Source organism: Streptomyces sp. NPDC048521, assembly GCF_043199855.1.
Lineage (GTDB): Bacteria > Actinomycetota > Actinomycetes > Streptomycetales > Streptomycetaceae > Streptomyces.
Window position 1 is genome coordinate 50389 of the sequence record NZ_JBICWR010000005.1, and the last position, 56633, is coordinate 107021.

General features: G+C 70.9%; 54 protein-coding genes, 1 tRNA gene and 1 pseudogene (1 of these 56 running past the window's edge). 21 read left to right on the plus strand and 35 right to left on the minus strand.

The annotated features are described in order from the left end of the window. Positions 1–288: 288 nt before the first annotated feature. From ACGFRF_RS13860 to ssd, 7 genes are all read right to left on the minus strand, one after another. A complete protein-coding gene (locus tag ACGFRF_RS13860) occupies positions 289–645 on the minus strand; it encodes an Rv3654c family TadE-like protein (protein WP_393739455.1) in 357 nt (118 codons plus the stop codon). Between the two features lie 197 nt (positions 646–842). Beyond that, the gene (locus tag ACGFRF_RS13865) at positions 843–1184 is read right to left on the minus strand and encodes a TadE family type IV pilus minor pilin (protein WP_393739457.1); all 342 of its coding nucleotides are present in this window, start codon (positions 1182–1184) and stop codon (positions 843–845) included. A gap of 22 nt (positions 1185–1206) precedes the next feature. Then, complete coding sequence (locus tag ACGFRF_RS13870; protein WP_393739459.1) at positions 1207–1416, minus strand: DUF4244 domain-containing protein; 210 nt, start codon at positions 1414–1416, stop codon at positions 1207–1209. A gap of 75 nt (positions 1417–1491) precedes the next feature. Continuing rightward, positions 1492–2271, minus strand: coding sequence for a type II secretion system F family protein (locus ACGFRF_RS13875; RefSeq protein ID WP_393739461.1), 780 nt, complete (start codon positions 2269–2271; stop codon positions 1492–1494). Positions 2272–2551: 280 nt separating this feature from the next. Next, on the minus strand, positions 2552–3397 hold the full coding sequence (locus ACGFRF_RS13880) for a type II secretion system F family protein (RefSeq protein WP_393740134.1): 846 nt from the start codon (positions 3395–3397) through the stop codon (positions 2552–2554). A 14-nt stretch (positions 3398–3411) separates the two neighbouring features. Further along, positions 3412–4620 (minus strand): TadA family conjugal transfer-associated ATPase, encoded by a 1209-nt coding sequence (locus ACGFRF_RS13885; RefSeq protein ID WP_393739463.1) that lies wholly within the window; start codon positions 4618–4620, stop codon positions 3412–3414. After that, positions 4617–5723: a septum site-determining protein Ssd gene (ssd, locus tag ACGFRF_RS13890; RefSeq protein WP_393739465.1), complete on the minus strand. Its 1107-nt coding sequence runs from the start codon at positions 5721–5723 to the stop codon at positions 4617–4619. The genes ACGFRF_RS13885 and ssd overlap by 4 nt, the downstream gene beginning before the upstream one ends. A 593-nt stretch (positions 5724–6316) precedes the next feature. Between ssd and ACGFRF_RS13895 the strand changes: the two genes are divergently transcribed. Further along, positions 6317–7147: an HAD family hydrolase gene (locus ACGFRF_RS13895; RefSeq protein WP_393739466.1), complete on the plus strand. Its 831-nt coding sequence runs from the start codon at positions 6317–6319 to the stop codon at positions 7145–7147. A gap of 335 nt (positions 7148–7482) precedes the next feature. On the opposite strand, the gene ACGFRF_RS13900 is transcribed toward ACGFRF_RS13895, so the two are convergent. Further along, the gene (locus ACGFRF_RS13900) at positions 7483–8307 is read right to left on the minus strand and encodes an oxidoreductase (protein WP_393739468.1); all 825 of its coding nucleotides are present in this window, start codon (positions 8305–8307) and stop codon (positions 7483–7485) included. Positions 8308–8408: 101 nt separating this feature from the next. On the opposite strand from ACGFRF_RS13900, the gene ACGFRF_RS13905 reads away from it, so the two are divergent. Next, the gene (locus tag ACGFRF_RS13905; RefSeq protein WP_393739470.1) at positions 8409–9389 is read left to right on the plus strand and encodes an ATP-binding protein; all 981 of its coding nucleotides are present in this window, start codon (positions 8409–8411) and stop codon (positions 9387–9389) included. A 3-nt stretch (positions 9390–9392) separates the two neighbouring features. Here ACGFRF_RS13905 and ACGFRF_RS13910 read toward each other — a convergent pair whose 3' ends face one another. Beyond that, complete coding sequence (locus tag ACGFRF_RS13910; protein ID WP_393739472.1) at positions 9393–10658, minus strand: hypothetical protein; 1266 nt, start codon at positions 10656–10658, stop codon at positions 9393–9395. A gap of 337 nt (positions 10659–10995) precedes the next feature. On the opposite strand from ACGFRF_RS13910, the gene ACGFRF_RS13915 reads away from it, so the two are divergent. From ACGFRF_RS13915 to ACGFRF_RS13940, 6 genes are all read left to right on the plus strand, one after another. Further along, positions 10996–13404, plus strand: coding sequence for a SulP family inorganic anion transporter (locus ACGFRF_RS13915; protein WP_393739474.1), 2409 nt, complete (start codon positions 10996–10998; stop codon positions 13402–13404). A gap of 117 nt (positions 13405–13521) precedes the next feature. Then, positions 13522–15477 carry an acetate--CoA ligase gene (gene acs, locus ACGFRF_RS13920; protein ID WP_393739476.1) on the plus strand — a complete coding sequence of 652 codons (1956 nt, stop codon included), beginning with the start codon at positions 13522–13524 and terminating at the stop codon, positions 15475–15477. Positions 15478–15682: 205 nt separating this feature from the next. Further along, entirely contained in the window at positions 15683–17125 is a 1443-nt protein-coding gene (gene nhaA / locus ACGFRF_RS13925; protein WP_393739478.1) for a Na+/H+ antiporter NhaA, read from the plus strand. Between the two features lie 151 nt (positions 17126–17276). After that, the gene (locus ACGFRF_RS13930) at positions 17277–17765 is read left to right on the plus strand and encodes a phage holin family protein (protein ID WP_393739479.1); all 489 of its coding nucleotides are present in this window, start codon (positions 17277–17279) and stop codon (positions 17763–17765) included. Then, positions 17762–18694 (plus strand): alpha/beta fold hydrolase, encoded by a 933-nt coding sequence (locus ACGFRF_RS13935; RefSeq protein WP_393739481.1) that lies wholly within the window; start codon positions 17762–17764, stop codon positions 18692–18694. The genes ACGFRF_RS13930 and ACGFRF_RS13935 overlap by 4 nt, the downstream gene beginning before the upstream one ends. A 151-nt stretch (positions 18695–18845) precedes the next feature. Then, complete coding sequence (locus ACGFRF_RS13940) at positions 18846–19025, plus strand: hypothetical protein (RefSeq protein WP_393739483.1); 180 nt, start codon at positions 18846–18848, stop codon at positions 19023–19025. A 15-nt stretch (positions 19026–19040) separates the two neighbouring features. Here the strand turns inward: ACGFRF_RS13940 and ACGFRF_RS13945 are convergent, their stop codons facing one another. From ACGFRF_RS13945 to nth, 3 genes are all read right to left on the minus strand, one after another. Then, positions 19041–20240, minus strand: a complete 1200-nt coding sequence (locus ACGFRF_RS13945; protein WP_393739485.1) for a MarP family serine protease — start codon at positions 20238–20240, stop codon at positions 19041–19043. A 91-nt stretch (positions 20241–20331) separates the two neighbouring features. Next, positions 20332–21027: an NUDIX hydrolase gene (locus ACGFRF_RS13950; RefSeq protein ID WP_393739487.1), complete on the minus strand. Its 696-nt coding sequence runs from the start codon at positions 21025–21027 to the stop codon at positions 20332–20334. 54 nt (positions 21028–21081) lie between these two features. Then, positions 21082–21918 carry an endonuclease III gene (nth, locus tag ACGFRF_RS13955; RefSeq protein ID WP_393739489.1) on the minus strand — a complete coding sequence of 279 codons (837 nt, stop codon included), beginning with the start codon at positions 21916–21918 and terminating at the stop codon, positions 21082–21084. Between the two features lie 492 nt (positions 21919–22410). Here nth and ACGFRF_RS13960 point away from each other — a divergent pair, with 492 nt between their 5' ends. Both ACGFRF_RS13960 and ACGFRF_RS13965 read left to right on the plus strand, forming a co-directional pair. Further along, on the plus strand, positions 22411–23085 hold the full coding sequence (locus ACGFRF_RS13960) for a Crp/Fnr family transcriptional regulator (RefSeq protein WP_023547771.1): 675 nt from the start codon (positions 22411–22413) through the stop codon (positions 23083–23085). Between the two features lie 224 nt (positions 23086–23309). After that, positions 23310–24131 carry a nucleotidyltransferase domain-containing protein gene (locus tag ACGFRF_RS13965; protein ID WP_393739491.1) on the plus strand — a complete coding sequence of 274 codons (822 nt, stop codon included), beginning with the start codon at positions 23310–23312 and terminating at the stop codon, positions 24129–24131. Positions 24132–24157: 26 nt separating this feature from the next. On the opposite strand, the gene ACGFRF_RS13970 is transcribed toward ACGFRF_RS13965, so the two are convergent. The 4 genes from ACGFRF_RS13970 to ACGFRF_RS13985 form a co-directional block, all read right to left on the minus strand. Beyond that, positions 24158–24988, minus strand: coding sequence for an MBL fold metallo-hydrolase (locus ACGFRF_RS13970; protein ID WP_393739493.1), 831 nt, complete (start codon positions 24986–24988; stop codon positions 24158–24160). Then, on the minus strand, positions 24985–25905 hold the full coding sequence (locus ACGFRF_RS13975) for an NUDIX hydrolase (RefSeq protein ID WP_393739494.1): 921 nt from the start codon (positions 25903–25905) through the stop codon (positions 24985–24987). The genes ACGFRF_RS13970 and ACGFRF_RS13975 overlap by 4 nt, the downstream gene beginning before the upstream one ends. 67 nt (positions 25906–25972) lie before the next feature. Continuing rightward, positions 25973–26437: a RidA family protein gene (locus ACGFRF_RS13980; RefSeq protein ID WP_393739496.1), complete on the minus strand. Its 465-nt coding sequence runs from the start codon at positions 26435–26437 to the stop codon at positions 25973–25975. After that, complete coding sequence (locus ACGFRF_RS13985) at positions 26434–26598, minus strand: DUF4177 domain-containing protein (protein ID WP_136744038.1); 165 nt, start codon at positions 26596–26598, stop codon at positions 26434–26436. Before ACGFRF_RS13985 ends, ACGFRF_RS13980 begins: the two co-directional genes overlap by 4 nt. A gap of 278 nt (positions 26599–26876) precedes the next feature. Between ACGFRF_RS13985 and ACGFRF_RS13990 the strand changes: the two genes are divergently transcribed. Together ACGFRF_RS13990 and ACGFRF_RS13995 are read left to right on the plus strand one after the other, a co-directional pair. Beyond that, positions 26877–27854 (plus strand): ArsA family ATPase, encoded by a 978-nt coding sequence (locus ACGFRF_RS13990; protein ID WP_393739498.1) that lies wholly within the window; start codon positions 26877–26879, stop codon positions 27852–27854. After that, a complete protein-coding gene (locus ACGFRF_RS13995) occupies positions 27851–29203 on the plus strand; it encodes an ArsA family ATPase (protein WP_393739500.1) in 1353 nt (450 codons plus the stop codon). Before ACGFRF_RS13990 ends, ACGFRF_RS13995 begins: the two co-directional genes overlap by 4 nt. 463 nt (positions 29204–29666) lie before the next feature. Here ACGFRF_RS13995 and wblA read toward each other — a convergent pair whose 3' ends face one another. Beyond that, a complete protein-coding gene (gene wblA / locus ACGFRF_RS14000; protein WP_393740136.1) occupies positions 29667–30005 on the minus strand; it encodes a transcriptional regulator WblA in 339 nt (112 codons plus the stop codon). Between the two features lie 607 nt (positions 30006–30612). Here wblA and ACGFRF_RS14005 point away from each other — a divergent pair. Continuing rightward, on the plus strand, positions 30613–32943 hold the full coding sequence (locus tag ACGFRF_RS14005; protein ID WP_393739502.1) for a transglycosylase domain-containing protein: 2331 nt from the start codon (positions 30613–30615) through the stop codon (positions 32941–32943). A gap of 75 nt (positions 32944–33018) precedes the next feature. On the opposite strand, the gene ACGFRF_RS14010 is transcribed toward ACGFRF_RS14005, so the two are convergent. Then, on the minus strand, positions 33019–33486 hold the full coding sequence (locus ACGFRF_RS14010) for a GatB/YqeY domain-containing protein (RefSeq protein WP_356938574.1): 468 nt from the start codon (positions 33484–33486) through the stop codon (positions 33019–33021). A 95-nt stretch (positions 33487–33581) separates the two neighbouring features. Here ACGFRF_RS14010 and ACGFRF_RS14015 point away from each other — a divergent pair, with 95 nt between their 5' ends. From ACGFRF_RS14015 to ACGFRF_RS14030, 4 genes are all read left to right on the plus strand, one after another. Then, the gene (locus ACGFRF_RS14015; RefSeq protein WP_393739504.1) at positions 33582–34508 is read left to right on the plus strand and encodes a metallophosphoesterase; all 927 of its coding nucleotides are present in this window, start codon (positions 33582–33584) and stop codon (positions 34506–34508) included. Positions 34509–34626: 118 nt separating this feature from the next. After that, positions 34627–35385 carry a Pr6Pr family membrane protein gene (locus ACGFRF_RS14020; RefSeq protein ID WP_393739506.1) on the plus strand — a complete coding sequence of 253 codons (759 nt, stop codon included), beginning with the start codon at positions 34627–34629 and terminating at the stop codon, positions 35383–35385. A 66-nt stretch (positions 35386–35451) separates the two neighbouring features. Continuing rightward, positions 35452–35525, plus strand: a tRNA-Pro gene (locus tag ACGFRF_RS14025). Positions 35526–36096: 571 nt separating this feature from the next. Continuing rightward, positions 36097–38043, plus strand: coding sequence for a hypothetical protein (locus tag ACGFRF_RS14030; RefSeq protein WP_393739508.1), 1947 nt, complete (start codon positions 36097–36099; stop codon positions 38041–38043). Here the strand turns inward: ACGFRF_RS14030 and ACGFRF_RS14035 are convergent. From ACGFRF_RS14035 to ACGFRF_RS14065, 7 genes are all read right to left on the minus strand, one after another. Next, positions 37981–38709, minus strand: coding sequence for a DUF11 domain-containing protein (locus tag ACGFRF_RS14035; protein ID WP_393739510.1), 729 nt, complete (start codon positions 38707–38709; stop codon positions 37981–37983). The two genes, ACGFRF_RS14030 and ACGFRF_RS14035, sit on opposite strands and share 63 nt — an antisense overlap. Positions 38710–38979: 270 nt before the next feature. Beyond that, positions 38980–39696 carry a hypothetical protein gene (locus ACGFRF_RS14040; protein ID WP_393739512.1) on the minus strand — a complete coding sequence of 239 codons (717 nt, stop codon included), beginning with the start codon at positions 39694–39696 and terminating at the stop codon, positions 38980–38982. Between the two features lie 84 nt (positions 39697–39780). Then, complete coding sequence (locus ACGFRF_RS14045) at positions 39781–40251, minus strand: hypothetical protein (RefSeq protein WP_393739514.1); 471 nt, start codon at positions 40249–40251, stop codon at positions 39781–39783. Between the two features lie 109 nt (positions 40252–40360). Beyond that, positions 40361–41041 carry a hypothetical protein gene (locus tag ACGFRF_RS14050; protein WP_393739516.1) on the minus strand — a complete coding sequence of 227 codons (681 nt, stop codon included), beginning with the start codon at positions 41039–41041 and terminating at the stop codon, positions 40361–40363. Then, positions 41038–42690, minus strand: a complete 1653-nt coding sequence (locus tag ACGFRF_RS14055; protein ID WP_393739518.1) for a polyprenyl synthetase family protein — start codon at positions 42688–42690, stop codon at positions 41038–41040. The genes ACGFRF_RS14050 and ACGFRF_RS14055 overlap by 4 nt, the downstream gene beginning before the upstream one ends. Then, complete coding sequence (locus tag ACGFRF_RS14060; protein ID WP_393739520.1) at positions 42683–43762, minus strand: hypothetical protein; 1080 nt, start codon at positions 43760–43762, stop codon at positions 42683–42685. The genes ACGFRF_RS14055 and ACGFRF_RS14060 overlap by 8 nt, the downstream gene beginning before the upstream one ends. Before the next feature lie 183 nt (positions 43763–43945). Further along, on the minus strand, positions 43946–45661 hold the full coding sequence (locus tag ACGFRF_RS14065) for a serine/threonine protein kinase (RefSeq protein WP_393739522.1): 1716 nt from the start codon (positions 45659–45661) through the stop codon (positions 43946–43948). Positions 45662–46206: 545 nt separating this feature from the next. Between ACGFRF_RS14065 and ACGFRF_RS14070 the strand changes: the two genes are divergently transcribed. The 4 genes and pseudogenes from ACGFRF_RS14070 to ACGFRF_RS14085 form a co-directional block, all read left to right on the plus strand. Next, positions 46207–46818 (plus strand): hypothetical protein, encoded by a 612-nt coding sequence (locus tag ACGFRF_RS14070; protein WP_393739524.1) that lies wholly within the window; start codon positions 46207–46209, stop codon positions 46816–46818. 20 nt (positions 46819–46838) lie between these two features. Continuing rightward, entirely contained in the window at positions 46839–47705 is an 867-nt protein-coding gene (locus ACGFRF_RS14075; RefSeq protein WP_393739526.1) for a choice-of-anchor K domain-containing protein, read from the plus strand. Positions 47706–48235: 530 nt separating this feature from the next. After that, positions 48236–48439 carry a hypothetical protein gene (locus tag ACGFRF_RS14080; RefSeq protein ID WP_393739528.1) on the plus strand — a complete coding sequence of 68 codons (204 nt, stop codon included), beginning with the start codon at positions 48236–48238 and terminating at the stop codon, positions 48437–48439. A gap of 78 nt (positions 48440–48517) precedes the next feature. Then, a pseudogene (locus ACGFRF_RS14085) lies at positions 48518–48633 on the plus strand (GntR family transcriptional regulator); the annotation flags it as partial. 161 nt (positions 48634–48794) lie between these two features. On the opposite strand, the gene ACGFRF_RS14090 reads toward ACGFRF_RS14085, so the two are convergent. From ACGFRF_RS14090 to rfbB, 10 genes are all read right to left on the minus strand, one after another. Then, the gene (locus ACGFRF_RS14090; protein WP_393739530.1) at positions 48795–48953 is read right to left on the minus strand and encodes a hypothetical protein; all 159 of its coding nucleotides are present in this window, start codon (positions 48951–48953) and stop codon (positions 48795–48797) included. Beyond that, a complete protein-coding gene (locus tag ACGFRF_RS14095) occupies positions 48950–49156 on the minus strand; it encodes a hypothetical protein (RefSeq protein WP_393739532.1) in 207 nt (68 codons plus the stop codon). The genes ACGFRF_RS14090 and ACGFRF_RS14095 overlap by 4 nt, the downstream gene beginning before the upstream one ends. A gap of 352 nt (positions 49157–49508) precedes the next feature. Further along, complete coding sequence (locus tag ACGFRF_RS14100; protein ID WP_393739534.1) at positions 49509–49784, minus strand: hypothetical protein; 276 nt, start codon at positions 49782–49784, stop codon at positions 49509–49511. Positions 49785–50580: 796 nt separating this feature from the next. Continuing rightward, positions 50581–51087 carry a hypothetical protein gene (locus tag ACGFRF_RS14105; protein WP_393739535.1) on the minus strand — a complete coding sequence of 169 codons (507 nt, stop codon included), beginning with the start codon at positions 51085–51087 and terminating at the stop codon, positions 50581–50583. Positions 51088–51638: 551 nt separating this feature from the next. Next, positions 51639–53063 (minus strand): MFS transporter, encoded by a 1425-nt coding sequence (locus tag ACGFRF_RS14110; protein WP_393739537.1) that lies wholly within the window; start codon positions 53061–53063, stop codon positions 51639–51641. A 427-nt stretch (positions 53064–53490) separates the two neighbouring features. Continuing rightward, positions 53491–53949, minus strand: a complete 459-nt coding sequence (locus ACGFRF_RS14115) for a hypothetical protein (RefSeq protein WP_393739539.1) — start codon at positions 53947–53949, stop codon at positions 53491–53493. Between the two features lie 95 nt (positions 53950–54044). Then, complete coding sequence (locus ACGFRF_RS14120) at positions 54045–54455, minus strand: hypothetical protein (RefSeq protein WP_393739541.1); 411 nt, start codon at positions 54453–54455, stop codon at positions 54045–54047. 62 nt (positions 54456–54517) lie between these two features. Further along, positions 54518–55459, minus strand: a complete 942-nt coding sequence (locus ACGFRF_RS14125) for an NAD-dependent epimerase/dehydratase family protein (RefSeq protein ID WP_393739543.1) — start codon at positions 55457–55459, stop codon at positions 54518–54520. Positions 55460–55490: 31 nt separating this feature from the next. Continuing rightward, positions 55491–55979, minus strand: a complete 489-nt coding sequence (locus ACGFRF_RS14130; protein ID WP_393739545.1) for a flavin reductase family protein — start codon at positions 55977–55979, stop codon at positions 55491–55493. Continuing rightward, on the minus strand, positions 55973–56633 hold the 3' portion of the coding sequence (gene rfbB, locus ACGFRF_RS14135; protein WP_393739547.1) for a dTDP-glucose 4,6-dehydratase. 305 nt of this gene lie beyond the right edge of the window; only the last 661 of its 966 coding nucleotides appear in the window; the start codon falls outside the window, past its right edge; it ends in the stop codon at positions 55973–55975. The genes ACGFRF_RS14130 and rfbB overlap by 7 nt, the downstream gene beginning before the upstream one ends.

Sequence of the window (56633 nt, forward strand, 5' to 3'; positions counted from 1 at the left end):
GGGGCGAGGAGCCGAGGGAGGACGAGGCAGACGGCGGCCGGCTCGGGGCGAGGAGCCGAGGGAGGACGAGGCAGACGGCGGCCGGCTCGGGGCGAGGAGCCGAGGGAGGACGAGGCAGACGGCGGCCGGCTCGGGGCGAGGAGCCGAGGGAGGACGAGGCAGACGGCGGCCGGCTCGGGGGAGGAGCCGAGGGAGGTCGGCTCGGGAGAGGCGGTGGCGTGGGCCTGTAGGCCGGCGAGGGAGGGACCGGGGCCCGGAAGCACCCGCTGGGCCGCGCGGCCTGGGCAGTCAGCGACCGGGCGGCTCGGTACCGCCGGACACCGGGGTCTGGGACCCGCCCGCGCCGCCCGATGGCAACGGACCCGCCGGGCCCGCTCTCGCCCTCACCTCCGCCGCGAACGGTCCTCTTCCCGAGGCCGCCGTCACGTCCGCGGTCTCGCCCACGAGCGCGCACCGCACCAGCCGTACCCCCTGATCCGCCGCAAGCCGCTCGGCCCGTCCGCAGGCCTCCGCACGGCCCTCGGCCCAGTGGTCCGCCGCCGCGAGCGCCGCCAGATCCGCACCGCCGGCCGCCCGGTGCCGGACGACGACGGCCTGCCCCAGCGCGAGCACGGCACCGAACACCACGCACAGCAAGGCGATCACCCCCAGACTCCAGACGGTGGCCGACCCTCGGTCGGAGTGGCCCGGGCCGGAGGGCCCCCGACCGAAGGCCTCCCGACCGGAGGGCCCTTGGGAGGAGTGGCCCGAGTCAGGGGGTTCGTGGGCGGAACACTGCCGGCCGTGCACCTCGCCGCCCGCCTCAGCCCCCCTCACGGCCTCTCCCCTTCGCCCTTCCCCCTTCACGGCCCCTCCTCCTTCGCCGCCCCCACCGCCTCCTCGGCCAGTGCCACGGCCTCCTCGCGCACCTCGAAGGGCAGCCCGCTGAGCACGGGCGGCCTGGCCACGACCGTCACCCGGACCTGGTCGCCCTCGCGCCCCACCGTCACCCGCGCCCCGCGCGGCGCCGCCTCCCGCGTCACCGTCACCACCACGTCCGTCGGATCCTGGCGGGCCGCGGCCCGGGCGCCCGTGCGGGCGGCGTCCACGCACTGGATCTGTGCCGCCACCACGAGCAGCCCCCAGACCAGCGCCATGGTGAACGCCACCAGCACGGAGAGCACCACGGCCGCCTCCGCGGTCACGAACCCGCGGTCCGCCCCCCGCTCACATGCGCGCACTGAGGGCCTTCTTCACGATGGCCTGCAGTTCCGCCCTGACCTGGCCGCTGGTGACGACCTCGTAGAGCAGCAACGCGAAGCCGACGGCCGCGATGATGCCCATCGCGTACTCGGACGTCACCATCCCGGCGTCCTGCCGACGCCTGCGGCACGTTCCCCGCAGCCGTACCACTGCTTCCTTGACCTTGCTGTTCATCTCAACCTCCGTAAGGTTCATGCCTGTTGTCGTTCTCTGTGGTTCACGTCCTGCGCTCAGCCCCTCTCGTACGGCTCACCTCCCTCCCACCACCCCGCCCGCCAGTCCGATCACGACCGGCAGCACGCCGATCGCGATGAACGCGGGCAGGAAGCACAGGCCGACCGGCGCGGAGATCAGTACGGCGGCCCGGCGGGCCCGGGCTGTCGCGGTGCGAGCCCACTCCGCGCGGGCGTCCGAGGCAAGGCGGGTGACCGGTCCGGCGGCGGGCAGCCCGGACTCGTCGGTCCGCTCCAGGAGCCGTGCCAGGGTTCCGGCACCGGGCAGTGCGGCCAATCTCCGCCAGGCGTCAGCCGGTTCACCGCCGAGCCGTACCTCCGCCGCGCCCCGTGCCAGCGCTTCCCCGACAGGCCCGCCGAGGGCCTCCCCCACTGCTTGCGCTGCGATCACCGTGCCGCCGCCGGCCGCGATACAGGCCGCCAGCAGGTCGGCGGCGAGCGGAAGTTGACGCTCGGCACGGGCGGCGTCGGTCACCTCCGCCCGGCCGACTGCCGCCTGACGCTCCCGCCACCGCCACAGCACCACCCCCACGCCGAGCCCCAGCAGAGCCCCGCCGGCTCCGCCGACCAGCACCCAGGCACCACAGGCCGCCCCGCCCGCCGGCAACCACCGCCGCACCACGCCCGGGATCTCGAAGGGTGCTCTGGCCGCGGGGACTTCCATCCCCAGCAGCCCGGCCGCCCGGCGCCGCGCCCGGCGACGTCGCCGCACCATCTCCAATCGCCGCGCGACCCAGCCGAGCGCCAGCATCACGGCCCCGGCCATCCCCAGCCTGTGGACGACTTCCCCGCTCACACCACCACCCCTTCCACACGATCCGCCCCATTCCGCACCTTCCGGCCCCCCCCGGCCACCTCAAGCACCACCCCGGCCAGCACCGCGCCTCCCGCGCCCCACCTGTCCCCACCCCGCCGTCACCACCCGCAGCCATCCCCACCCCGTCGGCACCACCCCGCAGCCACCACCCCAGCCACCCCGAGAACCGCCCCGGCCATCACCAGGCCCCCACCACCGCTCCCATCACCACCCCGACGCTCCGACCCCCTCGCGCACCACCCGGCCCTCATCGCCCCCCTCACACCGCCTCCGCTCCCCGCACGATCCGCACGGCCCACCACAGGCCGGCCGCCTCGAACACCGCTCCGGCGGCCAGGCAGCCGAGTCCGGCTCCGGTGTGCAGGAGCACGTGCAGCGGGTCGGCGCCCATGGCCGCGCCCAGGAGCAGGCCGAGGGCGGGTAGTGCGGCGAGCAGCACCGCGGTGGCCCGGGCTCCCGACAACTGGGCGCGAAGGTCGGCGCGTTGGTCTCGTTCGGCGCGCAGGGCCGCGTCCAGCCGGTCGAGGCCGGCCGCGAGTCCCGCGCCCTGGTCCACCGCGACCCGCCAGCACGCGGCCAGTCCCAGCAGGCCCTCGGCACCCGGCTGCCGGGCCGCCACGGCGAGCGCGCCGGGCACGTCTCCGCCGAACCGCGCGGCCGCGACCACGGCCGCCTGCCCGTCGCCGAGTCCGCCGGAGTCCCGTGCGGCCCGCAGCAGCGCCTCACCGGGCTGCCGTCCCGCACGCACCTCCCCGGCGAGGGCCCCGCACAGGGCGATCACGGTCCCCGCCCGCTGGTCCCGGGTGCTCCTGGCCTGCCGGGCGCGCCGCACCCGGCGCAGCACCGGCACCGCGGCGGCCCCCGCGACGACCGGAATCACCGAGGTGCCCAGCAGCGCGAGCAGCAACCCGGCAACGAGCGCCCACCACTCCCCGCGCAACCGGCCGCGCAGCCGTCGTAGTTCGCCGATGGCCTGCTCCCAGGAGGGCGGACCGGTGGCCACCACTCCGCCGTCCGCGAGCAGCAGCCGCGCCCGCCGCATCCCGTAGTGCCGTCCGCCCAGCAGCCAGACCATCGCACCCAGGCAGATCAGCGCGGCCCCCATGGACGTCTCACCGATCACGTCCGACACCTCTCTCGTCCGTTCCCGTGCCCGGCCGAGCCGCCGAGCAGTTGCTCCAGTCGCTCCCAGCCGCGCTCCCGCGCGAAGGCCCGCTCGCCCCAGCGCAGTGCCGGCACCGTCCGCACCAGCCCCGTGGCGTCCCGCTCCAGCACGTGCACCTCGGCGATCCGGCGCCGTCCGGACGGGTCCCGTACGAGGTGCAGCACCACGGAGAGGGCGGCCGCCAACTGGCTGTGCAGCGCGGCCCGGTCGAGCCCGGCGGCCGTCGCCAGTGCCTCCAGGCGAGCCGGAACGTCCGAGGCGGCGTTGGCATGGACCGTGCAACAGCCGCCTTCATGGCCGGTATTGAGCGCCGCGAGCAGATGCACGACCTCAGGCCCGCGCACCTCCCCGACGACCAGCCGGTCCGGCCGCATCCGCAGCGCCTGCCGGACCAGGTCCTCCAGGGTGACCAGACCGGCGCCCTCCTGGTTGGCGGGCCGGGTCTCCAGCCGGACCACGTGCGGGTGATCCGGGCGCAGCTCGGCCGAGTCCTCGGCGAGCACGAGTCGTTCGCCCGGTCCCACCAGGCCCAGCAGAGCGCTGAGCAGGGTCGTCTTGCCGCTTCCGGTGCCGCCGCTGACGAGGAAGGACAGCCGGGCCGCCAGTAGAGCCCTCAGGACCCGGTCGCCGCCCGGAGGCACGGTGCCCGCCGCCACCAGCTCCTCCAGCGTGAACGCCCGGGGCCGTACCACCCGCAGTGACAGGCAGGTGCAGCCGACGGCGACCGGTGGCAGCACGGCGTGCAACCGTGTTCCGTCGGGCAGCCGGGCGTCCGCCCAGGGCCGGGCGTCGTCCAGCCGGCGCCCGGCCACGGCGGCCAGCCGCTGCGCGAGGCGTCGTACGGCCGCCGCGTCCGGGAAGGTCACCGGTGTCAGCTCCAGGCCGCCGCCGCGGTCCACCCACACCCGGTCGGGCGCGGAGACCAGGACGTCGGTGACGTGCGGGTCGGCGAGCAGCGGTTCCAGGGGGCCCGCGCCGACGAGTTCGGACCTCAGCTGCCGGGCCGCGCCGAGGACTTCCGCGTCGCCGAGGACCCGGCCCTGTTCACGCAGCGCCTGTGCCACGCGCGCGGGGGTGGGTTCGGCGCCGCTCTCGGCCAGCCTGCGCCGGACGCCGTCGAGGAGGGCCGCGCCGTCGGCCCGGTCCAGTGCGGGGAGTGTCATCGGGTGCCTCCGGCCTCGACCAGGGCCCGCTCCCAGAAGTTCACGCAGAAGCGGGCGAGCGGACCGCGTCCGGTCGCGGCGGGTGGTTTCGCTCCGCTCTGGGGGCGCAGCAGTGCCGGTTCGACGGGCACCTCGCCGGCCAGCGGAAGGTCGAGCAGCCGGGCCACCTCGTGGCCGTCCAGGCCGGGCGCGTACGGTCCACGGACCGCGATCCGGACATCGCGTACGACCATCCCGACGGCGGACGCGACGCGTCCGGCGGCGGCGACCGCCCGCAGTTCGGCGGGGACGACGAGCAGGGCCAGGTCGAGCTGGGCGAGGGCTTCGGCGACGCCGTCGTCGAGGCGGCGGGGCAGGTCGACCACGACCGTCCCGCCGCGTCGCCGGGCCGCGGCGAGGACCGCGCGCACCGCCTGGGGCGGAATGGCGACGCAGTCGCCGCGGTCCCAGCTGAGCACCCGCAGGGCGTGCAGTTCCGGCAGCGACTCCTCCAGTGCGCCGCCACCGAGCCGGCCGCGGGAGGCGGCGAAGGCGGGCCAGCGCAGTCCGTCGGCGCTCTCGCCGCCGAGGAGTACGTCGAGCCCGCCGCCGAGCGGATCGGCGTCCACGAGGAGGGTGCGCAGTCCCTCGCGCGCGGAGGTGACGGCGAGGGCACAGGCGAGCGTAGACGCGCCGGCTCCGCCCCGGCCGCCGATGACCCCGACGGTGAGGGCCGGACGGCCGACTCCCTCGGCGACGTCGGCGATGCGGTCGACCAGCCACTGCTCGCCGTCGGGAAGCATCAGGACATGGTCGGCGCCGATCTGGACGGCTCGTTTCCACACCCCCGAGTCGTCCTGGTCCCGGCCGACCAGCACCACTCCGCGCCGACGCGTGGCTCCACGGACTCGGCGGGCGGCGTCGTCGCCGACCAGCACGAGCGGGGCCGCTTCCCAGCCGCCGCTGTGTTCCGGTACGCCGTGGTGGACCTCGGGCGTGGCGCCGGCGGCTGCGCACAGGCGCAGCAGATCGTCCAGGAGCTCGGCGTCCTCGGTGAGGATGAGCGGCCGTCCGGGCCGGCCTGCGCCGGCGGGTGGCGGGTCGTGGGTGATGGTTCCGGTCACGCGTGTTCCCCCTTCGCTGCGTGTTCCGCGCAGCCCTCTGCGGCCACGCGATTCCCAAAGTTGTGAAGAACCGGCAAGCGGCCTCCATATGAGCGGCCGATAGGAACCGGCCATAGGCGCTCCGACAATCGGAACCGGCCATGAACTCGCCGCGGCCGGAGGCGCTGGAATCACGGTGCAGCGATCCTCGAAATCTTGTGGATCTTGGTCGAAAACGGTGGACAACCCGGAGGCTGTGAATATCGCCGTCACCCATACCGGTGACTCCCGTACGGGCGCCCGCACGACTTCCGGAGAGCATCCTGACGATTACTGGGAGTAACCAAGACCGGGCATGCGAGAGGAGCGGCCGGAGCGTCGCCACGTCGGCCGCGCAGCTGCGCGAAGAAGGAGAAGAAGGCGAGAAAACCCACCCGGACATGCGACGACCCCCGCCGGGGGGGAGAGCGGGGGTCGTCCCCACGGCCGACTCGGGGGGGGAGGAGTCGGACCGGGTTAGCACGGTCGCGAACGATCCGTGACTTCCATGGTGTACCCGAGAGCCCTCTCAGGCAAACCCACGCGCCCCACCTTACGCCGAATGGTGGGCCCATATGCTCAGGGACGTGGAAAACCACTCCTTGCCCCGCGCGGCAGCCTTCTTTGACCTGGACAAGACGGTCATTGCGAAGTCGAGCACGCTCACCTTCAGCAAGTCCTTCTACCAAGGCGGGCTGATCAATCGCAGGGCCGCGCTGCGTACCGCATATGCCCAGTTCGTCTTCCTGGCCGGTGGCCTGGACCACGATCAGATGGAGCGCATGCGCGAGTATCTGTCCGCGCTGTGCCGGGGCTGGAACGTCCAGCAGGTGCGGGAGATCGTCGCCGAGACCCTGCACGACCTGATCGACCCGATCATCTACGACGAGGCCGCCTCCCTGATCGAGGAGCACCACACGGCCGGACGGGACGTGGTGATCGTGTCCACCTCGGGCGCCGAGGTGGTCGAGCCGATCGGCGACCTGCTGGGCGCGGACCGGGTGGTGGCCACCCGCATGGTCGTCGGCGAGGACGGCTGCTTCACCGGCGAGGTGGAGTACTACGCCTACGGTCCGACCAAGGCCGAGGCGATCAGGGAGCTGGCCGCGTCCGAGGGCTATGACCTCGACCGCTGCTACGCCTACAGCGACTCCGCGACCGACCTGCCGATGCTCCGTGCGGTCGGGCACCCGCACGCCGTGAACCCGGACCGGGCGCTGCGCCGCGAGGCACTCGCGCGCGGGTGGCCGGTTCTGGAGTTCCGCCACCCGGTCCCGCTCAAGAAGCGGCTGCCCACCCTGTCCGTCCCGCCGCGCCCGGCACTGATCGCGGCGGCGGCCATAGGAGCGGCGGCCGCGACGGCCGGCCTCGTCTGGTACACCAACCGGCGCCGCGGCACCGTCTGAGCAGCGCCCGTTCACCCCCTGTTTGAACCGTCAAGTAAAGAAGTGCGGGCAGGGGTTCCGCTTGCTCCAGGCTCGCGGTACAAAGAACTCAGGCCCGCGAGACCAAAGGACATCCGAGAGGATCACCTACCACTACGCACTTGGCCACACGGACCCCGCATGGACACCGGGCACCCACGCGACGTCGACCCGTCGATTACGGGCCAGCCGCACCAGGTGACGGGCAAAGTTCCCGACCTGATGGGCATATATCGAGGACGCTTGGTAACTGGGTGGACATGCCAGCGGCGGTACGAGAACTCGTACCGCCGCAACCCATGTCCGGGGGTGTGCCCTCAGGCCGCGCCGCGCTGCAGCGCCTCGCACACCGCGGTCGACTCACGCACACCCAGCTCGATCGCCCTGCCGCAGTGCGCGATCCAGGCCGCCATGCCCTCAGGGGTACCGGAGACGTATCCGTCCAGTGCGGTCAGGTAGGAGGCGCGCCCCAGTTCGGCGTGGCCCACCTCGGAGGGGCACACCGCCTTCGGGTCCAGGCCGCTGCCGATCAGCACGATCCGCTCGGCCGCGCGCGCGACCAGGCCGTTGTGGGACACGAAGGGGCGCAGCGCGAGAAGCTCGCCGTGCACCACGGCTGCCGTCACCAGCGCGGGCGCTGACGTCCCCGCGATGATCAGGTCCGCCAGCCCCTCGAGGCGGCCGGAGATCTCCTGGGCGTCCGGCAGCGGCAGCTCGATCAGCGGCTCGTCCACCGCCTCACCGGCCTGGCGGGGGCGGCCGACCTGCTCGTCCTTGCTCGCGGCGGCGACGAGGTGCAGCCGGGCCAGCACCCGCAGGGGCGACTGCCGCCAGATGGACAGCAGCTGTCCCGCCTCGGCCGACAGCCGCAGGGCCGCGCCCACGACCCGCGCCTCGGCGTCGGCGCTGAAGTCGGTGCGCCGCCGCACCTCCTCCAGGGCCCAGTCCGCGCCGGACAGCGCCGCCGAGCCGCGGGCGCCGCGCAGGGCCGCCTCGGAGGTGACCGCGTTGCTGCGGCGCCGCATGATCCGGTGCCCGTAGACCCGGTCCACGGCCTTGCGCACGGACTCCACGGACTCGGCCACACCGGGCAGCGCGCCCAGGGCCGCGAGCGGATCGGCGTTCGCGCCTGTCGTACTCATGAGTACGACAGTACGCACCCCACCGGCCGACCCCACGAAGGAGTGGTCTTCTTCACTTCCGCGTGACACGTACAGCTATCGCCCGACTACGCTTGGTGAACATGAAAATTGCTTTCGTCGGGAAGGGCGGCAGCGGCAAGACCACGCTCTCCTCCCTCTTCATCCGCCACCTCGCGGCTGCCGGTGCCCCGGTGGTCGCCATCGACGCGGACATCAACCAGCACCTCGGTCCCGCACTCGGCCTCGACGAGACGGAGGCCGCCGCGCTGCCCGCCATGGGCGAACGGCTGCCGCTGATCAAGGACTATCTGCGCGGCGGCAATCCGCGCATCGCCTCCGCCGCGACGATGATCAAGACGACCCCGCCCGGGGAGGGCTCGCGGCTGGTTCGGGTCCGGGAGCCCAACCCGATCTACGACGCCTGCGCACGCCCGGTGGAACTCGACGGCGGCGCCGTCCGTTTGATGGTCACCGGCCCCTTCACGGACGCCGACCTGGGGGTCGCCTGCTACCACTCCAAGACGGGAGCGGTGGAGCTGTTCCTGAACCACCTCGTCGACGGCCCCGACGAGTACGTCGTGGTCGACATGACGGCCGGTTCGGACTCCTTCGCCTCCGGCATGTTCACCCGCTTCGACATGACGTTCCTCGTCGCCGAGCCGACCCGGAAGGGGGTCTCCGTATACCGCCAGTACAAGGACTACGCCCGCGACTTCGGCGTCGCCCTGAAGGTCGTGGGCAACAAGATCCAGGAACAGGACGACATCGACTTCCTGCGCGCGGAGGTCGGTGACGACCTGCTCGTGACGGTCGGGCGCTCGGACTGGGTGCGCGCCATGGAGAAGGGCCGACCGCCACGGTTCGACCTCCTCGAGGTGGCCAACTCGCGCGCCCTGCACACCCTCCGGGCCACCGCGGACGCCACGTACGAGCTGCGGGACTGGGAGCGGTACACGCGCCAGATGGTGCACTTCCATCTGAAGAACGCCGAGGCGTGGGGCAACGAGCGCACGGGGGCCGACCTGGCGGCGCAGGTCGACCCCGGGTTCGTGCTCGGCGAGGGTGTGGCGACGCCCGTGTGACGCTTACGGCTTGACCGCCGGCGCCCCGGGGACGCCCTTGGGCGCCGGGGCCGGGCGGCCGGAGAGGAAGGACGCCCAGCCCTGCCGGGGGGCTTCGCCCACGTTCAGGGTGCGCAGCTTCTTGAGGATGGCCGGGTCCTGGGCGTCCAGCCAGTCGACCAGCTGACGGAAGGACACGCAGCGCACCTCGGGCTTGTTGCACACCTCCCGCACCACCTCGTCGATGGCGCGCATGTAGGTGCCGCCGTTCCAGGACTCGAAGTGGTTGCCGATGATCAGGGGTGCGCGGTTGCCGTCGTAGGCGCGGTAGAAGCCCTTGATCAGACCGTCGCGCATCTGGTCGCCCCAGTAGTCGAACATGTCCGGGTCGCCCTGGGTCTCGGTGCCGGACTGGTTGACCATGAAGTTGTAGTCCATGGTCAGCTGCTCGTAGGTGTGGCCGGGGAAGGGCACCAGCTGCATCGACAGGTCCCACAGGCCCTGCTTCTTCTTGGGCCAGACCTGGTCGTTGACCCCACTGGAGTCATAGCGGAAGCCCAGTTGGCGTGCGGCCTTCATAAAGTTCTTCTGCCCTTCGAGGCAGGGGGTGCGGGCGCCGATCAGCTCCTTGTCGTAGTCGAAGGGCAGCGGGGCCGTCGTCTTCATGCCGGTGTTGGTCCTCCAGCTCTTGACGAACTGCTTGGCCTGGGCGATCTCGCTCTTCCACTCCTGTACCGACCACTCGCCGACCCCGCCGTCGGGGCCGCAGAAGTGGCCGTTGAAGTGGGTGCCGATCTCATTGCCCTCGAGCCAGGCCAGTCGCACCTGCTTGAGGGTGTCGGCGATGCCCTGCGGGTCGTTGAAGCCGATGTCCGAGCTGCCCTGTGCGTGCTGGGGCGGTCGGTAGAGATCACGCTTCTCCTCCGGCAGCATGTACACACCGCTGAGGAAGTACGTCATCGTCGCGTGGTTCTCCTTGGCGACCTTGCGGAAGTGGGAGAACAGCTTCTGGCTGTCCTCGCCCGCGCCGTCCCAGGAGAACACCACGAACTGCGGGGGCTTCTGGCCGGACTTCAGCCGCTCGGGCACGGGCAGGTGTGGCTGCCCACCGGTGTACGCGGTGGATCCGTCACCGATCAGGCGGAGCGCGCTGTTGGGCGCCGGTGCCCCCTGCTTCGGACCGGACGCTCCTTCCTTCGAGCCGTTGGAGCCGGTCGCACAACCGGCGAGCGACGTGGCGCAGGCCGCGGCGACCATGGCACCGACGGCGATTCTCTGGGTGGCGGCCATGTTCCGCCCACCTTCTTCCTTCTCTCAGACGAACGCTGACGTGGCCTTTTGTGGTGATGTGCCGGGCTTGCACCGACAGCGCCGCCAAGGTCGCACGGGACCGAGAGGGAATTAATACGACAAGCCGATGAAATGCTCACTTCACCCGAGTGGGTGATTGTCTGCGCCATTTGCCCTGAAAAGTTATGCATTGTCTTTACTTTGCATTACGGTTCATTTACCGAGCGTTGATTCATCCCGCCACTGCAAGCCGTGACCCCCGGCCGCGACCGAGCCCCGCCCATAGACGCGGGTCCCGACCAGTCCGCGACCGCGCCGCCCCGGAGGAGACGGGAACATGCCCACAGCCTGCGCACCCCCTCACGCCCAGCACCCGCAGCCACCGCACAGCCCCGCACCGGGGCGCCACCGCCGCTTCCCCGTCGAAGGCGCCGATGTGTCGGCCGCCGTCGCGGTGTTCCTGATCGCCCTGCCGCTGTCCCTGGGCATCGCACTCGCCACCGGTGCCCCCCTCCAGGCAGGCCTCGTCGCCGCCGCCGTGGGCGGAGTCGTCGCCGGCCGCCTCAGCGGCTGCCCGCTGCAGGTCAGCGGCCCCGCCGCCGGACTCACCGTCGTGACCGCCGATCTGATCCACCATTACGGCTGGCGGGCGACCTGCGGCATCACGGTCCTCGCCGGTCTCGCCCAGCTCGGCCTCGGCTGTCTGCGGGTGGCACGCGGCGCGCTCGCGGTCAGCCCGGCCGTGGTGCACGGCATGCTGGCCGGCATCGGCATCACCATCGCCGTCGCCCAGCTGCACATCGTCCTCGGCGGCAGCCCGGACAGCTCCGTCCTCGCCAACCTGCGCGCGCTGCCGGCCCAGTTGGCCGACCTGCACCCGGCCGCCGTGTCCATGAGCGCGCTGACCCTGGCCCTGCTGCTGGCCTGGCCACGCCTGCCGGGCCGCGTCGGCCAGGGACTACGCAAGGTGCCGGCCGCTCTCGTCGCCGTCACCGGGGCCACCGCGACCGCCGCCCTTGCCGGGCTGACCCTGCCCCGGGTGGAGCTGCCGTCCTGGCGCAGTCACGCGCTGGCCGGACTGCCCGAGGGCCCGGTGCTCGGCGTCGTGGCCGCCGTGCTCACCACCACCCTGGTGTGCAGCGTGCAGTCCCTGCTCGGCGCGGTGGCCGTGGACAAGCTGGTTGCCGCACGTCCCGGTCCGCACCGTGTCGGCCGCTCCGACCTGGACCGTGAACTGCTGGGCCAGGGCGCCGCCAACATCGTCTCCGGGGCGCTCGGCGGCCTGCCCGTGGCCGGGGTGGCCGTGCGCAGCACCGCCAATGTGAACTCCGGTGCCGTGAGCCGGAACTCCACGATGCTGCACGGCGTTCTCGTAGTAGTCGCCGCGCTGCTGATGGTCCCGATCCTGGAGGAGATCCCGCTCGCCTCCCTCGCCGCCCTGGTGATGGCCGTCGGCATCCAGATGGTGTCCCTGCACCACATCCGCACGGTGACACGCCACCGCGAAGTGCTGGTCTACGCCGCCACCACCCTCGGCGTGGTGCTCCTCGGCGTCCTGGAGGGCGTGCTCATCGGGGTCGCCGTGGCGGTCGCCGTCGCCCTGCACCGCCTCACCCGCACCCGTATCACCCACGAAGACAAGGAAGGAGTCCATCACGTACGTGTCCGAGGTCAGCTGACGTTCCTCGCGGTGCCCCGGCTCAGCAGAACCCTGCATCTCGTACCCCAAGGCGCCCACGCCGTCGTGGAGTTGGACGGGTCGTTCATGGACCACGCGGCGTACGAGTCACTGCAGGACTGGCACAGCTCCCACACCGCGCGGGGCGGAACGGCCGAGCTGTCGGGCCGACGCGGCGGAATCCGGACCGCCGAGCCGGCCGCGTCCGCCGAGTGCCGGTGCCGGCCCTGGACACCCTGGCGCAATCACCAGTCCTGCTTCGCGGGGGCTCCCGCGGCCCCGGCGGGCCGGGAAGCGGCGCATGAACTGGCCCGTGGCATCAGCTCGTTCCAGCGCAACACCGCGCCGCTGGTGCGGGAGGAGCTGGCACGGCTCGCCCGGGAGGGCCAGCAGCCCTCACAGCTCTTCCTCACCTGCGCCGACTCCCGGCTCGTCACGTCGATGATCACCGCCAGTGGTCCCGGCGATCTGTTCGTCGTCCGCAACGTCGGCAACCTGGTGCCGCCGGCGGCCGAGGAGCACGGCGACGACTCGGTGGCGGCTGCCATCGAGTACGCGGTGGACGTGCTCGGGGTGCGCTCCATCACGGTGTGCGGGCACTCCGGGTGCGGCGCGATGCAGGCGCTGCTGGCCGCGGAGAGCACGGCCGGGGACACCCCGCTGCGGCGGTGGCTGCGCCACGGGCTGCCGAGCCTGGCACGGATGGCCGGGGACCACCGTGGCCGGCCCCGGCTGGCCGGGCGGGCACCCGCGGACGCGGTGGAGCAGCTGTGCCTGACCAATGTGGTCCAGCAGCTGGATCACCTGAGGGCGCAGCCCGCGGTCGCCCGGGCGCTGGACAGGGGCGACCTGGAACTGCACGGCATGTACTTCCACGTCGGCGAGGCGCAGGCGTATCTGCTCGCACAAACGGAAGGAGGCACGGTATTCGAGGAGGTCACCGAGAGCATCACGGAAAGCGCCTCGGAATGCGTCACCGACGGCATCACCAGGGCCGTCACGGAAAGCGTCTCCGCCGGCGTTGCCAAGCCCGTCGCGGAAGGAGAGGAGGCACGCAGTGCGGTGTGAGCGGCAGGCCGTCCGACAGGTCTAAACCAATTTTCCGGTCGACCCTTGTCATCGGCCCCCCGCGTCTGATGAGCTGTGGCCTGGGACACAACGGACACCCTTGGAAAGGGAGATGTCGTGAGCAACGAGAGCCTGGCCAACCTGCTCAAGGAAGAACGCAGGTTCGCGCCGCCCGCCGACCTGGCCGCGCACGCCAACGTCACCGCGGAGGCGTACGAACAGGCCAAGGCTGACAGGCTCGGCTTCTGGGCCGAGCAGGCCCGCCGGCTGACCTGGGCCAAGGCGCCGACCGAGACGCTGGACTGGTCGAACCCGCCGTTCGCCAAGTGGTTCAAGGACGGCGAGCTGAACGTCGCGTACAACTGCGTGGACCGGCATGTGGAGGCGGGACACGGGGACCGCGTCGCCATCCACTTCGAGGGTGAGCCAGGCGACAGCCGCTCGATCACCTACGCGGAGCTGAAGGACGAGGTCTCCAAGGCCGCCAACGCCCTGCTGGAGCTGGGTGTCCGCAAGGGCGACCGGGTCGCCATCTACATGCCGATGATCCCGGAGACCGCGATCGCGATGCTGGCCTCGGCCCGGATCGGCGCCGCGCACTCCGTGGTCTTCGGCGGCTTCTCCGCGGACGCGCTCGCGACCCGTATCCAGGACGCGGACGCCAAGATCGTCATCACGGCCGACGGCGGCTACCGGCGCGGCAAGCCGTCCGCGCTCAAGCCGGCCGTGGACGAGGCGGTCGACAAGGCGGGGAACGTCGAGCACGTGCTCGTGGTCCGCCGTACCGGGCAGGACGTGGCCTGGAGCGGCGAGCGCGACGTCTGGTGGCACGAGCTGGTCGGGCGGCAGTCCGCCGAGCACACCCCGGAGGCGTTCGAGGCGGAGCACCCGCTGTTCATCCTCTACACCTCGGGGACGACGGGTAAGCCGAAGGGCATCCTGCACACCTCCGGCGGCTACCTCACCCAGACCGCCTACACGCACCACGCGGTGTTCGACCTCAAGCCGGAGACGGACGTGTACTGGTGCACGGCCGACGTCGGCTGGGTGACCGGACACTCGTACATCGTGTACGGGCCGCTGGCCAACGGCGCGACGCAGGTCATGTACGAGGGCACGCCGGACACCCCGCACCAGGGCCGGTTCTGGGAGATCGTGCAGAAGTACAAGGTCACGATCCTCTACACCGCGCCGACCGCGATCCGCACGTTCATGAAGTGGGGCGACGACATCCCCGCCAAGTTCGACCTCAGCAGCCTCAGGGTCCTGGGGTCGGTCGGCGAGCCCATCAACCCCGAGGCGTGGATCTGGTACCGCAAGCACATCGGCGCCGACCGGACACCGGTCGTGGACACCTGGTGGCAGACCGAGACCGGCGCGATGATGATCTCGCCGCTGCCGGGCGTCACCGAGGCCAAGCCCGGTTCGGCACAGTGTCCGCTGCCCGGCATCAGCGCGACCGTCGTGGACGACGAGGCGAACGAGGTACCCAACGGCGGCGGTGGCTACCTGGTGCTGACCGAGCCGTGGCCGTCCATGCTGCGCACCATCTGGGGCGACGACCAGCGGTTCATCGACACCTACTGGTCCCGCTTCGAGGGCAAGTACTTCGCCGGTGACGGCGCCAAGAAGGACGACGACGGGGACATCTGGCTGCTGGGCCGGGTGGACGACGTCATGCTCGTGTCCGGGCACAACATCTCCACCACCGAGGTGGAGTCGGCGCTGGTCTCGCACCCGTCGGTCGCCGAGGCGGCCGTCGTCGGCGCCGCCGACGAGACCACCGGCCAGGCGATCGTCGCCTTCGTCATCCTGCGCGGCACGGCATCGGAGAACGAGGCACTGGTCGGCGAGCTGCGCGACCACGTGGGCGCCACGCTGGGCCCGATCGCCAAGCCCAAGCGGATCCTGCCCGTGGGCGAGCTGCCGAAGACCCGCTCCGGCAAGATCATGCGCCGCCTGCTGCGCGACGTGGCCGAGAACCGCCAGCTCGGTGACGTCACCACGCTGACCGACTCCACGGTCATGGACCTCATCCAGGCCAAGCTCCCGGCGGCGCCGAGCGAGGACTGACCCGCACGGCACGGCCCGAAGGGGGCACCCGGACGACGACGCGCCGGGTGCCCACTTCTGCGTCTAACGTGAGGATCACCGGTCCCGGGCGCCCGCCCCGTTGGGTAACGTAATAAGAGCGTCAAGGACGCGACAAGATCCACAGGTGCGCCGGGAAGTCTGGTCGGCATGTGAGCCGTCCTGCCCAGCCACCGGAGGTCCCGCCGTGACCGCGCCCCGCACCCCGAACACCGCCCGCAAGGTCCTCGGACGCCTGTCCCTGCCCGAGCGGACCTTCCTCGCGGACGCGCTGCGCACCGAGACCGTCGGCGGCATCCTGCTCCTGATCGCCGCCGTCGCGGCGCTGGTCTGGGCGAACATCCCCGCCCTCCACCACAGCTACGAGACGGTCAGCGACCTCCACTTCGGCCCCGACGCGCTCGGCCTGCACCTCTCCCTCGCCCACTGGGCCGCAGACGGTCTCCTCGCCGTGTTCTTCTTCGTCGCCGGTATCGAGCTCAAGCGCGAGCTGGTCGCCGGGGACCTGCGCGACCCGAAGGCGGCCGCGCTGCCCGTGGTGGCCGCGCTGTGCGGCATGGCCGTACCCGCGCTCGTCTACACCCTGACCAACCTCGCCGGGCACGGCTCCCTGCAGGGCTGGGCGGTGCCCACCGCCACCGACATCGCCTTCGCGCTCGCCGTCCTCGCGGTCATCGGCACCGCGCTGCCCAGCGCCCTGCGCGCCTTCCTGCTCACCCTCGCGGTCGTCGACGATCTCTTCGCGATCCTGATCATCGCGATCTTCTTCACCGACCAGCTGGACTTCGCCGCGCTCGGCGGGGCCGCGGCGGGCCTGGTGGTCTTCTGGCTGCTGCTGCGCAAGGGCGTGCGCGGCTGGTACGTGTACGTGCCGCTCGCCGTGGTGATCTGGGCGTTGATGTACAACAGCGGCGTGCACGCCACCATCGCCGGCGTGGCGATGGGCCTGATGCTGCGCTGCACCACCCGCGAGGACGAGGAGCACTCGCCCGGCGAGCGCATCGAGCACCTGGTGCGGCCTCTGTCGGCGGGGCTCGCCGTGCCGCTGTTCGCGCTGTTCAGCGCCGGGGTGTCGGTCTCCGGCGGGGCACTCGGGGACGTGTTCACCCGGCCGGAGACGCTCGGCGTCGTCCTCGGCCTGGTCGTCGGCAAGACGGTCGGCATCTTCGGCGGCACGTGGCTGACCGTCCGCTTCACCCGGGCCTCGCTCAGCGACGACCTCGCCTGGGCGGACATCTTCGCGGTGGCCTCCCTCGCCGGGATCGGCTTCACGGTGTCGCTGCTCATCGGCGAACTGGCCTTCGACGGCGATACCGTCCTCACCGACGAGGTGAAGGCGGCGGTGCTCACCGGGTCACTGATCGCGACGGTCTGCGCGACGGTGCTGCTGAAGATACGCAACGCCAAGTACCGCAGGCTGTGCGAGGAAGAGGAGCGTGACGAGGACCTCGACGGCATCCCGGACGTCTATGAACAGGACGACCCGGCGTACCACCTGCGCATGGCCGAGATCCACGAGCGCAAGGCCGCCGAACACCGGCGGATCGCCGCCGAGCAGGCGGCCGCGGCGCGCCACGGGCTTGCGGAAGTGCCGGGCGGGGCAGGCGAGGAGGGCGACCGTCCGGCATGATCTGACGAGACGGTACAAATCAAGACGGCCGTACGAGCGAGGGCGGCCCCCAACGGTCACCCGCGCACGACGGCCACCCACACGGCCGTACGAGCACGACGGCCACCCCACACGGCACACTTGCGGCACGAGAACTCAGAGGGAGAACGCGATGAGCGCACCCGACGGCAGCCCGGTCGGCGCCGAACGCAGCATCGGCCAGCTGTTCGCCTCGGCGACGACCGAATTGTCGGCGCTGGTGCACGACGAGATCGCGCTGGCCAAGGCCCAGCTCAAGCGGGACGTGAAGCGCGGCGCGATGAGCGGCGGCGCCTTCTCGGTGGCGGGCGCGGTGCTGGTGTTCTCCCTGCCCATGCTCAACTTCGCACTCGCCTACGGCATCCGCACCTGGACCAACTGGAACCTGGCGATCTGCTTCGTGCTGTCCTTCGCGGCCAACGTGCTGGTCGCCGGCCTGCTCGCGCTGATCGGCGTGGTGTTCGCGAAGAAGGCCAAGAAGGGCAAGGGCCCGCAGAAGGTGGCGGCCTCGATGAAGGAGTCGGCGGGCGTCCTGCAGAACGCCAAGCCGCACCCGCGCCCGGAGCTGACCGAGGACCGGGCACCCGCGGCCATCGAGGCTGTGGCACGCTCGTCGTCATGACCGACCCCGCCCCCTCGGCCGTACGGATCGAGCTGCCCCACGGGCAGAAGGTGACGCACCGGGACGTCGCGGCGAACGGCGCCCGCTTCCACATCGCCGAGCTCGGCGACGGCCCCCTGGTGCTGCTGCTGCACGGCTTCCCGCAGTTCTGGTGGACCTGGCGGCACCAGCTGGTCGCGCTCGCGGACGCGGGCTACCGGGCGGTGGCGATGGACCTGCGGGGCGTCGGCGGCAGCGACCGCACGCCCCGCGGGTACGACCCCGCCAACCTCGCCCTGGACGTCACCGGGGTGATCCGCTCGCTCGGCGAGCCGGACGCCGCACTGGTCGGCCACGACCTGGGCGGCTATCTGGCGTGGACGGCGGCCGCGATGCGCCCCAAGCTCGTACGACGGCTCGCGGTGGTGTCGATGCCGCATCCGCGGCGCTGGCGCGCGGCGATGCTGCGGGACGCCCGGCAGACGGCCGCCAACTCCTACATCTGGGGGTTCCAGCGGCCGTGGCTCCCGGAGCGTCAACTCACCGCGGACGGCGGGGCGCTGGTGGGCCGTCTGATCCGGGACTGGTCGGGGCCGCGGCTGCCGGAGGACGAGACCGTGGAGACGTACCAGCGGGCCATGTGCATCCCCTCCACGGCGCACTGCGCGATCGAGCCGTACCGCTGGCTGGTGCGCTCGCTGGCCCGCCCGGACGGCGTCCAGTTCTACCGCCGGATGAAGCGGCCGGTGCGGGTGCCCACGTTGCATCTGCACGGCTCGCTGGACCCGGTGACCCGGACGCGCAGCGCGGCCGGTTCCGGCGAGTACGTCGAAGCGCCGTACCGCTGGCGGCTGTTCGACGGTCTCGGACACTTCCCGCACGAGGAGGACCCGACGGCGTTCTCCACCGAACTGGTCAACTGGCTCAAGGACCCCGAGCCCGACAGGTGACCCGAGCGGTGACCGCTCGGTGACGAATGCGCTGCGCCGAGTATCCGATTGCTGAACACTTGTCCCTCGAACGGCCACATGCCTGCCGCATAGGCCAATTGGGGGGCGCGCAGGCGGTTATCGACCTTGGGGCAGGGGCACACGTCGGGGTATGGGCTGGACGCACGACTACAGTGACGCACCCCGCAACCGCCGCTCGGCCGCCGGTCTGAGCACGCCTCAGCGAGGCACACCCCACATGGCGGAAGCGGACCTCCGGGTGGGGATCCCGCGCATCCTGCGCCGCCGGGCCCGCTGGGTCTCGATGCGTCTGCGTCACCCGCGCGGCTGAACGCCTCTTCGGGGATCACAGCGCGCAGCTGTCCGTACCCACCTGCTCGTTCGCCGCACGGCCCCGCTCGATGTCGGGCTGGATCTCGTCCGCCGTCAGCGCGTACCCGGTGTCCGCGTCGTCGAGGGACTTGGCGAAGACCACGCCGTACACCTTGCCGTCGGGCGTGAGCAGCGGGCCGCCGGAGTTGCCCTGGCGGACGGTCGCGTACAGCGAGTAGACGTCGCGGCGGACCGTGCCGCGGTGGTAGATGTCCGGGCCGTTCGCGGTGATGCGCCCGCGCACGCGCGCGGCGCGCACGTCGTACGAGCCGTTCTCCGGGAAGCCCGCGACGATCGCGCCGTCACCGCCGGCCGCGTCCTGGTCGGTGAACTTCAGGACGTTCGCCTTCAGGTCGGGTACGTCGAGGACGGCGATGTCGCGCTTCCAGTCGTACAGGACGACCTCGGCGTCGTACTTGCGGCCTTCGCCGCCTATCTGCACGGTCGGCGCGTCGACCCCGCCGACGACGTGCGCGTTGGTCATGACCCGGCGGTCGGCGAAGACGAATCCGGTGCCCTCCAGGACCTTGCCGCAGCTCTGGGCGGTACCGGTGACCTTCACGATGGAGCGCTGGGCGCGGGCCGCGACCGGGCTGCTCGCCAGGGCCGGGTCGGGCGGCCGGACGTCCTTGATCGGCTCGTTGGCGAACGGGCTGAAGACCTGCGGGAAGCCGTTCTGCGCGAGGACGGAGGAGAAGTCCGCGAACCAGGTGTCGGCCTGCGCGGGCAGCGCCCGGGAGACGCCGAGGAGCACCTTGGAGCCGCGCACCTCCTTGCCGAGCGTCGGCAGGGTCGTGCCGGCGAGGGCGGAGCCGATCAGCCAGGCGACCAGCAGCATCGCGACGACGTTGACCAGCGCGCCGCCGGTGGCGTCCAGGGCGCGGGCCGGGGACCAGGTGATGTGCCGGCGCAGTTTGTTGCCGAGATGGGTGGTCAGGGCCTGGCCGACCGAGGCGCAGACGATGACGACGATCACGGCGACGACGGCGGCGGTGGTGCTGACCTCCGTGTTGTCGGTCGCGGCGTCCCAGATGACGGGGAGCGTGTACACGGCGACGAGACCGCCGCCCAGGAAGCCGATCACCGACAGGATGCCGACCACGAAGCCCTGGCGGTAGCCGACGACCGCGAACCACACGGCCGCGACCAGCAACAGGATGTCCAGCACGTTCACCGCTTCAGGCCTCGCCTACTCACTCCGCTCCCAGCAGCTCGGCCGGGGGTCCGGGGTGGCCCCCGGGGGATACAGCACGGGGATCACCCTGTCATGCGCGCCAGTCGAGCGGGACCTGGCGCTCGCGGTCCCAGGGGCGCTCCCAGCCCGCGTAGTGCAGCAGGCGGTCGATCACTCCGGCCGTGAAACCCCAGACCAGGGCCGATTCGACCAGGAATGCCGGGCCTCGGTGTCCGCTGGGGTGAACGGTGGTGGCACGGTTGGCGGGGTCCGTGAGATCCGCCACGGGGACGGTGAAGACGCGGGCGGTCTCGTTCGGATCGACGACGCCCACCGGGCTGGGCTCGCGCCACCAGCCGAGCACCGGTGTGACGACGAAGCCGCTGACCGGGATGTAGAGGGCGGGCAGGACGCCGAAGAGCTGGACGCCGGACGGATCGAGGCCGGTCTCCTCCTCGGCCTCGCGCAGCGCGGCCCGCAGCGGCCCGTCGCCCTGCGGATCGCCGTCCTCGGGGTCGAGCGCGCCGCCCGGGAAGGACGGCTGCCCGGCGTGCGAGCGCAGGGAGCCGGCCCGCTCCATCAGCAGCAGCTCGGGGCCGCGCTCGCCCTCGCCGAACAGGATCAGCACCGCGGACTGCCGTCCCGAGCCGTTCTCCGGCGGCAGGAAGCGGCTGAGCTGGAGCGGCTGGACCGTCTCGGCGGCCCGCACGACCGGATCCAGCCAGTCCGGCAGCCCCTCCTTGCTGAGCGTCACCGCACCGCCCCGCGTCTCACTGGCCCTCGTCATCGCCACCCCCGTCGCTCTGCCTGTCCAACGCCCGAGGGCCCCGAGATCGTTCCGTCACGCGGCCCCCAGTGGCGGCGCCGGTTTCCCACCCGCGTCGAGATAGGCCTGCGGGGGGTTGAGCCGCTGGCCGGGGAAGCCGCCCTTCTCGTACTTCAGGAGCTTTTGCGCCTTCTCCGGGTCGGTCTCGCCCTCGCCGTAGGCCGGGCAGAGCGGGGCGATCGGGCAGGCGCCGCAGGCGGGCTTGCGGGCGTGGCAGATGCGGCGGCCGTGCCAGATGACGTGGTGGGACAGATCGGTCCACTCGCTCTTCGGGAACAGCGCGCCGACGGTGGCCTCGATCTTGTCCGGGTCGCTCTCCTCGGTCCACCGCCAGCGCCGTACCAGCCGCTGGAAGTGGGTGTCCACGGTGATCCCGGGGCGTCCGAAGGCGTTGCCGAGGACGACGAAGGCGGTCTTGCGGCCGACGCCGGGCAGCTTGACGAGGTCCTCCAGCTTTCCGGGCACCTCGCCGCCGAAGCCCTCCACGAGTGCCTTGGACAGCCCTATGACCGACCGGGTCTTGGCCCGGAAGAAGCCGCAGGGGCGCAGGATCTCCTCGACCTCCTCCGGGTTGGCGGCGGCCAGGTCCTCGGGGGTCGGGTACTTGGCGAACAGCGCCGGGGTGGTCTGGTTGACCCGCAGATCGGTGGTCTGGGCCGACAGCACGGTGGCGACCAGCAGCTGGAAGGGGTTCTGGAAGTCCAGCTCGGGGTGGGCGTACGGGTAGACCTCGGCGAGTTCGCGGTTGATCTTGCGCGCCCGCCGCACGAGCGCCGTCCGGGACTCCGGTTTCCATGGCTTCACGGCCTGGGTCACCGCCGTGGCCGCCTTGCGCACCTTGCTCACTGCCATGGACGAAGGCTACGCCGACGGGACTGGTGCCGGTGGTGGATCACCGGGACGACCGGTCCTTCGGGCCACCGCTCACCGGACCGGCGCGGGCGCGGCCGCCCGGGGCCGCCCCTGCTGCCCTGGGCGGCCCCTGACCGATTCGCCGACCGGCGGGATCCCCGACAGGCGCCGGCCCGATTCATCCGATTCATCACATCTTCGGAATACTGTTCGCCGACAGCGGAATCACCGGGTACAACCTCTCGGGCCGTCCCCTGCGCCGTGCTCTCACCGGCGACTTGGACACCCGGCCGGCCCGTGGCCGGGCAGTGACCACCGTCCCGGACGCGGGAGATCGGCCCCCGATTGGACCCCTGCCGCTTACCTCGGGGCACCTGTGCGGCATCCTTGTGACAGATCACACTGTTTGGACCGTCCGGCAAAATGGGGAACACGGTCCCCTGGCACACGGGGGAGCAAGATCCCCTGAGCAGGTCGACAAGGAGAGAACTCGTGGACGACGTTCTGCGGCGCAACCCGCTCTTCGCGGCTCTCGACGACGAGCAGGCCGCGGAGCTGCGCGCCTCCATGAGTGAGGTGACGCTGGCACGCGGCGACTCCCTGTTCCACGAGGGCGACCCCGGCGACCGGCTGTACGTCGTCACCGAGGGCAAGGTCAAGCTGCACCGCACCTCCCCCGACGGCCGCGAGAACATGCTCGCCGTCGTCGGCCCCAGCGAGCTGATCGGCGAGCTGTCGCTGTTCGACCCGGGCCCGCGCACCGCGACCGCGACGGCGCTGACCGAGGTCAAGCTGCTCGGTCTCGGCCACGGCGACCTCCAGCCCTGGCTGAACGCGCGCCCCGAGGTGGCCGGCGCCCTGCTGCGCGCCGTCGCCCGCCGGCTGCGCAAGACCAACGACGCCATGTCCGACCTGGTCTTCTCCGACGTCCCCGGCCGTGTGGCGCGCGCCCTGCTGGACCTCTCGCGCCGCTTCGGCGTGCAGTCCGAGGAGGGCATCCACGTCGTCCACGACCTCACCCAGGAGGAGCTGGCCCAGCTGGTCGGCGCCTCCCGCGAGACCGTGAACAAGGCCCTCGCGGACTTCGCCCAGCGCGGCTGGCTCCGTCTGGAGGCGCGGGCCGTGATCCTGCTGGACGTCGAGCGCCTGGCCAAGCGGTCGCGCTGACGCCGGTCCTCGCCGTACGGCGTCACCGGTCTTCGCCGTACGGCATCGGGTCCCCGGTTCCCGGCGGCCCGGCGCCGCTGTCGTGACCGCCGTTCCTGGGGGCCGTCCGTCCCGCCGCTTCGGCCCTGAACAGTCCCGTCCTCGCTCGCCGGACGGGCTGTTCGCCGCCGTCCCGCGCCGGAAAATCAGCTGCCCGCGGCCGGTGTGCGCGGCACAGTGAGCGCATGGCCGAAACCGTTCGCCGTCCCGGAGTCGACGCCCAGGGCTACCTCGTCCGCGAAGGCTCCCTCGCGCGCGTGCCCGATGCCTTCCGCCCGGTCGTGGCCACCGCGCGCGACCGGCTCGCGGACGCCTTCGGCGCCCGTCTGCACAGCGCTTACCTCTACGGCTCGGTCCCGCGCGGCACCGCGCGCGTGGGACGCAGCGACCTGGATCTGCTCGTCGCCCTCGGTGAGGAGCCGGGCGACGCCGACCGGGAGGCCGTCCGGGCGCTCGGCGAGGCCGTCGACAAGGAGTTCCCGCTGATCGACGGTGTCGGCACGCTGCTCTACAGCCGGGACCGACTGCTGAGCAACCTGGAGCGGTACGACATGGGCTGGTTCGTCGCCTGCCTGTGCACCCCGCTGCTCGGCGACGACCTCGCAGCGTCCCTGCCCCGCTACCGTCCCGACTCCCTGCTGGCCCGCGAGACCAACGGCGACCTCGCCCGGTGGCTGCCGCGCTGGCGGGAGCGGATCGAGCAGGCCGAGGACACCGAGGAGGCCCGCCGGCCGCTCGTGCGCTTCATGTCCCGGCACCTCGTCCGCACCGGCTTCACGCTCGTGATGCCGCGCTGGCAGGGCTGGACGAGCGATCTGCGGGAGATGGCCGAGGCGTTCGGCACGTACTACCCCGAGCGGGCCGCACAGCTGCGTACGGCGGCGCGGTACGGCCACGAACCCGTCGGCGACCCGGACACCCTGCGGTCCTACGTCGACGACCTCGGCCCCTGGCTCGCCGGGGAGTACACGCGCGTGCACGGCGTCAAGACCGCCCGGCCGGACTGACGGCTGTCCTCTCCCCGGGGGCGCCCTCAGATCAGCCCGTGCTCGCTCAGGTACTCCATCTGGGCCCGTACCGACAGTTCCGCCGCCGGCCACAGCGAGCGGTCCACGTCGGCGTAGACATGGGCGACGACCTCGGCCGGGGTGCGGTAGCCGTCCTCCACCGCCGTCTCCACCTGGGCGAGCCGGTGGGCGCGGTGGGCCAGGTAGAACTCGACGGCGCCCTGGGCGTCGTCCAGCACCGGCCCGTGGCCCGGCAGGACGGTGTGCACGCCGTCGTCCACCGTGAGGGACCTCAGCCGCCGCAGCGAGTCCAGATAGTCGCCGAGCCGCCCGTCGGGGTGCGCCACGACCGTCGTCCCGCGCCCGAGGACGGTGTCGCCGGTCAGCACCGCCCGGTCGGCCGGGAGATGGAAGCACAGCGAGTCCGCGGTGTGCCCGGGGGTCGGTACGACCCTCAGCTCCAGGCCGTCGACGGCGATCACGGAACCGGCGGCCAGGCCCTCGTCGCCGAGCCGCAGCGCCGGGTCGAGGGCACGCACGCGCGTACCGGTCAGCTCGGCGAAGCGGGCGGCGCCCGCGGCGTGGTCCGGGTGGCCGTGGGTGAGCAGGGTCAGGGCTATGCGCTTGCCGGCCTTCTCCGCCGTGTCCACGACGGTGCGCAGATGGCCGTCGTCCAGCGGACCGGGGTCGATCACCACGGCCTGCTCGGAGTCGGGCTCGGCGACGATCCAGGTGTTGGTGCCGTCCAGGGTCATCGCGGAGGCGTTGGGCGCGAGGACGTTGACGGCCCGTTCGGTGGCGGGGCCCGAGAGGACGGTGCCCCGGGGCTGGCCCGGCAGGGCTGCTGCGTCGGTCATGCGGGGCCTCCGCCGGTCGTCGTCGGAGCGGTCGTCCCGGCGGGCGTCACCGCGGTCGCCTCGGCCGTCGGAATGTGCTTGGTGAACTCGTCGTGCCCCGGCCAGGACAGCACGATCTCGCCGTCCCTGAGGCGGGCGCTCGCCAGCACCGCCGTCATGTCGCGCGCGGGGGCGGCCGCCAGTGCCTCGGCGGCGGTGGCGTACGGGAGCAGCTGGCGCAGGGTGGCGATGGTGGGCGGCATCATCAGCAGCTCGCCCTTGTCGTAGCCGGCGGCGGCCTCCTCGGGGCGGATCCACACCGTGCGGTCGGCCTCCGTGGAGGCGTTCCGGGTGCGCTGTCCCGCGGGGAGGGCGGCCACGAAGACCCAGGTGTCGTAGCGGCGGGCCTCGAACTCCGGGGTGATCCAGCGGGTCCAGGCGCCCAGCAGGTCCGAGCGCAGCACCAGGCCGCGCCGGTCCAGGAACTCGGCGAAGGACAGTTCGCGCGCGACCAGGGCGGCCCGGTCCGCTTCCCAGTCCTCGCCGGTGGTATCGCCGACGACCGAGTCCGGGTCGGGCCCGGCGAGCAGCACGCCGGCCTCCTCGTACGTCTCCCGGACGGCCGCGCAGACGATGGCCTGGGCGCCGTTCTCGTCCACTCCCAGCCGTTCGGCCCACCACGCCCGCGTGGGACCCGCCCAGCGGACCTGGCGGTCGTCGTCGCGCGGGTCGACTCCGCCGCCGGGATACGCGTACGCGCCTCCGGCGAAGGCCATGGAGGCGCGTCTGCGCAGCATGTGGACGACCGGGCCGTCCGGGGTGTCCTTCAGCAGCATCACCGTGGCCGCGCGCCTGGGCGTCACGGGGGTGAGGGAGCCGTCCGCGAGCGCGCGGATGCGGTCCGGCCACTCCGGGGGGTACCACTGACCGTTCGCCATGGCCGGAGGCTATCCCGTATAGGGCGAATGTTCGAGAGGTGCCCGAGGTCAGCGGGGCGGCGGTGGGCTACTGGGCGAGTTCCACCTGGATCTCGACCTCGACCGGCGCGTCCAGCGGCAGCACCGCGACGCCGACCGCGCTGCGGGCGTGCACGCCCTTGTCGCCGAGGACCTCGCCGAGCAGTTCGCTGGCGCCGTTGACGACACCGGGCTGCCCCGTGAAGTCGGAGGCCGAGGCGACGAAACCGACCACCTTCACCACGCGCGCGATGCGGTCCAGGTCGCCGATGACGGACTTCACGGCGGCCAGCGCGTTCAGCGCACAGATGCGGGCCAGGTCCTTGGCCTCCTCCGGCGTGACCTCCGCGCCCACCTTGCCGGTGACCGGCAGCTTGCCCTCCACCATCGGCAGCTGGCCGGCGGTGTAGACGTACACACCGGACTGCACGGCCGGCTGGTACGACGCCAGCGGCGGTACGACGTCCGGCAGGGTCAGGCCCAATTCGGCCAGTTTGGCCTCGACCGCGCTCACGCCTGCTTCTCCCGCTTCAGGTAGGCCACGAGCTGCTCCGGGTTGTTGGGCCCGGGCACGACCTGGACCAGCTCCCAGCCGTCCTCGCCCCAGGTGTCCAGAATCTGCTTCGTGGCATGGACGAGCAGCGGCACGGTCGCGTATTCCCACTTCTTGGTCATGAGGCCGACTGTAGCCGCTGTGACCCAAGGGGCAGACGGCCGACCACGACGTCTGTCCTCCACCGGACGGACGGCCGATCACGAGGGCTGCCGTCACCGGACACACGGCCGACCGCGGCGGCCGCTGCCACCGGACGGGCTGCCGACCGCGGCGGCTGCCGCACCGGGCACGCGGCCGGCCGCGACGACCGCTGCCCACCGAACACATGGCCGACTATGACCGCCGTTATCCACAGCCTCCCGCGTGACCGTCGGCCGGACTGGTTAGGCTCGAAGACGTGAGCAGGCTCCAGGTCGTCAGCGGCAAGGGCGGGACCGGAAAGACGACGGTCGCCGCCGCACTCGCGCTGGCCCTCGCGACCGAGGGGAAGCGGACGCTTCTCGTGGAGGTCGAGGGCCGGCAGGGCATCGCACAGCTCTTCGAAACGGAGGCGTTGCCGTATGAGGAGCGCAAGATCGCGGTCGCTCCAGGGGGCGGGGAGGTGCACGCCCTCGCCATAGACCCCGAACTCGCCCTTCTGGACTATCTCCAGATGTTCTACAAGCTGGGTGGGGCGGGCAGAGCCCTGAAGAAGCTCGGCGCCATCGACTTCGCCACCACCATCGCTCCCGGCATCAGGGACGTCCTGCTGACCGGCAAGGCGTGCGAGGCGGTGCGCCGCAAGGACAAGAAGGGGCGTTTCGTCTACGACCACGTCGTCATGGACGCACCGCCGACCGGCCGCATCACCCGCTTCCTGAACGTGAACGACGAGGTGGCGGGGCTCGCGAAGATCGGCCCGATACACAATCAGGCCCAGGCGGTGATGCGGGTGCTCAAGTCGCCGGAGACGGCGGTGCACCTGGTGGCCCTGCTGGAGGAGATGCCGGTGCAGGAGACCGCCGACGGCATCGCCGAACTCCGCGCGGCACGGCTGCCGGTCGGCCGGATCATCGTGAACATGGTCCGGCCGCAGGTGTTGGACGGGGCCGATCTGGAACTCGTACGGACCGTGGAGCGTTCCTCAGTGGCACAGGCGCTCTCGGCCGCGGGGCTCGGCGGGGCCCGGCGGGGCGGGAACGCCGAGAAGCTGGTGGACCCGCTGCTGGCGCAGGCAGCCGAGTACGCCGAGCGGTACGCGCTGGAGCAGGAGCAGCGCGCGGTCCTCGGCGAGCTGGGCCTGCCGCTGCACGAACTGCCGCTGCTCGCCGAGGGCATGGACCTCGCGGGCCTGTACGAACTCGCCACCGAGCTGCGGAAGCAGGGGTTGTCATGAGTCCGGACCCGGCCGAGGCGCAGGACACGGCCCGTCGCCTCTCCCCCACGCGTGCGCTCGACGTCGACCCGCTGCTGGACGACCCCGGGACGCGGATCGTGGTCTGCTGCGGATCCGGCGGGGTCGGCAAGACGACGACCGCGGCGGCCCTCGGGCTCCGGGCGGCCGAACGGGGCCGCAAGGTGGTCGTCCTGACCATCGACCCGGCCAAGCGGCTGGCCCAGTCGATGGGCATCGACTCCCTCGACAATGTGCCGCGCCGGGTGAAGGGCACCGAGGGCGACGGCGAACTGCACGCCATGATGCTCGACATGAAGCGCACCTTCGACGAGGTCGTGGAGGCGCACGCGGACCGCGAGCGGGCGGCCGCGATCCTGGCGAACCCCTTCTACCAGTCGCTGTCGGCGGGCTTCGCGGGCACGCAGGAGTACATGGCGATGGAGAAGCTGGGCCAGCTGCGGGCCAGGGACGAGTGGGACCTGATCGTGGTCGACACCCCGCCGTCCCGCTCGGCACTGGACTTCCTGGACGCGCCCAAGCGGCTCGGCTCCTTCCTGGACGGCCGGCTGATCCGCCTGCTCACCGCGCCCGCCAAGCTGGGCGGCCGCGCGGGGATGGCCTTCCTGAACGTCGGCATGTCGATGATGACCGGCACGCTGGGCAAGCTGCTCGGCGGTCAGCTCCTGAAGGACGTACAGACGTTCGTGGCCGCGATGGACACCACCTTCGGTGGTTTCCGTACGCGCGCGGACGCCACGTACAAGCTGCTCCAGGCGCCCGGTACGGCGTTCCTGGTGGTGGCGGCCCCGGAGCGGGACGCCTTGCGCGAGGCCGCGTACTTCGTGGAGCGGCTGGCCGCGGAGGACATGCCGCTGGTCGGTCTGGTGCTGAACCGGGTCCACGGCAGCGGCGCGGGCGGGCTGTCGGCCGAGCGGGCGCTCGCCGCCGCGGAAAATCTTGAGGACCCCCGCATTGTGGATCAGGGGGACGGGAAAGCTGGACTTCGTAACTCTCCCGACACGTACGGCAGTTCACGCGCTTCCACGTCCGAGGCCGCAGCCGGTGACACCGCTTCCGAGGAAGGCTCCCCCGCCGCAACGGAAGGCTCCCGCACCGAGACGGAGCGCCCTGTGGACCTGCTCGCCGCAGGCCTGCTGAGGCTGCACGCCGAACGCATGCAGTTGCTCTCGCGCGAGCAGCGCACGCGGGACCGGTTCACCGCCCGCCACCCCGAGGTGGCAGTGGTCGACGTCCCCGCGCTGCCCGGTGACGTCCATGACCTCGCGGGCCTGCGTGACATCGGCGCCCGGCTGGCCGCGGGCGCGGCGGGGCGCAGGGAGACGTCGTAGCGCCCGACTGCGGGCGGCTGCACGGAGCCGTACAGGCGGACCGCATACGCGCGTACCGCCGCGGGCGGAGCTGCCCGCGCGCAGGCGTGCGCGGAGTTCGGCGCCGACCGCACGCAGGGGTGTGCGGACTCGGAGTCGGCCGCGCGCAGGGGTGCGCGTGAGATCGCAGCGCGCGGCTGCGGGCGGGACTGCTGGGTCGATCGCGGCTTCCCCAGGCGAAAGCCGGATCGACGCCTCTGGTGCCCCGCGGCGGACGGCGGTGCTGTCTCGTCGGCGACTGCGGTTCCGTTGTGGCGGATCGCGCAGTTCCCCGCGCCCCCAGGGCACTGCGGCTGCGTTGCCCGAGAAGCACCCGCGAAGCCATGTGCCCGACCCGTGCTTGCTGTGCGTACGGCTGCAGTCGCCCGTGGCGTATGCCCGGCCGGGGCGATGTGCCCCCGGGATGTGCCGGAGCGTGGTGCCCTCAGCTCACCGCCGCGTAGTCCTCGTACACCTCGTCGTTGTCGAGGGGCACGATCCCGACGCCCCGCTCGTACTCCGAGCGGGCGGTTTCCAGCAGTCTGCGCCACGAGGTCACGGTGGGCCGCCGGCGCAGCAGTGCGCGGCGCTCCCGCTCCGTCATGCCTCCCCACACGCCGAATTCGACGCGGTTGTCCAGCGCATCGGCCAGGCATTCGGTGCGTACCGGGCATCCGGTGCACACCGCCTTGGCCCTGTTCTGCGCTGCTCCCTGAACGAACAGTTCATCCGGATCGGTAGTGCGGCAGGCAGCCTGCGCACTCCAGTCGGTTACCCAGCCCATACCGGCGCCGTCCTCTCCCGAATCGAGGCTCCCCCACGGCGGCAGCGGCATATTCACCGCCGCCAGTTGAGGACGTTACGGAAGGTGGGCACAGCGCAACACCCCCTTCGGGCCCAATCTTGAATGGCCCGAACGGACTATGGGTAAGCGGCAGATCACCCGGGGGAGTGAGCTGGCGACATATGCGACCGTCCCGGCAATCCGGGACAGCTGTGGTGCGCCACACCGGGCGCCACGTGACACACGAGGCGGATTCGGACACGTTCCCCTCAAAAAACGGGGCACGACCGGAACGATTCGGGGTCGCCGGACGTATTGATACGTGACCGCACTGCTGTGACAGTTGAGAGCAGCTTAGGCCAAGGCCTGCGCGCGTGTCCGGAAAATGCGAACGTAGGTCTCTTGCTTTGCCGCGCCGTGAGGTGCAACGGCACCGCCCGCCGGGGAGTCCGGCACTGCCCGCCGAGGTCCGGCGCTGCTCGGGGCTGCCCGCCACCGCTCGACGCCGCCCGGCACTCTCCTCCCGTACGTCACGATCCGGCACCCGAACATCCCGACGGGGGGCCGGTCCCTCGGAACGCTCATAAGTACGGATTAGGCTGCCCCCATGCCAAAGAAGCGCTCGGGCAGTGGCCTGTCGGCAACGCAACAGGCCGCCAAGTTCCTCGGTGTCAGTGTGCTCGCGGGAGCCGTGATGGCCGGCATCGCGCTGCCCGCGGCCGGCGCGCTGGGCCTCGCGGCCAAGGGCTCGGTCAAGAGCTTCGACGAGATCCCGGCCAATCTGAAGAGTCCCCAGCTGAGTCAGCGCACGACGATCCTGGACAACCGGGGCAACCAGATCGCGACCGTCTACTCCCGCGACCGTACGGTGGTCGACCTCGAGGACATCTCGCCGTACATGCAGAAGGCGATCGTCGCCATCGAGGACTCGCGCTTCTACAAGCACGGCGCGATCGACCTCAAGGGCGTACTGCGCGCGGTGAACAAGAACGCGCAGGAAGGCGGGGTCGCCCAGGGCGCCTCCACGCTCACCCAGCAGCTGGTGAAGAACTACTTCATCGAGGAGGCCGGCGACGACCCGACGAAGGTCGCCCAGGCCACCCAGCAGACCCTCGGCCGCAAAATCCGCGAGCTGAAGTACGCGATCCAGATCGAGGAACAGCTGGGTAAGAAGAAGATCCTCGAGAACTACCTCAACATCACCTTCTTCGGCGAGCAGGCCTACGGCGTCGAGGCCGCCGCCCAGCGCTACTTCTCCAAGCACGCCAAGAACCTGAACGTGCAGGAGGCCGCGCTGCTGGCGGGCATCGTGCAGTCCCCGAGCCGCTACGACCCCGTCAACGACGAGGCCGAGGCCACCAAGCGGCGCAACATCGTCCTGCAGCGCATGGCGGAACTCGGCGACATCTCCCAGAAGGAGGCCGACGAGGCCAAGGGCAAGCCGCTCGGACTCCGCACCAGCCAGCCGAAGAACGGCTGCATCACCGCGGTCCAGGGCGCCGGCTTCTTCTGCGACTACGTGCGCGAGGTCTTCCTGACCGACCCGGCCTTCGGCAAGACCAAGGAGGTCCGGGCGAAGCTCTGGAACCAGGGCGGTCTGACGATCCGGACGACGCTCGACCCGCAGGCACAGCAGTCCGTGCAGGACTCGATCAAGGAACACGTCTACAAGAGCGACGGCGTGGCGACGGCCGCGACCATCGTCGAACCGGGCACCGGCAAGATCCTCGCCATGGGGCAGTCCCGGCCGTACGGCTTCGGCAAGCACGAGACCCAGATCAACCTGTCCGTGAACCAGGACATGGGCGGCGGAGCCGGCTACCAGCCCGGTTCGACGTTCAAGCCGATCGTGGCCGCGGCCGCCATCGAGGGCGGCAAGCCCGCGACACAGCAGTACTCGTCGCCGTACGAGATGACGTACCCGAGCCCGGTGTCCGCGTGCGACGGCAAGACCTGGCGCAACAACCCCAGGAAGCCTGAGAAGCTCACGAACGAGAACGAGTCGGAGCACGGCCCGTACGGCATGAAGGAAGCGACCGCCAAGTCGGTCAACACCTACTACGTGCAGCTGATCAGCGACATCGGCATCTGCCCGGTCGTCGACATGGCCAAGAAGATGGGGGTGGCGCGCGCGGACGGCCGCAAGATCGACCAGGCGCCCTCCATCGCGCTCGGCACCCAGGAGATGTCCCCGCTGACGATGGCGAGCGCGTACGCCACCTTCGCCTCGCGCGGTATGTACTGCAGCCCGGTCGCCATCGAGTCGATCACGCAGAAGGCCGGCAGGGAGCAGAAGTCCCTGGAGGTGCCGAAGTCCACCTGCTCGCGCGCGATGTCGGAGACGACCGCCGACACCGTCAGCACGCTTCTCAAGGGCGTGGTCGAGGACGGCACGGGCCAGGAGGCCGGTCTCGACAACCGCGCGAGCGCGGGCAAGACGGGTACGACGGACGAGCGCTTCGCCGCCTGGTTCGTCGGCTACACCCCGAACATGGCGGGCGCGGTCTGGGTCGGCGACCCGGCCCACAAGCGGCGGATGATCAACATCACCATCGGCGGCACCCCCTACGACAAGGTCTTCGGTGGCGCGGTCCCGGGCCCGATCTGGCGCGACATGATGACCGGCGCCCTGGAGGGCAAGCCCGCGCCGGACTTCAACCTGGTCGACATCCCCGAGGAGGACAACGGGGACGGCCAGGGAAAAGGCGACAGGGGGGAGCACGAGGGGACCAACGAGGACCCGGGACAGGTGATCGGGGGGCTGATCGGCGGCCTGACGGACGGGGGCGCCACTGACGGCGCCACCACGGCCGGCACGACCACCGGCGCCATCGGCGGCACCGTCCCGACGCCGACCTTCTCCCTCCCCGGCAACTTCATCCAGGGCCAGGGCAACGGCGGCAGAAACGGCAACGGCAACGGGGGCCAGCGAGGTTAGGTCCCTGACGGCACGGCGGCGGGGCCGCCGTACCGCACTGCCTGTGTTGCTCTGTACGTCTTCCGGTCGGGTCGCTCAGCCCTGGAGGAGCTTCTTCACCGCGGCGGCGACGCGGCCGCCCTCGGCCTGACCGGCCACCTTGGGGTTCACGATCTTCATGACGGCGCCCATGGCCCGCGGGCCCTCGGCACCGGCCGCCTTCGCCTCTTCCACGGCCTGGGCGACGATCGCGTTCAGCTCGTCGTCGGACAGCTGCTTGGGCAGGTACTCGGCGAGCACCTCGCCCTCCGCCTTCTCCCGCTCGGCCTGCTCGGCACGACCACCCTGCGCGAAGGCGTCCGCGGCCTCGCGGCGCTTCTTCGCCTCGCGGGTGATCACCTTCAGCACCTCGTCGTCGGAGAGCTCACGCTTCTCCTTCCCCGCGACCTCCTCCTTGGTGATCGCGGCGAGCGTCAGCCGGAGGGTCGAGGAGCGGAGCTCGTCGCGCTCCTTGATCGCGGCGTTGAGGTCGTCGTGCAGCTTCGACTTGAGCGTGGTGGTCATGGGCTCGATTGTCGCAGGTGCAGCGCGCGGAACGCCCGCTGATTTAAAGGGCCGGCCGGTCTGGTGGTGCTGCCGGGGTCTGACACGATGGTCGTATGCGCGCGCGATACGGAGTACCTCTGGGAATCATGGCGGCAGGCGCCGCCGGGCTGGCGTACGCGGCGGGCTTCGAGGCCCGCTCCTTCCGCCTCCGACGAGTGACGGTCCCGGTCCTCCCACCGGGCATGCGCCCACTGCGCATGCTCCAGGTCTCCGACATCCACATGGTGAGCGGCCAGCGCAAGAAGCAGCGTTGGCTGCAGTCGCTGGCGGGCCTGCGCCCGGACTTCGTGATCAACACCGGCGACAACCTGTCGGACCCGCACGGCGTGCCGGAGGTCCTGGACGCGCTCGGCCCCCTGATGGAGTTCCCGGGCGCCTACGTCTTCGGCTCCAACGACTACTACGGCCCCAAACTCCGCAACCCGGCCCGCTACTTGCTGGAGAAGGCGAACGGCCGCCACGGCCTGAACGGCAACGCGCCCGCGGTGGGCGCGATCCACAACCCGTGGGAGGACCTGCGCGACGGCTTCGACGCGGCGGGCTGGCTGAATCTGACGAACACGCGCGGTGTCCTGAAGGTCGAGGGCGTGTCGATCGAACTGACCGGCCTGGACGACCCGCACATCAAGCGCGACCGCTACGCGCAGGTGGCCGGCGGGCCGTCCGGCACGTACGACTTCTCGATGGGCGTGGTCCACGCGCCGTACCTGCGCACCCTGGACGCCTTCACGGCGGACGGCTACCCGCTGATCCTGGCCGGCCACACCCACGGCGGCCAGCTGTGCATCCCCTTCTACGGCGCCCTCGTCACCAACTGCGACCTGGACACGGACCGGGTGAAGGGCCTCTCCACCCACACGGCCGAGGGCCACACCTCCTACCTCCACGTCTCGGCAGGCTGCGGCACCAACCGCTACACCCCGGTCCGCTTCGCCTGCCCCCCGGAGGCGACGCTGCTGACGCTGGTGGGGCGGGAGTAAAGGGGGAAGGCCGACTGAGCAGGGGCGGGGGAGCAACGGAGGAGGAAGTGGGTGGAGGCGTAACCCACTTGGGCTAGCCCACATGGCCGCGCCCCTCCCCCGCTCCTAGCGTGAGGGCATGACCGCCCCGATACCCAGGGAAATCCCGGACCTGCCCGCGGTCCCGGGCCCACCCCTGCTGCTCCCCGCCCCGGTGCCGGCCACGGCGGTGGTGGCCCCGGTCCGCCGCCCCCCGACGGCGGTGTTCCGTCTGCTGATCGCCGTGGCAGCGGCCGCGGGCGTCGCCCTGGAACTCCTGCTGGGCACCCCCGCCCGCATCCTGAGCTACTTCAGCGTCCAGGCCAACGTGCTGCTGGCCGTGGTCATGCTCCTGTCGGCGCGCAGGGCCTGGCGGGCCCGCCGCCCGCTCCCGTCCGCCGTGACGGGCGCCACACTCCTCTACGTCGTGATCTCCGCGCTGGTCTACCACCTGCTGCTGGCCCATACGACGCCCCCGTTCTCCATGACGGGCGCGACGACAGCCCCGGAACGCTGGCACGCCCAGTGGGCGGCGCTGCAGATCCTGCACACGCTGGTCCCCGCGGCGGCCCTGCTGGACTGGCTGCTCCTCACCCCCGGGGCCCGCCTGCACCTCCGCCAGGCCGCGGCCTGGCTCCTCTACCCCCTGGCCTACCTGGCCTTCCTTCTGACCCGGGCGGCCTTCCTCCCGCCCTCCGACCCCTCCCGCCACCTCTACCCCTTCCTGGACGTGGCCGCCCACGGCTACCGCAGCACCCTGGCCAACGCCCTCCTCCTGGGCCTCGCGATCTACGCCCTGGCCGTCCTCCTCGTGGCCCTGGACCACGCCCGGCCGGCCCCGGTCCGCCACCGCGTCTAAACCGGATTTCGTCTACAGCCACCGGTGGGCTAAAGTAAACGTCGTCGCCGCGAGAAGCAGCGACATCGGGGTGTAGCGCAGCTTGGCAGCGCGCTTCGTTCGGGACGAAGAGGTCGTGGGTTCAAATCCCGCCACCCCGACGCCGTAGTACCAGGTCAGGGGCCTGATCCGCGAGAGCGGGTCGGGCCCCTGATTCATTCGCCGGGGCTCCTGGGAGCCATTTGGGAGCCAACCTCGTTATCCGGCTCCCAGCCGCTCCCCTTCCATCCCAACGGAGGCGGCTGCTGGCAATCATGGGGAAGCCGTCGCACGACTGTGCGCCTCTCCGCTGCGGCCTTGCCAGTGCTCCCGAGCCTGCGCTTGGGGCCCTCCGGCCCGGCAGGAGGCATCGGTCTCATGTCAGCTCGCGGAGCGCGCCGATCTACGTCGGAGGCATGAATGGCCATGTCTGTCGGCAGTCTCTCGTTGTGGATCCCCGTTGCCCAGGTGCGGGCAAGCGGCCGAGACTTCGCACGGAGCATTCCGGGGAGTTCTCTTGATCCGGCTGACCGCGGCCGTGAATGACATGGGTGTCAGTGCCCTACGGCACCATGGCAAGACGCTCTCCGCACCGAAGCGCGGTGGTCCTCGTGTCGACCCGGAGTCGATCAGCCACCCGGGCAGGGACTCGGACGAGCACTCAGGCGAGCCCTCGACACGAATCGGAGCCTCATGGCCAGCGGTGGAGCCATCCCCAGTCTTCCCCTGAACTTCCTGTGCGCGATCGTCGCCGACAGTGGAGCAGATGATCCGCCCTCGCGGATGGCCGCCGAGCACGCCCGGTCGATGAAAGACGGGCAAGAGCGACGGGAGCTGCTCGAAGCGCTGTTGCGCGGCCCCTGCGGCAGTTCTGCTCCGTCGTGGCTGCTGGAAGCCGCGGTCGACAGCGACCTGGCGAGGAAGCCACCGCAGTCAGATCCGTTCTACGGACCGTCCATGGATCTGGCTCTGCTGGCTCTGTCGCACTCCTCCTGCACACCGCAGTTGCGGCGCGAATCGCTGCGCCGCTGTACTGCCGTCCAGCTCGGCCGCCTCGGCTCGGCAGAGGCTGACGGCATGGTAGCTGACGCCGTCGCGGAGGCGCTCCGCGAACGGGCACCGGTCCCGCAGCGCATGACGGTCGACTTGCTGGAAACCCCGACGGATGCCCAACTGGTACTGCGACAGCACCGACTGCACAGCGCCGTCATCACTGCGGCTGTCGATCTACTGCCGTCCTATCCACTCGTCGACGAGAAAGAGGGTGAGGCGACGTCGACGTGGCTAGAGAGGCAGGATGCTGCCGAGCGGGCCTGGCAAAACATGTGGAAGCAGGTCGTGACCACGCATCCGGAACACCACCGGCTCCTCGTCGAGTGGTCCGACGACAAAGACGCCGGTCACGTCATCCGAGAGCACCTGCTCGGCAGCATCCCCTGGGACGTTGAGCCAGAACTCCTCGCGGAGGTCGCCCAGGACGACCTCGCCTCCTTCCCGCACTCCGTGCTCACCACCCGGATGTGCCGCATGCGCCGGAACGGGGCAACAGAGGAATCGGTGAGGGAGCACTTCGCGAATGATCTGGCGGAACTCATCCCTGAGCAGCGCAAGCGCATCGACCGAATTCTGTCGGACGACGAGTACGGTCTGCGTTTCGGCTGCCGGACTGCCATATCCCGCATCGCGTCTGCTGCGGAAGGTAGGTGGCGGTACATCCTCAATCCCGATCAGGCGCAGAAGTACGGGCGCCCTCACGTTTGGCGAACCTCTCAGGACCAGTTGGCCTTCCTGGCCCAGAAGTTCGCCAAGCATGCGGCCGTTGCTCTGGAGCTGTGGGAACCCGATCGGGAAGCACCGATTCGCTCGGCGAAAGATCTGCGCTGGGTGCGCGACCTGCTGCAGCACCTGCCGGTGGTGACCCCGGAGGTGAAGGAGAAGGCGCGCACGATCTGCCGTGAGGCGAGACGTGGGCTGGCGGGGCGCCGGGACTACGGCAGGTACGGGCTGGACTCAGACGTCCAGCAGGCGCGTGAACTCCTTGACACCATCGAGCGGATGACCGCAGAACCGCTCCCGGATCCCGGGCCGGCGCGCACCGCGTCCCTCGGCCGGCCGGACCAGGTCACCGTGCGCGACCTCGCGGGAGCTCCGGACACTGTCCTCGATGACTACCTGCGGCGGCACCCGGGCGATGACAGCCTCGTGGAGAGGGCCCTGCTGGCCTTCGCCTCCCGTGCGTACCACCGCGACCTGTCCTTCGCGGACATACTGACATGCCACTCGGATCCGCAGCGCGCGCTGCTGGCCCTCACGCAGAGTCTGCGCCGACTCCTGGGCGGTGGACCGAACCTGCGGGAGGCGTGGGTCGACGCCGTGCTGAACCTACCCGGTACCGAGACCGAACTGATCCGCGTCCTGCCTGCCTGGACGGCTCTCAAGGCCAAAGGGCCTCACGGGCAAACAGCGCACCCAGCGGTTACCTCGGTCGTACGCACCGCCCTTGGTAACAGCTCCGAGGCATGGCAACGGTTTGCAACGAGCCCAGCCAGCTATGCGGGGCCCACGGCATGGCTCCGCCTAGGTGGCCTCCTCGACGCTGCCGCGAACGGAACGCCCTGGCCCACGCCCCCGCCCAAGTAGCCGAACCCGCTTGCCGGTGGCGATCGCGGTGTTGCTGATCAGTCCGACTTCGGTGGCCTTGGCCCGCAGCACGAGCGTGGCGGTGGCGCCGTCATCCAGCTCGCCCACCGCCCACCGCCCGGTGGCGGGGTCGTAGCCTCCCGACGTGCCGTCGGCGGACAGGAAGGTGAGGCTGTCGGAGAGCGGGTCTGTGACGGTGACGCCGGTGGCACCGTTCGGGCCCGTGTTGTGAACGGTGATGCGGTAGGTCACCGTCTGGCCGACGGTGACGGTGGTCGCGTCGACCGCTTTCGTCACGGTCAGGTCGGCAGCCGGTTTGACCTGCGTGACCTGCTCGTTGCAGGTAGAGGTCAACGACTCCGGCCTGTCGCCGAGCCGGTTCTCGTAGGAGGCGGTGGCAGTGTTCGTGATCTGTTTGCCGCCGCTGGCCCGGTCGATGGTGACCCGGTACTCCACCGTGGTCCCCGCCGACTGGGTCGCGGTGCTGGGCAGGCTGCCACCTGCCGCGCCGGAAGCGCCGTTGCCGAGATGGAACACGACCTTGTTCGCCGTGGCGTCGTAGTACGCCTGGTCGTCGCTTCTCGCGTGCGCATTCAGCGCCCATCTATCGGCCGGGAGTGCGCCGTGCTCGGCGATGGCGTCGAGGTGGCGTCCTCGCTGACGCAAGGTTCCAGGAAGACACGGAGACGCACGGGCCAAGTGGCTCAGGCGCCGCCAGGTGATCCGGGGTGGGAGGCCGTGTGCTTGTCGTGGTCGATGACCGGCAGAACGGCGGCCGTGCACATGAGGTGCAGGACCGCGGCTGCGGCGACGCCGTCGGCAAGGGGCCGCCTCAAGGGCTGGAGAAGGGCGGTGCGACAGTCCCCAGCGGCTGGATCCGCGGCCCCTCCGTGTCGGTCAGAGGCACACCGACCGACGCGTCACCTCATCGCCCCCCTACCCGAGAACCGAAGACGATGTGCAGCCGAGACTGGCGCGGCTGGCGACGGTGAAGGAGATACTTCCGAAGTTCTCCCAGAGGTTGTTGATGTTGGCGAACAGCCACTTGGTGGTCAGGCTGTGGTCGGCCGACGAGAGGGTGGCGGTACGTCCCTCCGTACCGGGCTTGATCCGGAACTTCACCACGGTGTCTGCCAGCTTGTGCGGCGGTGTCTCCTGGGCACTCAGGGTCGTCCCGGCGAGGCTCCCCGGCCCTGCAACCCACTCGACATCGGCCACCGCCATGACCGAGGCCAGATTGACCCGGTGGATGTGGTACTGCGATCCCACGGGATTGCGTGTGGTGTCCGGGCGCCACCTGAACGTGAACGTCGACCCCGGCGCGATCCGCCCGCCGAACGGGTTCGGCGACGACGATTCGTTGATCACGCCTTCGCCCAACCGGGTGCCGAACACGTTCCGCCAGTAGAACTGCGGCTTGAGCCACGCGTTGCCCGGTTGGATGCACTCCGGGTCACGCGCTGCCGTGGTCTGCGTAGCCGCGGCAGGCTGTGCCTGCGCCGTGGCTGCGTTGGCGGGCAAGAGCGACGCCATCAGCATCGTCGCCGCCAGTACCCCCAGGCCCCAGGCATCCCGTGCCGTCCGCCGCGTCGGCAGCACCGGCATGGCTGTGCCCCTGCTGCGGGCCGCCGGTGTGTTTTCCGTTTCGAGCATGCTTCGTCCTTTCTACGCCGCTTGGGGCCGTCGGCGGCCCGGGTGAGTGCCGGAACCGCCGACGAGCCGGTTCGTCGGGGGCGGTCAGTCCTCGTTGGGGTCGAGGACGCGGCCCTTGAGCTTGATCGGGTTGGCGGCGCCCACCTTGAGCTGGCCGTCGGTGTAGCGGCCCGGCGTCGCACCGTCGACGGCGGTCACCTGAGCGCCGTAGCCGAGGCACTCCTGGTTGGTCGACAGGTACGGGTTGTGGGTGAACGTCAGGGTGCGGCCCCCGTCACCGAGGGTGCCCTGGGTGGTTTCCAGGTTGCCCTTCGCCTGGAGGGTGTTGACGTCGTGGTAGGCCCAGGAGAGCCAGCCGGTGAACACGAAGCCGGTGGGCGCCTTCAGGGTGAAGGTGATGTCTCCGGGGTTCACCGGGTCGGGGACGGTGCTGAGGATGCCGAAGCTGAGGTGGGCCGGGACTCCGCCCGGGGCGTCCTCGACGATGCCCTGCTGGAGGATGTAGAGCTTGTTCTCGGAACCCGGCTGGACGGGGGCCTGGGTCTGCGTGGCCATGGGTATCCCTTCTGTGGATGGGTGCGTCCGCGTGAGCGGATCCGCCGGTGGCGGGCTTGGGGACCGGGCCCGCTCATGGGCCGTCAGGGGCGGGGACGGGTGTCATGAGCTAGGCGGATGTCGCGGAGTCGGTCGGTGCGTGGTCGGCCAGGAGCGGGCCGAGGACGGACAAGGCGCCGAGGGCGATGTCCTCGTAGAGGTAGAAGCCCGCTTCCAGCGGCGGCAGTTCGGCGACAGTGTCCTCCGTGACGGGCTCCGGGTCGGTGGCGTAACCCGCGTCGTCGTCGTGGGCGGCGCGCGGTCCGAGCAGGTCGGTGAGGTCCTGCGCGGCGCCCAGGAGGGTGTTGCGGGCGGTGGTGGTCAGCAGGCGAAGGGGGAGGTCGAGGGCAGCGGTCGTGCGCTGGCCGGGAACCAGTTTCGTCACCCCCGGTGCCTCCTCGGTGGCCGCGGCGAGCAGCTGCACGGGAAGCGTGCAGGCGGAGACGATCCGCTCGGCCGGCATCACGGGCGGGGGGTCACCGTCGACCATGAGGTCCTCCCACTCCATCAGGTCGAAGAGGAACTGGCCGCCCTTGTAGAGGGGCCAGGGCCGGACGGTGTCGAGCAGGAGGCGGGCGCGTTCGGGGGTGTGGTGGCGCAGTGCCACGCCGTGTCTGGCCAGGGTGCACAGGCACTGGCGCAGGCTGCTGTTGACGTGGCCGAGGAAGGCGAAGGCCCGGTGGTCGGTGGGGGTCAGCGGGCCGGTGGCGGTGGGGTCGGCCGACGGGGGCGGGGGCGGGGTGGTGGTCACAGTGGCCTTGAGGTGACGTAGTGGGCGATCTGCCGCAGGACGGCTTTGCCTTCGTTCTCGGGGATGAACCGGAGGTCTTCTTCGAAGCGGGCGATGCCTTCGGCGGCGAGCCGGTCGGCGAGGTCGGTGGCGTACTCGATGGAGCCGTGCCGGCGCATGGCGGCGAGGAGTTCCTCGGCGTGCTGCTGGGTCTTGTCGGTACGGCGCTGCCGCAGGACATCGAAGAGGCGGGGGCGTTCGTGGGCGTACGCGGTGCGGAACAGGTGGATCAGCATCACGGTGCGCTTGCCTTCGAGCAGGTCGCCGAGAGGTTCCTTGCCGTAGAGGGCTTCCTCGCCGACCAGGTTCAGGATGTCGTCCTGGATCTGGAAGGCGATGCCGATCAGGCGGAACGCCTCGTCGAAACGGCTCAGCACGGCGGGGTCGGTGACGCCGGCGCAGACGGCACCGATGCGGCACGGGCTGATGCAGGTGTACCAGCCGGTCTTCTTGGTGCTCATCGTGAAGTAGGCGTCGTCGGTCTCGGGAACGACCTCGTGGCGGATCCAGCCCAGCTCCACGGCTTGGCCCTCGATGGACTCCCGGCACATGTGCACCGCCTCGTGGATGAGGCCGAGCGTACGGACCAAGCCGAGTGTTTCAAGGTTGGACAGCACTGCGTCGACGGCGAGCAGGTTCAACCCGTCACCCACGTTGACGGCCAGCCCCAGGCCGTGTTCCTCGTGCATGGTCGGCAGGCCCCGCCGGTGCGTGGACTCGTCGGCGATGTCGTCGTGGACGAGGAAGCCGTTGTGGAACAGCTCCAGTGCGGCGGCGGCGCGTACCGCGTCGTCGGGGCGCCCGCCGAATGCGGCACAGGTCGCGATGGTCAGGGTGGGCCGCAGTCCCTTGCCCTGGCGGGCGGGGTAGGAGCGCATGAGGTCGTACAGCTCGGCACGCGGTTCACGGTCCGGCAGCAGCCGTTCGATCTCCTCGTTGGTGCGGGCCCGGCACCGGAGCATGGTCTCCATGAGGTCCGCGTCCTGGACGGTGTCCTCCAGCGACCAGTCGGTGCTGGTGCGGCCGTCCCACAGCAGGCGGGGCGCGGTGACGGTGGTGTCGCCGATCAGCGCGGGCGGCGCCGGCGCGTCCTCGGGGGAGCGTCGGGCGAGGAAGTCCAGCGCCGTCCAGTCGACCGGGTCGGTGGCCGGTTCCCGGGCGGCGGGTGTCGCGCTGCCCCACAGCTGAGGGGCCTGTTCGCGGTAGGCCCCCCACAGTTCCTGCATACTGCGCAGGCCCGCCGCGCGCTGGGACAGCAGGGTGAAGGCCCGCCAGACGGCGAGGGTGTCCTCACGGGAGCCGCGGACGTCGAGGCTGGCGGGCAGGACCTGGTCGACGGGCGGGCGCTGGAGGTCGAACAGCAGGTTCATGGCCCGGTTGTCGAAGGCGACCTCGACATCCGGGTCCGGGCAACGGTCCCGGTCCACCACGATACGGCTGTGCCGTGCGGTGAGTGTGGCGTGGCTGCCGTCGTTGAAGTGCAGGCCCAGCCGGATGCCGCGCAGGTGGTCGGCCGCGGCGGCGAGGATCGCCGGCGCCCGGTCGGACAGGGCGGCGACCGTCTCGTCCAGCAGCCGGGCACCGGTGAACGCGGGAACGGTCTCAGTCATGGGCACCCCCGGCGAACTCCACGATGCCCCCGGTGTGGAAGCCGATACGGCGTCCGCCGACCCGGCCCTCGACGGTGCACGGGCCGAGGGTCTCGTGCACGCTGAACGGGTGCAGACTCGTCTCCGATGGGTTGATGATCCGGCCCGCCGTGTGCGAGCGGAAGTCGAGGACGAGACGGTCGTCGCCGAGCCGTGCGGTGATCAGCAGCCGGCCGGGCACCGCGGCCATCGGCGGGGTGCCCAGCAGGCCCGCCAGCGGCGGCACCATCGCCACCCGGTCGCGGTCCAGGCCGCCGCTCACCGCAACCCTCAGATTGCGTCGGGGGAAGTGCCGGACCATGCGCCCGTCGCGCCACAGCATCACCGACCCGTTGGCCGCGTCCGCGGGGTACGCGGGCTGGAGCAGGGTGAAGACGACCGCCGCGGGCGGGGCCTGGCCGACGGGGCCTGAGGGGTCGTTGACGAATCCGAACACCCAGCCGCCGAGCGTGGGCCAGGACCACCGCCCGCGTACCCGCTCGTGGTAGCCGAGCAGGTCCGTCTCCGTCACCGCACCGTCGCCGTGCCGCAGGGTTCCGGTGCCCAGGACGCCGGGCTCCGACTGCCACCGCAGATGCTCGTCCTCGCCGAACGGCGCGCACTGCGAGGTGCACGGCCTGCTGGTCCGGGTCAGCCGTACGTCCACCGTCGGCGCCGCCGAGCGGGCCGCCACCCGGAACGCGCTGGGCTCTCCATGCGGATGTGGCAGCCGGAAGGCCGACCAAGGCACTTCGGGCTGTTCGGCGTTGAACTGCGTCGCACTCCAGCCGTGCCCCTCCCCGTAGAGGAGGAGGATCGCCATGTGCTGTCCTTCGGCCGCCGTGCCCGTGCCGCTGCGGAGCCCGGTGGCGGGAGCGCCCGGATCGGCGAATACCGAGCCGGTGGAGGAGCCCAGGACGGAGAGGTTCGCGATGAGTGCCTGTTGCCCGCACCGCGACAGGAACGCGTAGTGCAGCCACTTGCGGTCGAGCGGGTGGGCGAGTGGGGCGTGCGGGAAGGGACCCTGCGGACCGAACCTCGGGAGGGCGGGCATGAGCACGTTTCGAACGCTAACCCAGGGTCACCGATCAGCTGCAAATCGTGACCGTCATGAGGGTGACCTGGGAGCACAGAAACGATAACCTCTGCATTCAGGGTTTGAGGACGCAAAGAGCCGCCCATGGCGGGGTCCGCCACGGACGGCTTCGGATCGCACGCGTGCCCTCGTCGGTCGCCGTCAGTCCTCGTCGTCTCCGAGAACGCTCGCTTTGAGGCGCACTCCCGGCTGGCCGGCGATCACCGCACTCCCGTCGGTGTACCGGCCCGGCTCGGCGTCGCTCAGGGCGCGGATGCCGAGCGTGTAGACCAGGGCAGCCGCCGGATGGCCGGGGGTGTTCAGGCGGGGCTCGTCCGTGACGACCAACGATCGGCCGTCGTTCCCGACCGTCCCCGTCGGGCCTCCGCCGGGGAGCACCGTGCGATCCGCCCGGTAGTACGCGCCGGTCACCCGGCCGTCGAAGACGAAACCCGTCGGAGCCGTGAAGGTGTGCTCCACCCGTCCCGGGGCCCAGGGGTCGGTAGAGGAGACCCGTACGTGGATCAACTCGCTCTGTCCGCGCTGGACCTCCAGGCCGACCTCCTGCCGGACCAACAGCCGGGCGGGCTGCGCGGACGCGGTGCCGCCGTCACCGGTCGGCACGCTGTCGGCTCCCCGGTCCGGTTCCGGCTCGGGTTCCCGCTGGGGTTCCCGCTCGCGCTCGGGTTCTCGCTCCCGCTGCGGCTCCCCGTCCGACCTCGGCTTCTCCTCCCGCACAGGCTCCGTGTCCCCGGAGAGTGTGGTGAGGGGCACGGCCGCGATCCGGTGGTGAAAGTTGTCCGCTACAAGCAGGCGACCGGCCGGATCCACGGCGAGACCACACGGGTAACGCAGTGCGGCGCGGACGACGGCATCGGACGTGTCGACGGACGCGGTGGCCTCGCCGGTGGCGGGATCCGGCTGCCCCGCGACGACACGGGCCGCTCCGTCAGCCAACCGCCATACGCGGTGTCCGGTCTGGTCGGCGACGTACAGCACGCCCTCGCCGTCGACCGTCACCGCGCACGGTGCGCCCCAGTCGACCGCCGTGGCGCCGGTGTCCCCGTCCGGCGGTCCCGCCAGTACCGTAAGGGCCCCGTCCGTACCGAGCAGCAGTACCCGCCGGCCCTCCGGGTCGGCGATGTACAGCCGACCGGCCCCGTCGACCGCCAAGCCGGCGGGCAGGAACGCCTCGCCCGCGTCGGCCGCAGTGGAGCCACCGGACCACCTTGCTGCCGCGACGGCCGTGCTGATGACGCCGTCGCCGTCGATCCTGCGCACTCGGGGAGTGCCCGCCTCCCCGACGTACAGCCGGCCGGTCGCGTCGACGGCCACGGCGCACGGAGCGTTCAGCCGGGCACGGTCGGCCGGGCCGCCGTCGCCGTCACCCTCGCCCTCACCGCGCGAGCCGTCTCCCGCGACGGTGCCGATGACACCCGAGGGATCGATCCGGCGGACCCGGTGGTTCATCTCGTCGGCGACGAGCAGGGCGCCGTCCGGGGCGACCACGAGCGCGGACGGGAAGCCGAGGCGGGCGCGCACCGCGTCGGCGCCGTCCCCGGCGAAGCCCCGCAGCCCGTCCCCGGCGATTGTCGTCAGGGTGCCGGTGCCGTCGATCCGGCGGATTCGGTGGTTCGCGTGGTCGGCGACGAAAACCGCGCCGCCTCCCACAGCCACATCCGCGGGAAAGGCCAACTGTCCGTCCGGCGCGGGCCCGCCGTCCCCGGAGTACCCGGCCGTACCGTTGCCCGCCACGGTGCCCGGCAGACCACCTCCGTCCGGCGGACGCCGCCGCGCCGCGGCCCTGGCCGTCACGCCACCACCGCCCAGCACGAGCGCGGCCCGGCCCCGATGGCGCCCGACCCCTTCCGCGTCCACGGCCTCGTCTCCCGCATCTCCCTCTCCTTCCGCACCATCTTTGACATTTCCCCTGAATACCGGTCGGAAGGGCACCGCGGGAGTAGCCACCGCGTCCGCCACCCGCACGAGGGAGGAGCCGGAAGAAGCGGATCGGTACGGGAAGGGGGCGGCGCATTCCGGCGGCTTCAACAGGGCGCGGATTGATGGGCTACACCTCGCCCCCATGCGCCGTTTCATGCCTCAACTGCGCTCGAACAAGTGATGCGGAATCGATTCGGCATTCCAAACGGGGGAACGGCGGCATACCACCGGCTGGTGCGGGCTAACGATGGACCCGGATGAAAGTCCGGTGCGTCCCGCGATGCCCGCGCGAACGTCCCGCTCGAAGCCACGGGCGGTGGCCTGCGTTCCGTCTACCAGGCGCAGCCCTCATGACGAGCGCGTTCGGTGAACCGCGCGGTGCGGTGCCGAGCTCTGGCCCCCCAGCGGGCCCGGGCGACCGGCACCAGGACGCCTCTCTTTCTGTCGCACGCTTCGACCACGGCCCCAGGAGGACTCGCCAGATGAGCACCGACGTACAGACCAAGAAGGAAGCCTACAAACGGGGGGAGGATCAGGGGCGCGCCGATGCGCTCGCCGGAAAGCCCTACGCCGACCCGCCGCGCGACGGCACGCGCGGTGAGAAGGACCAGTACGCGAACGGGTACGACTGGGGCTACGAACAGGGCCGGGCCCAGAAGCTGGACCTCGTGGTGTGGCAGGAAGGCGGGGTCGAGGACGCCCCCGGGGGCCTCGGCACCACCATCAACATCTGCGTCCGCACGCCGAACTGGAGCGAGACGGTCGACGCCGGCGAACGCGAACACGTCTTCACCGCCCCCACCGGATTCCGCTGGAACGGCACGGTGGGTGCCCAGTACAAGCGCATCGACCAGACCACGGGCGGCAACCTGCCCCCCGTCCAGGCCAAGGTCAGTGACGACGGGCGCACCCTGACCTTCACCTACCACGTGCACCTGAACACCGGCAGCGACGACAAGGACTGCATCGTCTACACCTGCGGCCTCGAAGCCGTGGACGGAGCCAGGACCGGCCGCCACACCGACGGTGTCGCCCAGGTCGGCACCGCGCCGCCGGCCAAGCTCAAGGCCGAGGTCATCGAGGACGAGGACTGAGAGAGCGGGAACCAGACACCATGACCACCGTCGTCACCTCCGGCGTCTTCACGTCCACCACCCCGCCCATCTCACCGGTCAACGGCGTGGGCACCGACTACATCCAGTGGGGCAGTGCCGGCAGCCAAAGCGGCTACCAGTTCCGCGGTGCGGCCGCGGACGTCCAACTCGACGGCACCGAGTTCGTCATCGGTACCTTCGTGCACCGCAACAAGCCCACCAACGTCAGCCCGAGCCAGTTCGATGTCCAGCTGACCGTCAACGTCATGTTCGAGGACGGCAGCACGACCGACCTCAACTTCAGCTTCCACCACAACGAGACGCCCAACAGCACAGGTACCAGTCCGGCGGACGACGACCTGGTCGACCTGCAGACCTTCATCCACCCCCAGCCCGTCACGGTCGACGGCAAGCAGTACCGGGCGGTGCTCAGCGGATTCAAGCGCAACGGCCAGATCGTCCAGCAGTTCCGCAGCCCGGAGGGCGGCATCAACTTCGCCGAAGTCGTGTGCATGTTCACGCTCGAAGAGCCCGACGTGATCATCTCGGGCCTTCGCTACCAGGGCACGAGCACCGGCCAGGCGGACGAATACGTCGAGATCCTCAACCGGGGCGGCGGGCCGCAGGACCTCACCGGCTGGAAGGTGGAGGCCAAGCCCACCGGGTACTCCTTCCCCTTCCCTCCGGGGACGGTCATCCAGCCCGGCCAGCGCTACCGCGTCTACACCAACGAGAACCACCCGGAGTACGGCGACTTCTCCTTCAGCTCCTCCACCGAGGTCTGGCGGGACCAGGGCGGCATCGCCCGCCTCGTCGCGGACGACGGCTTCGTCGTCGACCAGTCCCCCTACCTGGACAAGGGGTTCAACAAGACCAGCACGCCGTGACCGGACGTCGGCCGCTCACTGACAGGTGAGGCCGAAGTGCGCCTCACCTGTCACCGTCCGTGCCGGTACAAAGAGGAACGAGCCGTCCCGTGGTAATGCTCTCGAGAAGAACGGCCTCGACACCGTCGGGGCCCTCGATGGAGCGGGTTCATCTCAGCGGCCGGTCCTACGCCTCGTGCGGTGATGCCCAACGTGCGATGCACAAGAGCATGAACACCTGATCGCGAATGGCGGCAGGGGCTCAGCCACCACTCGACGAGCAGCCGAGGACGCGGCCCCTCTATCGGGAGGAACCACGCCCTTGCCACCCCATCATGCGGAAGTCAAGACGTCGCGCGCTCGCAGGAGCCGGTCCAGGACGACGACCGGCGACCTCGCTGCCCCCTTCGGGCCTGTCCGACGGGTCGCGTCACCGACCCCGCGCCCAACCGCCCTGTCACCCGAATGGCGCAACATGACGTGCCACCCACATGGGTGAAGATCAAGCTGAAAAGTGCCCCAACCGAGGCAATCCGTGAAAGGGAAACCAAATGCGCATTCGACGAATCCTCGCCGCCGTCATCGCCACGGCAGCCCTCGCCGGACTCGGCCTCGCAGGCGCCGCCACCGCCACCGCCGCCCAGGGTGCCGCATCCTACGTCACCCCTTCTGAGTGCAAGCAGGGCGGCGGAATGCCCGATCTGACGGACAACCTCTGCAAGGGCGGTACGCACGACGGGGAGAGCATCGACTGAACCCCACAAGGCGCCCCGCAGCCACGCGCCGCGGGGCGCTCCCGCGCGTAATCGCCGAGGGCGAGTCCTGGGCGGACTGAGGGAAGGCCCCACGCGGGGGCGGGCGTTGTGAAGCACATGGCCGTGATCGGGTCACCGACAGCCACGCCGTGGAGCAGCCGGAGCCAAGGCAGGCGACTGCCGAGGAGGCATCACACGGGAAACCACCGGGGGCGGGGACTGCTGGTGTACACGTCCGTACGGTTCTGTGGTGCGCCGGAGTTGGCCCCGGTGAGCACCGCCCGTACTCCCTTGCCGTCTGCCACCAGGCCTTGGTAGTCGCCGAGGAAGCAGCCCCGGCGAACGGCGCCTGCAGTCAGTCGAAGACCCGCGAGATCCGTCGTTCGGTCCGGAGCTTCGGGTTTCCGTGCTGCAGCGTGGCCGGTTGGTAGGCGGTGGGCAGGGTGGTGGTGTTGCCGGGCTTGAGGAAGCGCAGGTCGTGGTAGGTGAGCGCGACCGTGTGCCGGCCGGTCAAGTGATCGCCGGCGTGGTCCCGTCAGGCAGCGCGCAGGCGTCGCCGGAGTAGGGGCGTGAAACGATGTGTCCGCCGGCGGCCGTGCAGTCGTCCCTGGAGATGTTCGGAGACGAGGCGGCCCCGGCGCTGACAGCGCCGACGGCGCTCACGCCGGCAAGGGTTGCCGCGGCCAGGGCGAGGCCCAGGATTCGTCGTATGCGCATGACTTCCTCCTCCTCTCAGGCGCCTTCGTTCGGCCTTCGGGAAGGACAAGTCTCAAGACGACGGCGCCCTCTTACTCAGCATGGGCGCTCCGCATGAGGCCCGCGAGGCGAGGCTGGGCGCCGCGCCCGGGCGGTGACTGCCCGGCCCCGGAGAGGCATGACGTCACCGACCTCGACCGGCCGCATCGGTACGCCGCGTGCGCGTCGGTGGGAGCGGGGCGACGTCGATGTCCTTGGCGTCGAGACTGCCCACCGGGGCCGCGTTGGGTCCGGGCAGGCCGGGGTTGAGGAGGAGACGGGCCGTACCTGCCTCCGACCGGTCCCGCCGCGGGCGGCTGCCCCGCGCGGTCCGCTAACGCGGTTCGTGGGCCGCCGCCCGGCAGGCACCGGTCGCGGCGCCGCCTGGCACTCCGGCCCCGGTCAGCCCGGTCACACAACCCTGCAGGTCGCCGACCACGCCGCGGCCGCAGGCCGCTGTGACGGAGTCGGAAGCGGTGGCACCGGCCAGTTCGGCCATCTGTGTGCAGGCGGGGATGTCCGCCCGGACCGCGGGAGCGGCGAGGAGGGCACCACCGAGGGTGAGGGCCAGGCCGGTGAGAGCACCGGCGATACGGGTCGACGTGCGCATGGGACGCACCTGCCTTCCAGGTCGGTCGCGCGGTCCCGGTCCCGGCGGACCGGATCCACGCGGTAAGGCCGCCTGGCGACGCTGGTTGGTGGTGCCCCGGCCGGCGGGCTCACAGACTGACCGCACGATTCCGCGTCGCATCCATTGAGCCGCACCGGGACATGGTCGCCAGGCCCGAAGGAGAGGGCCCCGGACCGGAAGAGACGCACTCGGACCTCCACTCGCGGGCCCCTCACTCCAGCGTCGCATCCTCTCCCCCACCCGTCCTGGGCACCCGGGGGCGGCCGCGCTGAGTAACTGCGATTGCGCGAAGCGCGGTAGCCGGCCCGCCCGGCCAACCAGGTGGATCGGACGGCCCAGCGTCCCGCCCGGCCCGTCCCCTGCACACCGCCGGGCGCGGCTCGGCCGGAGAGGCGGCCGGCCCATGCCGGCCTACAGCATGTCGCCACACCGGACCGGGACGCTGTGGGTGCGGGCGATGTCCCGGGTACGGCGGCCCCCGAGGCAGGTGTCGACGGCATCCCCCTCCCCAGCGTCTCAAGATCCGGACCATTTCGGACCAGCCCCGCCCAAAGAGCCGCACCGACCGCCGTTTTCGCTGGTCAGCGTGGCCGAAGCCGCTGCACGGCCAGCAACCGAAGAACATTCCTTGTTCCTACAGCCCCAAGAAACTTGGGTTTTTCCAAGTCCGAAGTCGGTTGCCTGGAGGCCCCTTGCGCTTCAGGCACCCGAGACGTTCGAATGAGCGCACCTCGACCTCGTTCACCTAACAGGCCATCTCGTCGGGCATGTTCGCTTACTCATCCTCTAGAGCGCGGAGAGCGGTGAACGAGTCTGCGACAGCCGCTCGCCCCCTTGCTCGCGCCGCCTTGAGTCTCCGTCGCCAGAGCAGCTTTGACCGGTGTGGATGCCACAGAGCCTCGTAGACCAAGGCAGTCGCTTCATTGAGCGCTCGGAGGTACTCGACCTTGACTCCTCCACCGTATTCAGGATCGGGATACTGTTCCCAGCTTCGACGACTTTCCCTGTAGATGGCAGCCCTTGTTTTCACGTACCAGCTGGCGACTTCCTGAGGAACGCCAGCAATCAATGCGGCTGCTTCGAAGGCATGCTGAGCAGAGCGGAGCTGCCCCCACTCCTCTTGTCTGCCTTCAGACCACACCGCTTCTTCCAAGGCGCTCATGGCGCTCCGGGCAGCTGCACGAGCTTGGCGACGTTCGGGGCCGGCGCTTACGTACTGCGTGACCAGCCCACCCACGCTGCCGGCACCGAGGATCTGCAGGAGTCCGACAAGATCAGCCATCCGGCGAACGTAACAGTGAGCCCAGGTGGGGGGTGGCCGCTTTCGCAAGCTGGGTCGGGGTCTCTGTCGACCGGAGGCAGGCCCCCATCATCAACTCGGGGCCTTCGGCGTGCTCGGTCCCTGACGGCGGGCCCTGCAGGATCCCGTGCCAGCCTCAGATGAGTGTTCAACTGCGTGACAACGCCGACGAACAACAGCGGACGAGTCAGGGACGCCTGCGGACCATCAGCGCAGGTGAGGAGACCGCGACTACCTGCGCCGTCCCCATCAGCGTGCTCCGGGTCGTCCGGGCTCAACCGTCGCCAGGCCGCGGTCGCGCAAGGCGTACATCGAACGCCACTCACTCGCACCCTGGGATCCGAAGCCTGAGTAACAACTACGGGTTCAAGGCGCCGCACAAGCGCGGCGTGCGCGGCCCGGTCCCCGGCCGGGACTGCGCTTAGAACAACGTGGCTGAGGCCGGAGCGGGGTTGCTGGAGGCCCAGATGACGGGTGCTTCCTTGTCTCATCCGCCGTCGTGGCTGATTTTCAGTAGCTTGGCTGGAACGGCGCTAGGTGTGGGCCTTGGGAGGAGCAGACCTGGAGGCTCGGACGGTCGGAGGGTGTGGGTCTCGGCGTAGGAACGCAGCCGCGGCGAGGCCCCCGAGGCCGATGACGGCCAGGGTGATCATCGCAGCGGCGTAGGCGCCCTTGGTGAGGCCGGCCACGAGGATGGTGCCTGCGATGGCTGTACCGAAGGACGAGCCGAGGTTGGACACGCTGCGGGACAGGCCCGAGATCTCTCCCTGTTGTTCCTCGGGGAAGCTCGACTGGACGACGTTGACGGACGGGGTCAGCATCACGCCGAGGCCGAGACCTATGAGGAGTAGCCCGGGGACGAACGCCCACGCGGTGGAGAAGCTCCCGGCCAGGATGATCAGGGCCGCCACGCCGGCGATGGAGACGACGAAGCCGGACATGATGAGGGTCCGCTGAGGGTGCCGACGGGCCAGGCGCTCGGCGGACAGGGACGAGGCCAGCAGGCCCAGGGTGGCTGCCGTGAAGATGGCACCGGTTTCGATGGCGTCGTAGCCGCGCACGACCTGGAGGTAGGCGGCGACCGTGAACGACGTGCCCATGAGCAGCAGCCATTGAGTGTTCTGCGTGGCGAGGCCGAGGTTGGAGGTGCGGTTGCGGAAGAGGCTCAGGGACAGCAGCGGCTCCTGGCCGGACGCTTCCTTGGCGCGGACGGAGCGGAAGAACCAGCCGAGCACCAGGGCACCGAGAACCAGCAGGGCGATCATGAGCCAGACGTTGTCGTCCGCGGCCAGGATGCCCATGACGACGAGGACCAGGCCGACGGCGGAGAGGACCGCGCCGGCGGTGTCGAAGGAACGGGTCGGATCCGGGGGCAGCGGGTCGTCGATGCGACGGCTGAGCAGGACGATCACCGCGATCACCAGGGCCTGGAACACGAAGGCCGCACGCCAGCTGATCGCAGTGGTGATCAGCCCGCCGATCAGCGGCCCGGCCGCCGCTCCGATGCCGCCCAGGGCCATGACAACCCCGAAGGCGCGGGCGCGAGCGGTGATGTCGGGGTAGAGGAGGGTCGTGAGGATGTAGACCGGCGGGATCAGCAGTGCCGTGCCGATGCCTTCAAGGATCGAGTTCCCCAGGATCAGGACACCGAGTCCGGGCGCGGCCGCGCTCAGCAGGGCCCCGATCGCGTAGACGACCAGGCCGGTCGTGAAGCAGCGTTTGCGGCCATAGCGGTCGGTCAGTTTGCCGCCGGGGATCATCAGCGCGGCCATCACCAGAAGGAAGACCGTGATGGCCACCTGGACGCCCTGGACAGTGGTGTCCAGGTCCTCGCTGATGTCGTTGATCATCACGTTCATGTTGGAGCCCGCGAAGCTGCAGATGAACTGTGCCAGCGCGAGGGCGGCCAGCACGCGTCTCTGCCCCGTCGGCTCCCTCGTCCCGGCCGTCTCAGTCACCGGTGCTGCCCCTGCCCCTGTCCTCGTCAGGCGCCGTGAGGCCATACGTTGCCGGATGCCCGTGGTTGCCGTGGCGCGGTGCGGTCTGCGCCTTCTCCAGCTCTTCATCGAGTGCCATAGCCGCGGTGACCAGGGCGAGGTGGGTGAACGCCTGGGGGAAGTTGCCTAGTTGCTCGCCCAGGGCGGAGGGCTCATCCGATGTGCTTCGGGACGAAGAGGGGGTCACCCCGGTCTACGGTCCGTGACCGTCGTCGCGCCGTCCGGCTTGCCGTCCCGCTCCAGCGGCCAGCGGGCGACCTTGACCGGCATCGCGGGAACGCCGGGTTCCGGCACCGGATAGAGCAGGCGAGGGTGATCCGCGCCCGGAAGTCCTTCTCGGGCGGTGCGCCCGCCGGGTCGTCGTCGCCTGACGGGAGACAGCCACTCCTCAGCTCGGGTCCCCCCACACGGCTCGCAGATCCTCGCAGCGGACGGTGATCGACGCGTCGGTGAGCGCGATCTCGTGCAGGCACCCGCCGTTCTCGTCGGGGAGGATCTCGTCGAGGAGCACGGTGTCGACCGGCATCCAGTCGATGGAGTGTCCATGGTCGATGGAGAAGTGCGTCACGCCCGAGTAGCTGATGCGCAGGCCGGAGTCGTGCTTGAACTTGTTGGGCGCGAGGTCCAGGACCAGGCTGCCGCTCTTGTCGGTGGCGAGGTGGACCCCGGCCAGTTCCAGGTCCTTGACGCAGCGGGTCGCGCCCGCGATGTCGTAGTGGCCGGGGTCGGTGGCGAAGGACCGGGCGCCCGGGGGCAGGTGGGCGCGCAGGCGCGGCAGCTCGGCCAGATAGGCCCTGGCATCCACGTAGAACCCTCCGTCATCCCAGACGGCGGTGACGTACTTCATGTGCAGCCTTCCGGGGTGGAGGCGGTCGCCTCCCTTGTCTTCGGTGCTCGAACCCCGCCACCTGACAGAGGTGTACCAGGTAGGGCACCTAGTGGTCAGACGGGGATCCAGTCGGGCCACTGTGGTGGGACGTTGGTCGCGGGGCACAGGCCGGAGTCGCCGGGATAGTCGGCCAGGGTTCCTCGGGTCGCGAAGAACCACCATGCCGTCCCCACCGTCGCGGCTACCACCAGCAGCGTCGGCAGTGAGACGCGGACCGCCGTCGGTGCGCGAGGCACCAGGCGTCGGCCGAGGGCCCGCGCCACCAGTCCGACGAGTGCTTCGGCCCCCACGAGCAAGGGGAGCAAGAAGTTGAGTTCGAAGCGTCCGCCGGCGTCGTAACCCGCGTCGCAGTACGCGCGCGCCCAGACGGTCAGCGACCAGGTGACGCAGCCCATGGCGGCTCCGAACAGTGCGGAGCCCGCCCAGGGGAGGCAGGAGGTGGATGTCGGCTCGGTTGTGGCCACGCCAGGACACGACATCGAATACCCCACCCATGGTTCCCCGGTCCCCTCACCGAGCTGAACCGTCAGTGGTCGGCGGTGGCCTCCCACATGTCCCTCAACGACTGCCGGACGGAGGTCTTCGGTGCCCAGCCCAGGAGGCGTTCGGCGAGCCGGACGTCGGCCTGGGTCCAGTCCCCTCCGTTCGAGGGCACCGGTCCGCTGGTCAACTCGAGCACGTCGGGGTCCTGCCCGGCCTCGACGACGAGCAGCGCGAGCATCCGGCGCATGTCGAGGGCCTCGCCCCGCCCGATGTTGACGGCCCGACCGGAGAGCGAGGACGTGGCCGCCCGTACGACCGCATCGGCCAGATCCCGTACGTCGACGAAGTCCCGCTCGGACCGGCCCACCTTGAGCCGCAGCCGGTCTCCGGCCGGAAGTTCGCGGAGCCTGCGCACCACCGAGCCGAGGAAGCTGCCTGCCGCCACGCCCGGGCCGAAGACGTTCACCGCACGCAACACGACACCCTGCACGTGGCCCGCGCGGCTCGCCCGCAACACGGCATTCGAGCCGGCCAGTTTCGACAGGCCGTACGGCGTCCGCGGGTTCGGCTCGTACGACTCGTCGATCACCGTGCCGTGCGGCACCGGACCGTATTCGTGGATGGAGCCGATCTGCACGAACCGCGGTGGTGCGGGCATCAGCGCAGCGGCGTTCAGCAGGCGCTCGACGAGCTCGACATGGGCGTGCTGGTTCTCCTCCGTCGAGGCGAGCCAGCCTCCGGTGGCGTTCACCACCAGCCGGGCACCGGCCGTCGTCAGGATCTCGGCGATCTCCGCACTCGATGTCGCCGACAGGTCCACCTCGGCCCATGCGCGCCCGGCGACCGTCGGCGGACGCTTCCTGGCGACCGCGAGGACCCGGTAGCCCGTCGTCTCGAAGGCCGACACCACATGCCTACCGATGGAGCCGGTGGCCCCCAGGACGGCGACGACCGGTCGCGGCTCACCGGACGGGTCACCGGTCACCGGGGAAGTCCCCGCATCGTCATCAGCGACGTCATTCCGCACGTGATCGCTCCCTCAGGCCGGCGTAGCGGCCGGAATGAAATATCAACGGTCTCCCGTCCGCTCCCGTGGACCAGTCCACCGCCTCGGCGATCACCAGTTCATGGTCCCCCTCGGTCTGCACCGTCCTGATCCGGCAGTCCAGCCAGCCGAGTCCGTCCGCTGTCACGGGCCGCCCTGCCGGGGTGCGGACCCAGTCCAGTCCGGCGAACCGGTCGGCACCGCGTTCCGAGAAGGTCCGGCAGACCGCTTCCTGCGCATCGCTGAGGATCGTGATGGCGAAGCCGCCCGTGGCCCGGATGGCAGGCCAGGTGGTCGAGGTCAGTGCCGCGCACAACGCGATCAGAGGGGGATCCAGTGACACGGAGGTGAAGGAGTTCACCGCCATACCGGCCGGCCCGCCGTCCGTCTCCGCGGTCACCAGCACCACTCCGGTGCTGAAACGTCCGAGTACGTCACGGAAACTGCGCTGGGTCAGCACAGTCCCGTCCCCTGCCACCAGGTGGCATGCTCGGCGTACCAGCGGACGGTCTCGGCCAGCCCTTCCTCGAACGAGACCTGGGGCGCATAGCCGAGTGCACGCAGTTTCGCGTCGGTCAGGGAGTAGCGTCGGTCGTGGCCGAGGCGGTCCGGCACCCTCTCCACCTTGTCCCAGCCCGCCCCGCAGGCGCTCAGGAGCCGATCCGTCAGCTCGACGTTGGTCAGCTCGCGGGTGCCCGCGATGTGGTACACCTCGCCGGCCTCCCCCCGCTCGGCGGCGACCTGGATGCCCCGGCAGTGGTCGGTGACGTGGATCCAGTCCCGCACGTTCCCGCCGTCCCCGTAGAGCGGCACCGTGCCCCCGGTGAGCAGTCGGGTCACGAAGAGCGGGATGACCTTCTCCGGGTACTGGTACGGCCCGTAGTTGTTGCCGCACCGGGTGATGACCACGGGCAGCCCGTGGGTGACGTGATAGGCGCGTGCGAGCAGATCACCACTGGCTTTCGAAGCGGCGTACGGCGAGTTCGGCGCCAGCGGCGCGGTCTCGTCCCAGGAACCGGAGTCGATGGAGCCGTACACCTCGTCGGTGGAGACGTGGACGACGCGCCCGACCTTGGCCTCCAGACAGGCGTCGAAGAGCCTCTGCACACCGAGC

Coding starts and splice junctions, on each gene's coding strand:
- ACGFRF_RS13870 (WP_393739459.1), bottom strand. CDS start 1,416: ATGAACAGCAAGGTCAAGGAAGCAGTGGTACGGCTGCGGGGAACGTGC.
- ACGFRF_RS13880 (WP_393740134.1), bottom strand. CDS start 3,397: ATGGGGGCCGCGCTGATCTGCCTGGGTGCGATGGTCTGGCTGCTGGGC.
- ACGFRF_RS13885 (WP_393739463.1), bottom strand. CDS start 4,620: ATGACACTCCCCGCACTGGACCGGGCCGACGGCGCGGCCCTCCTCGAC.
- ACGFRF_RS13895 (WP_393739466.1), top strand. CDS start 6,317: ATGCTCAGGGACGTGGAAAACCACTCCTTGCCCCGCGCGGCAGCCTTC.
- ACGFRF_RS13900 (WP_393739468.1), bottom strand. CDS start 8,307: ATGAGTACGACAGGCGCGAACGCCGATCCGCTCGCGGCCCTGGGCGCG.
- ACGFRF_RS13905 (WP_393739470.1), top strand. CDS start 8,409: ATGAAAATTGCTTTCGTCGGGAAGGGCGGCAGCGGCAAGACCACGCTC.
- ACGFRF_RS13910 (WP_393739472.1), bottom strand. CDS start 10,658: ATGGCCGCCACCCAGAGAATCGCCGTCGGTGCCATGGTCGCCGCGGCC.
- ACGFRF_RS13915 (WP_393739474.1), top strand. CDS start 10,996: ATGCCCACAGCCTGCGCACCCCCTCACGCCCAGCACCCGCAGCCACCG.
- ACGFRF_RS13930 (WP_393739479.1), top strand. CDS start 17,277: ATGAGCGCACCCGACGGCAGCCCGGTCGGCGCCGAACGCAGCATCGGC.
- ACGFRF_RS13935 (WP_393739481.1), top strand. CDS start 17,762: ATGACCGACCCCGCCCCCTCGGCCGTACGGATCGAGCTGCCCCACGGG.
- ACGFRF_RS13940 (WP_393739483.1), top strand. CDS start 18,846: ATGGGCTGGACGCACGACTACAGTGACGCACCCCGCAACCGCCGCTCG.
- ACGFRF_RS13950 (WP_393739487.1), bottom strand. CDS start 21,027: ATGACGAGGGCCAGTGAGACGCGGGGCGGTGCGGTGACGCTCAGCAAG.
- nth (WP_393739489.1), bottom strand. CDS start 21,918: ATGGCAGTGAGCAAGGTGCGCAAGGCGGCCACGGCGGTGACCCAGGCC.
- ACGFRF_RS13965 (WP_393739491.1), top strand. CDS start 23,310: ATGGCCGAAACCGTTCGCCGTCCCGGAGTCGACGCCCAGGGCTACCTC.
- ACGFRF_RS13970 (WP_393739493.1), bottom strand. CDS start 24,988: ATGACCGACGCAGCAGCCCTGCCGGGCCAGCCCCGGGGCACCGTCCTC.
- ACGFRF_RS13975 (WP_393739494.1), bottom strand. CDS start 25,905: ATGGCGAACGGTCAGTGGTACCCCCCGGAGTGGCCGGACCGCATCCGC.
- ACGFRF_RS13985 (WP_136744038.1), bottom strand. CDS start 26,598: ATGACCAAGAAGTGGGAATACGCGACCGTGCCGCTGCTCGTCCATGCC.
- ACGFRF_RS13995 (WP_393739500.1), top strand. CDS start 27,851: ATGAGTCCGGACCCGGCCGAGGCGCAGGACACGGCCCGTCGCCTCTCC.
- wblA (WP_393740136.1), bottom strand. CDS start 30,005: ATGGGCTGGGTAACCGACTGGAGTGCGCAGGCTGCCTGCCGCACTACC.
- ACGFRF_RS14005 (WP_393739502.1), top strand. CDS start 30,613: ATGCCAAAGAAGCGCTCGGGCAGTGGCCTGTCGGCAACGCAACAGGCC.
- ACGFRF_RS14010 (WP_356938574.1), bottom strand. CDS start 33,486: ATGACCACCACGCTCAAGTCGAAGCTGCACGACGACCTCAACGCCGCG.
- ACGFRF_RS14015 (WP_393739504.1), top strand. CDS start 33,582: ATGCGCGCGCGATACGGAGTACCTCTGGGAATCATGGCGGCAGGCGCC.
- ACGFRF_RS14020 (WP_393739506.1), top strand. CDS start 34,627: ATGACCGCCCCGATACCCAGGGAAATCCCGGACCTGCCCGCGGTCCCG.
- ACGFRF_RS14030 (WP_393739508.1), top strand. CDS start 36,097: ATGGCCAGCGGTGGAGCCATCCCCAGTCTTCCCCTGAACTTCCTGTGC.
- ACGFRF_RS14040 (WP_393739512.1), bottom strand. CDS start 39,696: ATGCTCGAAACGGAAAACACACCGGCGGCCCGCAGCAGGGGCACAGCC.
- ACGFRF_RS14045 (WP_393739514.1), bottom strand. CDS start 40,251: ATGGCCACGCAGACCCAGGCCCCCGTCCAGCCGGGTTCCGAGAACAAG.
- ACGFRF_RS14055 (WP_393739518.1), bottom strand. CDS start 42,690: ATGACTGAGACCGTTCCCGCGTTCACCGGTGCCCGGCTGCTGGACGAG.
- ACGFRF_RS14060 (WP_393739520.1), bottom strand. CDS start 43,762: ATGCCCGCCCTCCCGAGGTTCGGTCCGCAGGGTCCCTTCCCGCACGCC.
- ACGFRF_RS14070 (WP_393739524.1), top strand. CDS start 46,207: ATGAGCACCGACGTACAGACCAAGAAGGAAGCCTACAAACGGGGGGAG.
- ACGFRF_RS14075 (WP_393739526.1), top strand. CDS start 46,839: ATGACCACCGTCGTCACCTCCGGCGTCTTCACGTCCACCACCCCGCCC.
- ACGFRF_RS14080 (WP_393739528.1), top strand. CDS start 48,236: ATGCGCATTCGACGAATCCTCGCCGCCGTCATCGCCACGGCAGCCCTC.
- ACGFRF_RS14095 (WP_393739532.1), bottom strand. CDS start 49,156: ATGCGCATACGACGAATCCTGGGCCTCGCCCTGGCCGCGGCAACCCTT.
- ACGFRF_RS14100 (WP_393739534.1), bottom strand. CDS start 49,784: ATGCGCACGTCGACCCGTATCGCCGGTGCTCTCACCGGCCTGGCCCTC.
- ACGFRF_RS14105 (WP_393739535.1), bottom strand. CDS start 51,087: ATGGCTGATCTTGTCGGACTCCTGCAGATCCTCGGTGCCGGCAGCGTG.
- ACGFRF_RS14115 (WP_393739539.1), bottom strand. CDS start 53,949: ATGAAGTACGTCACCGCCGTCTGGGATGACGGAGGGTTCTACGTGGAT.